Genomic DNA, 52,749 nt, shown 5'->3' with positions numbered 1-52,749 from the left:
GCCGGTCACGGCGCTGGCCGCGGAGCCGGCGCGGCTCGCGGCCAGCGCCAGCGCGCCCGGCGCCGCGCGCGCCTACCGCATCGAGCCCGGCCCGCTGGCCGCGGTGCTGGGCCGCTTCGCGGCCGCGGCGGGCGTGGCGCTGTCCTTCGATCCCGCCCACACCCGGGACCTGAACTCGCGCGGCCTCGACGGCAGCTTCACGGTGCAGGCCGGCTTCGCCACGCTGCTCGCTGGCACGGGCCTCGAGGCGGTCGAGGGCGGTGCGGGCGAATTCATCCTGCGCCGCTCGGCGAGCGCGCAGGCCGAGCCCGGCGTGATCGAGGGCGCCGGCGCGCTGCCTGCCGTGCGCGTGGTGGCGCGCGCGGCACCCGTGCCCGGCGATGCCGACGACCGCTACCAGCCCACGCCCGATGCCTCGACCCTGCGCACCACCGCGCCGGTGCTCGAGATCCCGCAGGTGGTCAACGTGGTGCCCGCGCAGGCGATCCGCGACCAGCGCCCGCGCAACATCGACGATGCGCTCGCCAACGTCAGCGGCATCAACCAGGGCAACACCCTGGCCAGCACGCAGGACACCATCATGAAGCGCGGCTTCGGCGGCAACCGCGACGGCTCGATCATGCACAACGGCATGCCGCTGGTGCAGGGTCGTGGCCTCAACGCGGCGGCCGAGAGCGTGGAGGTGCTCAAGGGCCCGTCCTCGCTGCTCTACGGCCTGATGGACCCCGGCGGCGTGATCAACGTGGTCAGCAAGAAGCCGCAGCTGCGCCAGCGCACCGCGCTGTCGCTGGGCGCCTCGGGCTATGCGGGCGGGCGCAACGGCACCGGCCAGACGCTCGACACCACCGGTCCCATCGGCGAGAACGGCCTGGCCTACCGGCTGATCGTCGACCGCGTGGATGAGGACTACTGGCGCAACTTCGGCACCCACCGCGAGACGCTGGTCGCGCCCTCGCTGGCCTGGTATGGCGAGGACACGCAGGCCGTGCTCTGGTACGAGTACCGCAAGTTCGTGACGCCCTTCGACCGCGGCACCGCGCTCGACCCGCGCACCAGGAGCCCGCTGGACCTGCCCAAGACGCGGCGCCTGGACGAGCCCTGGAACGAGATGCGCGGCGAGAGCCACCTGGCCCAGCTCTCGGTCGACCACCAGTTCGGCGGCGGCTGGGCCGGCCACCTGAACCTCAGCTACAACCGCGAGACCTACGACGCCAACCAGCTGCGCATCACCGGTGTGAACGCCACGCGCGGCACGCTCACGCGCAGCAACGACGCCACGCACGGCGCCCTGAGCACCGACAGCTATGCCACAGCCTACGTCGACGGCCGCGTCGAGCTCGGCGGCATGCGCCACGACCTGCAGTTCGGCTGGGACGCCGAGTACCGCAAGATCTACCGCGCCGACCTGCTGCGCCAGGCCGTCGCGCGCAGCTTCAGCTACCTCAACCCGGTCTATGGCCTCGAGTTCCCGTCGGCCACGGTGTCGGCCAGCGACAGCGACCAGACCGACAAGCTGCACAACCAGTCCTTCTTCTTCCAGGACTCGATCCATCTCGGCGACCGATGGATCGCCGTGGCCGCGCTGCGCTACCAGGCCTGGTCGCAGACCGCGGGCCGCGGCCGTCCGTTCAAGGCCAACACCGACACCGACGGCTCCAAGGTGCTGCCGCGCCTAGGACTGGTCTACAAGTGGAGCGACAACCTGTCGCTCTACGGCAGCTACACCGAGTCGCTCAAGCCGAGCTCGACCATCGCGCCGCTGTCCTCGGGCTACGTGCTCGACGCCTCGGTGGCGCCCGAGCAGGGCAGGTCGTGGGAACTCGGCGCCAAGCTCGACCTCGCCGGCGGCCTCACCGGCACCGTGGCGCTGTTCGACATTCGCAAGAAGAACGTGCTGGTCTCGCAGTTCAACGACGTGACCAAGCTGACCGACTGGCGCACCTCGGGCGCGGCGCGCTCGCGCGGCCTCGAGGTCGACGTAGCCGGCGAGCTCGGTAAAAACTGGAGCGCGATCGCGAGCTACGCCTACATCGACGCCAAGACCACCGAAGACCCGCTGTACGCCGGCAACCGGCTGTGGAACGTGGCGCGCCAGACCGCGTCGCTGTCGGCCGTGTACGACTTCGGCCAGGTCTTCGGCGCCGAGGGCCGGCTGCGCGTGGGCGGCGGCGTGCACTACGTGGGCAAGCGGCCCGGCGACTCGGCCAACAGCTTCATGCTGCCGGGCTACACCACCGCCGATGCCTTCGCCACCTACGACACGCGCATCCACGGCCGCAAGGTCAAGTTCCAGCTCAACGTGAAGAACCTGTTCGACAAGACCTACTACCCCTCGGCCGCGAACACCTACTTCATCTCCATGGGCGACGCGCGCCAGGTGTCGCTGCTCACCACCTTCGAGTTCTAGGCCATGAGGGACGTCGCTTCCATCGATCGCCGTGGCGCGCTGCTGCGGCTCGCGCTGCCGCTTGCAGCGGGACTGGCCGGCGCGGCCGGCGCTCAGGCCGCGCCCGGCCGCAAGCTCGTGCTGCTGGTGCAGCGCGGCAGCCCGAACGCGGCGGTTGACGAGCAGGTCGCGCAGCACCTGGGCACGCGCGGCTTCGCGGTCGCCATGCTCGACCAGGCGGTGGAGCCCGGCGCGGCGGCGGGCGCCGAGCTGGTCGTGATCTCCTCGACCGTGGCCGCGAAGGACGTGCATCCCGGCTGGCGCCAGCTGCCGGTACCGCTGCTGACCTGGGAGAACGACCTGCTCGACGATCTCGCGATGACGGGCAAGCGGCACGACGTCGATTTCGGCGAAGCCGCGAAGGAACGCTACCTGTGGCTGGTCAACGCACCGCATCCGATGGGCGCGGGCCTGCCAGCCGGCGTGGCCAACGTCTACCAGCGACAGGCCGGCATGAGCTGGGGCCGGCCCGGACTCGGTGCCACCACCATCGCCACCCTCTACGGCCAGCCCGAGAAGGCGGCCATCTTCGGCTACGAGAAGGGCGCCACCATGGACTACGAGTCGCTCGCGCCGGCGCGCCGCGTGATGTTCTTCCTCGGCAACGACGGCTTCACCAACTTGGCAGCGGCCGGTCGCGCGCTCTTCGACGCGGCCGTGGACTGGGCCGCGGGAGCGCGCTGAATGACGATGCCGACATGGCGCCAGGCCTGGTTCCAGCTGCACTGGCTGCTGGGCATCACAGCGGGCAGCGTGCTGCTCGTGATCGGGCTCAGCGGCGCGGTGCTGTCGTTCCGCGAGGAGCTGATCGATGCGCTCAATCCGGGCGGCCGCCACGTGGCGGTGCAGACGCAGGAGGCGCTCGCGCCGCCGCAGCTGCTCGCGGCCGTGCGCGAGGCCTTCCCGGGCCGCCAGGTCGGCACGCTCGCGCTGTTCGCCGAACCCGGCGCCGCGGCGCGCGTGATCTTCGCGCCGCGCCCCGGCGAGCGCCGCGGCGACACCGTCTACCTCGATCCCTACGCGGGCCGGCCGCTGCCGCCGCTGGCGGGCGCGGAGTTCTTCGAATGGGTCGAGGCGCTGCACCGCTGGCTGCTGCTGCCGCGCGAGCCGGGCCGCGTCGCGGCCGGCGTGCTGGCGATCGCGCTGTTCGTGCTGGCGCTGTCGGGCCTGTACCTGCGCTGGCCGCGGCGGCCGCTCGACTGGCGCGCCTGGTTCACCTTCGATCCCGCGCTCAAGGGCCGGCCCTTTCTCTGGGGGCTGCATTCGGTGGCCGGCACCTGCGCCCTGCTGATGTACCTGGTGTTCACCACCACCGGCGTCTACTGGGCCTTCGACGCCGTGCGCGACCGCGTCGATGCCTTCGCGGGCCAGCCACGCGCGCCCGCGCAGGCACGCAATGCGCCGCGCGTGCGCAACATACCGCGCGACGACGCCGGCGCGGTCGACGTGGCGCCCGCCTGGGCCACGTTCCAGCGCCAGGCCGCCGCCAGCGGCTGGAGCGAGGTCATCCTGCGCGTGCCCACGGGGGCCGCGCCCACGGTGCTGTTCACCTGGCTCGATGCGCATCCGGCGCACGAACGCGCGCGCAACCGCATGACGGTGCGCCTGCCGGGCGGCGAGGTCGCGCAGGACGAGCGCCATGATGGCAAGCCCCTGGGCGGCCGCTTCCTGGCCGCCATCTATCCGCTGCACATGGGCACCTATTTCGGGCTGCCGGGGCGCATCGCGATGATGCTCGCGGCGCTGATGCTGCCGGTGTTCACGGTCACGGGCTGGATGCTCTACCTCGATCGCCGGCGCAAGAAGCGCGCGGTGGCGGCCGAACGCGCGGCGCTCGCCGCCGGGGCAGGGCGACCGTCGACAGATGGCGCGGCAGCGCCCGAGGGCGTGCTCGTGGCCTTCGCGAGCCAGTCGGGCACGGCCGAGGGCATCGCGCTGCGCAGCGCCGCCGCGCTCGAGGCCGGCGGCCTGCGCGTGACCGTCGCTTCGCTCGCGCGGCTCGACCCCGAGCAGCTGCGCCATCACCAGCGCCTGCTGCTGGTGGCCAGCAGCTTCGGCGAGGGCGGCCCGCCCGATGCGGCGCGGCGCTTCGCGCAGCGGCTGGTGCAGGTCGGCGGCGATGCGCTCGCGCACCTGCGCTACGGCCTGCTGGCGCTCGGCGACCGGCACTACGCGCGCTTCTGCGGCTTCGGCCATGCACTCGACCATGCGCTGGTGGCGGCGGGCGCGCAGTCGCTGTTTCCGATGATCGAGGTCGACAACGGCGACACGGCCGCTCTCGCGCGCTGGCGCCGCCAACTGGTGGCGCTGCGCGGCGCCGATGCGATCCCGGCCGAGGCGCTGGCCGATGAACCGCTCGAGCCCGCGTTCGAACCCTGGACCTTGGGCGCGCGCCGGCTGCTGAATCCCGGCAGCCTCGGTGCGCCGCTCTACGAGATCGAACTCGCCGCGCCGCCCGAAGCGGCTGCGGCGTGGCGGCCCGGCGCGCTGGCTGAACTGCAGCCGCGGCTGGCGGCCGACACGGTGGCGGCCCTGTTGCGCGCGACGCCGTGGACCGCGGATGCACCCGTCGTGTTCCAGGGCCGGCACTGCACGCTCGCCGAGGCCCTGGCCCGCAGCGCCGTGCCCGCGCCGCAGGCCCTGGTGCAAGGCCTCGACGCGCAGGCGCTGGCCGATGCGCTGGTGCCGCTGGCCACGCGCCGCTATTCGATCGCGAGCCTGCCTTCGGAGGGCCACGTGCGGCTGCTGGTGCGGCAGGCGCGCCATGAGCAGGGCCTGGGCATCGCCTCGGGCTGGCTCACGGCGCATGCGCCGTTGACGGCGCAGGTGCCGCTGCGCCTGCTCGCCAACCCCGGTTTCGCGCCCGTGGCCGACGACCGCCCCTGCATCTTCGTGGGCAACGGCTCGGGTTATGCCGGCCTGCGCGGCCACCTGCGCGAGCGCATCGAGCGCGGCCATCGGCGCAACTGGCTGGTGTTCGGCGAGCGCCAGCTGGCGCGCGACGCCTTCTTCATGGACGAGCTGCGCCACTGGCAGGCCGCGGGCCAGGTCGAGCGCGTCGACCTCGCGTTCTCGCGCGACCATGCGCCGCGCATCTACGTGCAGGACCGCCTGCGCGAGCACGCGGGCGACCTGCGCCGCTGGGTGGGCGAGGGCGCCGCGATCTTCGTCTGCGGCAGCCTGCATGGCATGGCGGCGGGCGTGGACGAGGCGCTCGAGGCCGCATTGGGGCGTGCCACGCTCGACGACCTGATCGCCGAAGGGCGTTACCGGCGCGACGTGTACTGAGGCGGCGCGCGCGAAGGCGGCGCTTCAGCCGCCGTTCAGCTTGATCGGCAAGCTCGGGGCTTTGGCCATTCTTTCGCGCATGCCCGAGCTTTCCCGTCCTTCCGCTCCCGCCCCGGCCCACCTGTCCATCGAGGGCCTGCGTGCATTGCACGTCGGCCCCATCGCGCTGCAGGCCGCGCGCGGCGAATGCATCGCCATCCTCGGCCCCTCAGGCTCGGGCAAGAGCGTGTTCCTGCGGCTGGTGGCCGACCTCGACCCGGGCGAGGGCCGCGTGGTGCTCGACGGCATCGATCGCGCGGCGCTGTCGGGTCCCGAATGGCGCCGGCGCGTGATCTACCAGGCGGCGGAGCCGGCGTGGTGGGGCATGGGCGTGGCCGAGCACTTCCCGGCCGGGCTCGACAGCGGCGTGCTCGCGGGATGGATCGCGGAGCTGGGCCTGCCGCGCGACGTGCTGCAGGCCGACATCGCGCGGCTGTCGACCGGCGAGCGCCAGCGGCTGGCCCTGCTGCGCTCGCTCGCGCACCGCCCCGTGGTGCTGCTGCTCGACGAACCCACCGCCTCGCTCGACCCCGCCACCACGCTCGCGGTCGAAGCGCTGCTGGCGCGCGAACAGGCCGCGGGGCTGACGCTGCTGTGGGTCACGCATTCGCACGAGCAGGCCGCGCGCGTCGCGGCACGCCATCTCGAACTGAACGCGGGCCGGCTGCAGCCGGCGGGGAACGTCGCATGAGCCCCATCCACCTCGACGCCACCGATCTGGTGCTGGCCACGGTGCTGGTGCTGCTGAACGCGCTCGCCTCGCTGCTGCTGGGGCTGCAACTGCATCGGCAGGTGCTGTGGGCGGCCGTGCGCATGGTGGTGCAACTGCTGCTGGTAGGGCTGGTGCTGCGCTTCGTGTTCGCGGCGGCCTCGCCGGGCGCCACCCTGGCCATCGTGCTGCTGATGATCCTGGCCGCGGCGCGCGAGGTGGCGGTGCGGCCCGCGCACCGGTTGCGCGGCGGCGGCAACTTCGGCATCGGCGCGGCGGCCGTGGGCGTGTCGAGCGTGGCGACGGTGGTGCTGGCGCTGATGACCGCGATCCGGCCACAGCCCTGGTACGACCCGCGCTATGCGATCCCGCTGATGGGCATCGTGCTCGGCAGCGTGCTCAATTCGGCCAGCCTGGGCCTCGACAGCTTCTTCGAGGGCGTGACCGAGGGGCGTGCGCGCATCGAGGCCCGGCTGGCGCTGGGCGCGACCATTCACCAGGCGATGGCGGCGCTGATCCGCGCGTCCATCCGCAAGGGGATGATCCCGATCGTCAACCAGATGTCGGCGGCCGGCGTGATCACCTTGCCCGGCATCATGACCGGCCAGCTGCTCGCGGGCATGGACCCGGTCGAGGCCGCGAAGTACCAGATCCTGCTGCTCTTCCTGCTCACCGGTGCCGGCGGCATGGCGGCCGCCGGCGCGGTCTATCTGGCGGCGCGCTCCTTCACCGACGACCGGCAGCGGCTGCGTGCCGACCGCCTGCGCTGAACCGGCAACCCCCTGGACGGACGATGCGCCCATCTTTACCTGCTGTTTTCAATCCGTTCGGCAGTTTTGCAACTGCGCTGCATCATGCTTTTGGAGAGCGCGCCGCACCGCGGCAGCTACCGTACCGACCCATCGACCATGCCCATGCCTGCTGAAAAACACCGGGAAGAAACGCTCGGCGACGACGTCGTCCGCCAGCGCCTCGAGGAAGCGGACATCCGCGTCAACGCCGAGCGGCTGCAGATCCTCGGCCGGCTGATGTCGAACGCCGGCCAGGCCTGCACGGCCCAGGAGCTCTATCCGCGCGGGGTCGAGGAATCGAATGCCGCCGCGGTGTCGCGCGTGTACCGGACGTTGCACCTGCTCGAGAAGAAGAAGGTGATCGAGCGGCGGGTGCGGCAGGTGCGCGGACGGCCGGTGTTCAGCTACGTCTCGGTGCGCAGAGCGCGCCCTCGCGCATCCGCTTCCAGTGCCGAAGCTGCGGCGCCAGCGTGGTCGCCGAGGATGTCGAGCTGCGCGAGCAGGTCGCGAAGGTGGGAGCCGACCAGGGGCTGCCCGTCGCCTCGAAGGAGGACATCGTGGTGTGGATCGCGTGCAACCGCTGCAGCGCGGGCGCGCCCGACTGAGCTACTCGACGCGCGCGGCCGTCTCCGACCACCAGCCGCGCAGCACCCAGTAGAGCGGCGGCAGCATCAGCACGGCGCACAGCCAGGCATGGCGCGCGCCCTCCTCGAAGAAAGGCGCCACGGTCAGCGCCCAGGCCACGCCGTCGTCGCGCAGTTCGGGAATGCGCAGCAGGTCGGCCACGCTGTAGAGCAGCAGCTGGATCGCGAGCAGGGCCAGCAGCAGCGCCGAGACGCGGAACGCCAGCAGCAGCCGCGCGCGCAGGTGCAGCCACTGCCATGCGGGCAGCAGCAGCCCGGTGGCCGCGACGCCCAGCAGCACGCCCAGCGCGGCATCCACCATGCCGGCGCGCGCGCCGATCGCGCGCACGAAGACCGCGATCTCGAGCGATTCGCGAAAGGCCGACAGCGCGACGAAGGCCACGACCAGGAAGGGCGCGGCCGGGCTGTCCAGCCAGGCTTCATGGAACAGGTGGACGCGGCCGCGGATCTGCCGCACCGAGGCCGCCATGCTCGTGGCCATGACCAGGATGCCGATCGCCATCAGGGTGCTGAGCCCGGCGCTGACGTTGCGGTCGATGGAGGCATCCATCAGCAGCATCGACAGCGCCGCGGCCGGCGCGAGCCCCAGGCCCAGGCCCCAGCCGACGTACTTGAGCAGCGAGAGACGCCGGGATTCGCGCAGGCAGGCATACAGCGAGCCCACGATCAGGATCAGCTCGGCCAGCTCGCGCAGGGTGATGGCGAAGGCGTCAAACATCGGTGGGTCGGCGCGGCGTCGAGATGACAACGATTCTCATTGTTAAAGTATCGCACGGCCGTCCTCGAGCGGCCCCGTGCGACACTGCCGTCGCGCCTTCGACAACAGAAACAGCGCTCAGCAGCACTCAGGGGTATCGCCGTGGCCGTGAACGATCAAGAAATCCTCAGCATCGTCGACCGGGCCGTCGACGAGTTCAACGGCGACCTCGACGACCTCGAAAGCGCGATCGGCATGCTGCTGCTCGGGCGGCATTACGGCTGGCGCGTGGTGTTGTTGATCCACAGCCCGACCACCGTGCGCAAGTACCTGAAGATCCTCGGCCTGAAGAACCTGCGCGACGTGCTGCCCGAGGTCGGCGTGCTCGCGCATCGCTCGAACGCCTGGCGCCTGCTCGACGGCACCAAGAACTTCTGGAAGGTCGTGCGCGGCCAGATCAGCGGCGTGCGTTCCGCCCGGGTCGAGAAGACCCCGAGCAAGCCCTCCTGACCCCCTCCGATTCGTCTGGATCCGGGACTCGCCGGAGGGTTGGCCGTGCGCGCTTGCGTGGCATTTCCCCAACACGAAAGTAGTTCTTGCAAGGACTACTTGTCCTTGGGTTGCAGAGCCGGCGACTTCCTTTTCTCTCCCTTGAATCCGATTCGCAGGGATCGGTTTGCGCCGAATCAGTAGCACTTGACAGTACTACTACCTGCTTCTACATTTGCTCGAAATTGCGAATCGTTCGTATTTCCGTCTCTTTCGCGGCCGCGATCAGAAGGGGGAGATGGCAGCGGCGATGCGCTCTTTCGCAGCCGGCGCGAATGCGCCTTCTCTTTCCTTCATCGGTTCCAAATGAACAAGTCACGCAGCCCGCGCCTTCCGGGCATGGCACCCGCTACCGCGCCCAGCGCCGTCGTCCGGGCGATTCACCTGCTCACCGCCGGCGCCACCCTGGCCCTCGGCGCATCGACCGCCTGGTCGCAGACCGCGACCGGCACCAACTCGCTGCCGCCCATCACCGCCACGGGCGCCGAGCAGGGCTACGCCGCCCGGCGCAGCACCACCGCCACCAAGACCGACACGCCGCTGCGCGACACGCCGCAGTCGATCAGCGTGGTGACCGGCGACGAGCTGCGCGACCGCGCGGTGCAGAGCATTGCCGAGGCCGCGCGCTACGTGCCGGGCGTGGGCTTCGCGCAGGGCGAGGGCAACCGCGAGACGCCGATCTTCCGCGGCATCAGCACCACCGGCGACTTCTTCATCGACGGCATCCGCGACGACGTCCAGTACTACCGCGACCTCTACAACATCGAGCGCGTGGAAGTGTTCAAGGGCCCGAACGCGATGATCTTCGGCCGTGGCGCCACCGGCGGGCTGATCAACCGCGTGAGCAAGCAGCCCGAGTGGACGCCTTCGTACGGCGCCTCGGTCACGCTGGGCTCGCACAGCAACCGCCGCCTGACGGCGGACATCAACCAGCCGATCAACGACCAGCTGTCGTTGCGTCTCAACGGCCTGTACGAGAACTCCAAGAGCTACCGCGACGGCGTCTGGCTCGAGCGCTCGGGCATCAACCCGACCCTGAGCTGGCGCCCGAGCGCGAAGACGCTGGTGACGCTGGGCTACGAGCACTTCAAGGACAAGCGCATCGCCGACCGCGGCATCACCTCGTTCCGCGGCGTGCCGGTGGCGACCGATCCCTCGACCTTCTTCGGCAACGCGGCCGGCAGCCCGACCTGGTCCTCGCTCGATGCCTTCAACGCGCTGGTCGAGCACGAGTTCGACAACGGCGTGGTGCTGCGCAACCGCACGCGCTGGTCCGAGCAGGACAAGTTCTACCGCAACGTGTTCCCCGGCGCGGTCAACGCGCTCGGCACCACGGTGGCGATCAGCGCCTACGACAACGCGACCACGCGCAAGAGCTTCTTCAATCAGACGGACGTCAGCTTCACGCTGAACACTGGCGCGGTGAAGCACAAGTTCCTCGTGGGCGCGGAGATCGGCAAGCAGGACACCGACAACTTCCGCAACACCGGCTACTTCAACAACACGGCCACCAGCGTGAACGTGCCGCTGTGGCTGCCGACGACCTACGCGCCGGTGTTCTACCGCCAGTCCGCGACCGATGCCAACAACAGCGGCACCGCCAAGGTCGCGGCGCTCTACGTGCAGGACCAGATCGAGCTGAGCCCGCAGTTCCAGCTCATCGCGGGCCTGCGCTACGACCGCTTCCGCGTCGACTTCCGGAACAACCGCAACGGCGACCGCTTCAAGACCGACGACGACCTCGTGTCGCCGCGCCTGGGCGTGATCTACAAGCCGATCGAGCCGCTGTCGCTGTATGCGAACTACAGCATCGCCTACCAGCCGCGCGCGGGCGACCAGCTGTCCTCGCTCACGCTGAGCTCGTCGGCGCTCAAGCCCGAGAAGTTCAAGAACTACGAGATCGGCGCCAAGTGGGACGTGCTGCCCGCGCTCGCGGCCACCGCCGCGCTCTACCGCCTCGACCGCTCCAACGTGGTGGTGCTCGATCCGACCGACCCGACCGGCGCGCGCACCATCCTCAGCGACGGCCAGCGCACCCAGGGCTTCGAGCTCGGCCTCAGCGGCAACATCACGCCGGCCTGGAGCGTCTCGGGCGGCTACTCCTACACCGACGCCAAGTTCAAGGCCGACACCTCGGCCACGATCCGCGCCGGCGCCCGCGTCGGCCAGGTGCCCAAGCACACCTTCGCACTGTGGAACCGCTACGACTTCACGCCCATGTGGGGCGCGGGTGTCGGCGTGATCCACCAGGCCAAGATGTTCGCGTCGAGCGAGCAGATCGTGACCGCCGCGCAGCCGTTCCCGAACGTGGTGCTGCCGGGCTACACGCGCGTCGACGCGGCCGTGTTCTTCACGCTCAACCGCAACGTGCAGATGCAGCTGAACGTCGAGAACCTGTTCAACCGCAAGTACTTCCTCAACGCGAACAGCAACACCAACATCACGCCGGGCGCGCCGCGCTCGTTCCGCGTGTCGCTGAACGCGAAGTTCTGATGCGCGCGGCCGGCGGGCTTCATCGCCCGCCGGCCGTGTCCGCCCGCGAACCGAAGCTTTCAGGAGCCCGACGATGAATCCACCCACGAGCCCGCCTTGGCAGCCCGACGCGATGATCCGCCTCGTCAACCGCAAGGCGGGCCTGCGCCATCCGGCGTTCGGAGCGCATTCCGGCGTCACCGACCGCAACCAGCTGCAGCACGACCGCATCCTCGCGGTCATGGCCGAGCCCGAGGGCGACAGCTTCCATCCGCGCGATCTGCACCGCAGGCTCACGCAGCGGGGCACGCCGATGAACATGTCGGCGATCTATTCGGCGCTCAAGCGCCTGGCCGCCGAGGGCGCGATCGAGCACCTGCTGGTGGAGCGCAACGGCCGCGCCGTCTCGACCTACCGCCTGCCCGAGCACGAAGCCGCCGCGCCTTCCGAGGCCGCGGGCCGGCTGGTGTGCACCGGCTGCGGGCGCTCGGTCGACCTCCGCGGCACGGGCCTGCTGTCGCGGCTCATCGCCGATGCGGGCAAGGCCCATAGCCTGCCGCTGCCGGTGGAGGCGGTCGAGGTGCAGGTGCTGTGCGAAGCCTGCCGCGAAGCGCGGGACGACTGAGCTTCGTGCCTCCCGCGCGCCGCCATCACCAGCGGTGCGTATAGCTCAGCTTCAGCACGGCACCGGGAGCCGGCAGGCGGCTCGTGTTGTTGTTGCTGCGAAGCAGCTGGCTGTAGAGCGGGAAGTACTTGCGGTTGAAGAGGTTCTCCACGCCGATCGCCAGGTTGTTCCTGTCGTCGATCTTCCAGCGACTGATCAGGTCGACGGTGGTGTAGCCGCTGGTGTCGCGGCGTCCGAAGCTGCTCACGCCGTCGAGGCGGTAGTCCTTGCCCGCATACGAGGTCGCCTGCAGCCGGTGGCTCCACCGGCCATCGGGCTTGTACTCGACGTAGGCCGTCAGCTTGAGCGGCGGGATGCGGTAGCCGGTCATGTCCTGGTAGCGCGCGGCGCCCTGCGGCAGTTCGCGGCCCTTCATCCAGGTGAAGCTGCCGCCCAGGGCCCAGCGCTCGTCGTCGCTGAAGTAGTCGAGCGCGCCTTCGAGGCCGTGGATGCGCTCCTTGGTGCGCAGCAGGTTCAGCCCGTTGTTGAAGCTCTGCACGGCGCCGAGGTCCGACTGCGACTGGAAGGCCGCGAGGTTCGCGACCACGTTGGAGAAGCGGCCGCGCCATCCGAGCTCGACGGTGTCGGTCTTGACCGGCTGCAGGTCGGAGCCCGCGATGTTGAAGGCCGGCGTGGCATTGCGCACCTGCAGGCCGATGTCGGGCAGCTCGAAGCCCTGGCTGTACGACAGGTAGAGGTCGTGCGCCTTGGTCGGGTTGAAGACCAGGCCCGCGTTGTAGGTCCAGCCCTTGTAGTCGACCGCGCCGCCGTTGACCGGGCGCGGGTTGGCCACGCGCGATTGCGACAGCGGCACGAAGCTGTCGAAGCGCGTGCGGGCGCGGTCGTAGCGCACGCCGCCTTCGACCGACCACCGGTCGTCGAAGCGGTGCTGCAGCTGGGCGAAGCCGCCGAGGCTGCGCGTGGCGATCGGCGGCATGAAGATGCGCGAGCCGGTCTTGAGGAAACTCAGGCCGCCGCTCAGGTCGTACAGGCGCGGCTCGAACATGTCCAGCGGCATGTCGCTGCGTTCCTGGTTGAAGTCGGCGCCCCAGGTCAGTTGCGTCTTCCTGTCCGCGCCCAGCGGCGTCTTGATGGTCAGCCGGCCGCCGTAGACCTCGGAGTTCTGCGTGACCTGGTCCACGTTGGCGCCGCGCACCGACACGCCGCGCGCATCGAAGGGCGCGAAGCGGGTGAAGAAGTCGCGGTAGTAGAACTGCGCGGCCAGCGAGCTGCCGGCGATGTCGCGGTGCTGGTAGTCGATGCCGACCAGCGTGTTCTTCACGCGGTTCTGCTCGGCCAGTTGCAGCCCGCGCAGCGGCCGGGCCGCGGCGCTGCCGGCGGGCAGCTTCGCCACCGAGGGATCGGAGCCGTAGTCGGTGTCCTGTTTCGCGTCGTAGTGGCTCGCGGACAGCTGCAGCCGCTGGTCCGCATCGATGCGCCAGCCGATCTTGGCCGAGGCGCTGTAGATGTTCGAGTCGAACAGGTCGCCCTGGCTGGGCTCGGGCGCGATGCGGTTGCCTTTGGCGTCGTAGGAGGCGCCGACGCGGCGCGCGCCGAGGCTCAGCGTGTAGTCGAGCTTCTCGCCCGCGCCCGACAGGTAGTGCTGCACCTCGCCGCCGAAGCCCGCCGAGCCGATGCGCGACAGCGGCGTCACGCCGGTCACCGTGGTCTCGGCGCGGGTCTGCCCGTCGGGCTGGCGCGTGCGGATGGAGACGATGCCGCCGGCCGCGCCGCTGCCGTAGATCGCGCTGCTGCCGCGCAGCACCTCGATCTGCTCGACGTCGGCCGGATTGACGTTGGCGAGGTTGCGCGAGGAGTCGCGGTTGGTGTTGAGCGGAATGCCGTCGACCAGCACCAGCATGTTGCGTCCGCGCAGGGTCTGGCCGTAGTCGGTGATGGTGTGGCTGGAGTCGGCCATGCCGGGCACCACCTTGCTCAGCAGGGTGGCCACGCTGTCGGAGCCCTGGCGCAGGACCTCGAGCTCCTGGCGCTCGATCACCGTGACCTGGCGCGTGGGTGCCATCAGGTTGCTCTGGGTGCGGTCGGTCACGGTGATCGGCGCCAGCGCATCGCCCGGGCTCGCGGGATCGGCGGCCGGCGCGGCGGCGCCCGCGGGTGCTGGCGCGGGACGGCTGGCCGGTGCCGCCGCATCGGCCGCCTCCAGCGTGAAGTTGCCGCCGCCCAGCGCGCGCGTGCGCAGGCCGCTGCCGGCCAGCAGGCGTTCGAAGCCTTCCTGCACCGCGAACGCGCCGCGCAGGCCCGGCGTCGAGAGGCCGCGCGTGCGCGCCAGGTCCATGCTGAGGTTGACGCCGGCCTGACCCGCGAAATTCAGCAGCGCCGGGCCCAGCGGGCCGGCGGGAATGTCGTAGCGCGCGGCGGCCTGGGCCACGGCGGGATCGGCGGCCCGGGCCAGCGGCGCGGCCAGCGTGCCGCACAGGCCGAGCAGGCACAGCGCGCCGCGCACGCTGCGCACGAGCGGGCGCGGCGGCGCCGCGCGGAGGGTTCGGGAAGCGGAAGGGCGGGGCCGTTCGGTCATGAAGGGGTTCCTGTCGTCGATCGTTGAAAGCGGGTCTCGTCCTGCATGACAGGCGAGCCGCGAAAACCGGACAGGGCGGCGCAAAAAAAGAACCCGCCGGGGTGGCGGGCCAAAGGGGTGGTGGTCGGTCAACGCGCGGCGATGGTCACCCAATAACGCGTTCTGGATTCGATGCGCACCGGCAGGGTCCGGGCCAGCAGTTCCAGGATCCGGTCGGTGTCGTCGAGCTGGAAGGCACCCGAGACGCGGATCTCGGCCGCCGCCGGATCGCAATGCAGGGCGCCGCTGCGGTAGCGCGCGAGCTCGGCCGCGAAGTCCGCGAGTCGCATCTCCTCGGCATAGAGCACGCCGCGGGCCCAGGCATCGGCGCCGGCTGGCAGTGCGCGTGGCGCCGACACGCTCGTCGCGCTGAAGAAAGCCTGGCGCCCCGCGGGCACGATGACGGGGGCACCGGGATTGCGCGCGGGCCGGATCTCGACCGCGCCTTCCAGCACGCCGAGCCGGCCGCGCGCGTCGTCGCTGCGCACCACGAAGCGCGTGCCGAGCGCGCGCAGGCTGGCATGCGCGGTCTGGACGAGGAAGGGACGCGGGTCGGGCGCGGTCTCGATCAGGATCTCCCCGGCCCGGTGGCGCAGCAGCCGCTGCGTGTCGTCGAAGTCCAGGCTCACGGCCGATGCGGTGTCGAGGTCGAGCCCGCTGCCGTCGGGCAGCGTCAGGTGCCTGCGCTCGCCGGTGGCGGTGCTGACGTCCGCGCCGATCGCCTGCCAGGGCAGGGTGCGATAGCCGATCCATGCAGCCGAGGGCACGCCGAGCAGCAGCGCCACCGTGCGCAGCAGCGCGCGCCGGCCGGCCGCGTCCCGGCGCCGGTCGAGCACCGGCATGCCCACGGCCGCGGGCACCGCGCCGAAGCGGCGGCTCAACTGCTCGGCGCTCTGCCAGACGCGCTGGTGCTCGGGGCTCTGGTTGCGCCATGCCTCGCAGCCCTGCAGGTCGGCCGCGCTCGGGCGCCCGGCATGCAGGCGCGCGAGCCACTGCGCGGCTTCGTCGAGCAGCCGGGGATCGACCGGGGCGCCCGCGGGTCTCACGCGCCCTGCGCCAGCATCAGCCGCAGGCATTGCCGGAACCCCTGCGCCATGTAGCGCGTGACGGTGCGCACGCTGAGCTTCAGCCGCGCGGCGATCTCGTCATAGGACAGGCCTTCGAGCTGCGACATCAGGAAGGCGGTGCGCACCGCGGGCGGGAGTTCGTCGAGCAGGGCGTCGAGTTCGTGCAGCGTTTCGAGCAGGATCGCGCGCTCCTCGACCGAGGGCACCAGCGCCTCGGGCAGCAGGGCCAGCGAGGCCAGGTAGGCGCGCTCGAGCGACTGGCGCTCGAAGTGATTGACCATCAGGCGCCGCGCCACGGTCGTGAGGTAGGCGCGCGGCTCGCGCAACGGCGGAATGGCATCGGCGCGGTAGCCGGTCCACACGCGCATGAAGGTGTCGTGCGCGATGTCCGCCGCATCGCCGCTGTTGCCGAGCCGGCTGCGCAGCCACCCGCAGAGCCACCCGTGGTGGTCGCTGTAGAGCGCGTGGACCTCCCGCTGCAGGGCTGATTCGCCGATCACCATGCGCTTTCTCGTGCAGACCTGCTGCCGCCCTCTGTTTCTAAATAGGAATCCTTCGCATTGTAATGCCTTGTGGCTACGCGCCCCCCGCTCAGTGGCCGGCGCGCGGCAGCACGAAGGCGAGGGTGGCTTCCAGCCCGTCCTCGTCGGCCTCGCTGGTGTCGCCGCGCGGGCGCACCAGCGAGGCGGCGATCACGTTGAGGCCGCTGCTGCCCAGCGTGACCGTCGCGCGGCCCTCGCAGTCCGTCCTCACGCGCGGACCCGCGGTGTGGCCCGTGAAATCGCCGATCACCTCCACACCCGCCACCGGCCGGCCCTTCGACAGCACGCGAACCGCGAGGCGCTGGCCGCGCCGCAATGCGAAGGGATCGGCCAGCGGCACGATCTCCAGTTCGGCGCCAATCGGCGCGAAGGGCAGGCGGACCGGCGCGAGCAGGGTCGTGCCGTACTTCATGTAGTGCCCGGCCTTGCGCGCATCGGGCACCTGCCGGCGCGAGCCGCCGACCCACTTGCCGTCGCGGCCCTGCGACCAGAAGCCGTCCTCGAGCGCCACCCACAGCACGGCCGCGTCCTTGGCCGGCTCGACCACCGCGTTGCGCGCACGCGCCGACACCTGCGCCTGCGCTGCCGCGCCGCTGGCGGTGAAGGCCTTCGTCTCGCGCAGCTGCCGCGGCTCGTAGGCCTCGTCGAGCGCGCCTTCGCCGAGCACCACGGCCAGCTCGCCCGCGCGCTGCGCGACCCACACGCCATGGGCCGACGACGCGCCGCAGCACAGGGCCGCGAGCGCCAGGACCATGTGCCGCGGGCCATTCCTCGCATCGATCTTCATGCGCGCCTTCATCAGAAGTTGGCCGTCATCGACAGCCGGACGGTGCGCGGATTGCCCTGCGTCACGCCGCCGTAGTTGACCGAGCTCCAGTAGCGCCGGTTCGTCACGTTCTCGATCGACAGCCGCAGGATCGATGGCGCGCCCATCAGCCGCGTGACATAGGCCGCGCCCAGGTCCCAGCGCGTGAAGCTCGGCACGATCAGCGCGTTGGCGCGGTCCAGCGGCCGGTTGCCGACGTGGTAGATGCCGGTGTTGAGCGACAGCCCCGGCACCGCCATCAACCGGTAGTCGAGGAACAGGTTGGCCTGGAAGCGCGCCACGTTGCTCGGGCGGCGACCCTCGAGCGCGGGGTCGCCGGTCTCGCGCTGTTGCGCGTCGAGCCAGGACACGCCGGCGATGCCACTGAGTTGCGGCGTGATCTCGCCATTGGCCGTGAACTCCACGCCGCGATGCCGCTGGCGGCCCTGCTGGCGGAAGACGTTGTCGGCCGGCGAGACCGCCTGCAGCGGCTTGTCCATGTCGAAGGCCGCGGCCGTCACCATCAAGCCGTCGCGCACGCGGCTCTTCACGCCGATCTCGTACTGCCGGCTCTTGATCGGCCCGAGCTTCTGCAGCGCGTTGTCGGCATAGCTCGGTGCATAAGCTCCCTGCTCGAAGCCCTCGCCGTAGGTCGCATAGAAGGTGGTGCGCTCCGAGGGCTTGTACATCGCGCTCACCGTGGGCACGGTCACGCTGGTCGTGTACTTCGGCGTGCCGTCGTACTTGCTGCCGATGTCGCTGCCGTAGTCGATGTGGCGCGCGCCGATCAGCAGCTGCCAGTTCGGCCCGAAGGAGATCGTGTCGCTCGCGAACAGGCTGCTCTGGCGCGCCTTGCTCGCGGGCAGGTGCGTGTCCTCGGGGATGAAGGGCGCGACGTAGGGCAGCGGCCGGTAGATGTTGCCGATGTACTGCGGGAAGCGCAGGTAGTCGCCATCGGGCGACTGCAGGCTCGAGTACGAGTAGCCGATGACCGCCTCGTGCCCGATCGAGCCGGTGTCGAAACGTCCGGTCGCGAACACCTGGCCCGCGGTGGTGGGATAGGCCTCGCCCTCGTAGCGCGTGTTGCCGGCGAGCACGTCGCCGTTCGGCGCCACCTTCGAGGCATTGAAGAAGATCGCGTTGCGCTTGGTGCGGCTCAGCGCGAGCTGCGCCGTCAGGTCCCAGTTCTCGCTGAGCGCGTAGTTCAGCCGCGCGCCGAGGTTCCACGCGTCGGTCTTGTACTGGCCCCAGGGCTGGCCGACCAGCGTGCGCGGATCGAAGCTGCGCGCGGGCACCAGCAGGCCGTCGCTGCGCGGGCCGATCATGCCGCTGGCGGCCAGCGACTTGCGCTGCCAGTCGAAGTCGAGCTGCAGCAGCGCGTCGCGGTTGAGCTTGATGTCCATCGCGCCGCTGAGGAAGTCGCGCCGCAGGTCGCCGAAATGGGTGAAGTCGCCGACCCGCTCGCTCGCGGCATTGAAGCGGTAGCCCACGGTGCCGGCCTCGTTCAGCGGACCGCCGGCGTCGACGCTGGCATAACGCCCGCCATAGCTGCGCACCTCGGCGCTCACGCTGGCGAAGCGCTCGCGCGTCGGGCGCTTGAGCACGTAGTTGACGATGCCGCTGGGCTCGCCCACGCCGTACAGGAAGCCCGACAGCCCCTTGAGCACGTCGACGCGCTCCTTGTTCTCCAGCGGCACGTCGCTGTAGATGTTCGCCAGCAGGCCGTCGCGGCGCACGTTGTTGAAGGAGTTGGCCGAGAAGCCGCGCACCGCGACGCCGTCGAACGAGGAGAAGCCCGAGGTGGGCGTGACCGAGGGATCGTTGCGCAGCACGTCGAGCGCGGTGCGCGCGCGCTGGTTCTCGATGGTGTCGACGGTGTAGGAGCCGACCGCGAAGGGCAGGTCCTGCAGCGAACGCACGCCGAGCGCGCCGGCGTTCACGTCCTGCACGTCGTAGAGCCGTTCGCGCTGGGCGCTGACCACCACCGGCGCCAGCGTGCCGGTGCGTGCAGCGGCCTCGGCGGCCGCGTCGGGCAGCGCGCTCGCGCCCGTGGCCGGCGCGCCGATGCGGCGCAGTCGCCAGCCGCCGCCGGCCCCCGGCACCGCCTCGAGCCCGCTGCCGGCCAGCAGCCTGGCCAGGGCCTCGTGCACCGCGTAGCGGCCCTGCAGGCCGGGACTCGCGAGGCCCTGCGTCAGGGTCGGGTCGATCGCGATCATGGTGCCCGACTCGCGGCCGAAGCGGCCCAGCACGCTGTCGAGCGAGCCGGCGCCGATGGCATAGCTGCGCGCAGCCTCGGTGGCCGGCGCGGGCTGGGCCAGCGTCGGGGCGGCCGAGGCACCGAGCAGCGCCAGGGCCGCGCTCAGGCAGCCGGAGCGGGCGAAGGGCGCGAGCGGGAAGGGGCCGGTCCGGGCGGCGGACCGAGCATCGAATGCCATGGGAAGAACTCTCCGTGATCGTTGGAAGATGGGGCCCCGCGGCCTTCGCCGCGGGGTGTCTCTTCCTGCTTGATGCACGAGGTCTGGAAACCTGCCGTTTTTCTTCGATCTTTTTTTCGCGGCCCGTTGCCCCTGCTATCGCGCCGCGATCGTCGTCCAGTAAGGGCCGAGCGAACGGCGACGTACCGGCAGCGTTTCTTCCAGCATGTCGAGCACCGCATCGGTCCGCGCGACCGGGAACGCGCCGCTCACGAGGATGGCGCCCACGGCCGGGTCGCAGCGCAGCACGCCGGGCCGATAGCGCCCCAGCTCCACGAGGAAGTCGTCGAGCCGCATGCGCTCGACCACCAGCACGCCCTGGGTCCAGGACGCGGCGTTCTCGCTGCCGGGCTCGGGTGCCGAGATGCCATCCGCCGCGTAGCGCGCGGCTTGGCCGGCGGGCAGGCGCAGCGAGCCTTCGCGGCCGGCCACGCCGAGCTCGACCTGGCCTTCGAGCACGACGACCTGCCCCGGGGCGGAGGCATCGGGCGCGCGCACCAGGAAGCGCGTGCCGATCGGCACCACGCGCCCGGGCCCCGCATGCACGACCAGCGGCCGCGCGGCCGGGTCGTGGCCCGAGCTGACCATGATCTCGCCGCCGAGCAGGCGGATGCCGCGCTCGGCCGCGCCGAAATCCACGTCGATCGCGCTGCGCGTGTTCAGCGCCACGCGCGTGCCGTCCGGCAGCAGCACGTCGCGCCGTTCGCCGGTGGCGGTTCGATAGTCGGCGCGCCAGTAGGCCATGTCGTCGCGCAGCACCCAGGCGCCCACGCCGCCGCTCGCGGCCAGCACGAAGGCCTTGAGCGCCCAGCGCCGCCGCACCGCGTCGGCGCCGCGCAATGCGCCGCGGGCCGTCTCGGGCGCGAGGCCGTGCACGCCGTCGCGCAGGTCGGCACCGAGGCCGCGCACGCGCTGCCAGGCTTGCTCGTGGTCGGGATGCGCGCCGCGCCAATGCTCGCAGGCCGCGCGCTCGGCGGCGGAGGCGGCGCCCGATTGCAACCGCACCAGCCATTCGACCGCCTGCGCGACGATGGCGCGATCGAGCGCCGCATCGCCCGCGGGCTGGAAGACCGCGCGCCGCGGCGCCGTGCCGGTCTCAGCCGCCATAGACGGCGTCGTAGCAATGCGCGTAGGCCTTCACCATGTCCTTCTGCACGACGTGGATCGACAGGCCGAGCCGCTGCGCGATCTCCGCATAGGGCAGGCCGTCGAGCTGCGACAGCAGGAAGACCTCGCGCGTGCGCGGCTTCAGCCCGTCGAGCACGCGGCTGACCGCGGCCAGCGCCTCGAGCACCAGCAGGCGCTCCTCGGGCGAGGGGCTCGTGGCCTCGGGCAGGTGGGCGATCGCCTCGAGGTAGGCGCGCTCGAGCGCGAGGCGACGGAAGTACTGCGCCGCGATGCGGCCGGCCACGGTCGTGAGGTAGGCGCGCGGTTCGCGCAGCGGGCCGGTCTCGTCGGCCGACAGGATGCGCGCGAAGGTGTCCTGCGCCAGGTCGGCCGCGTTCTCGAGGTTGCCGAGCTTGCGCCGCAGCATCTGCAGCAGCCACGAATGGTGTTCGCCGTAGAGCGCGGCGACCAGTCGCACGGAGGCATCGGAGGTGGACATCGGAGGACGGCAGGCCGCACGGCTCGTTGAGAATGGTTCTCATTGTACGAACTTCGTGTGCATGCCGGCCGCGACCGTCGCGACCGGACAACGCCGGCGACGTTCAGCCGCCCTGGAGCACCGCCGACAGCGGCGCGATCCGGATCGCGCCCGGCTCGCCGGCCGCGGGCAGCGCCAGCGCGCGCAGCACCGCGTATTCGCGCATGCGCGCCGCGCCGTGCGGATCGCCGGGCACGCGGCCCAGCGAGGGATGGCACATCAGCACGTCACCGCGCCCGGCCACCGCGAGCCAGGCCAGCAGGCGCGCGCGATAGGCCTGGCCGTCGCCCGAGAAACCGTAGACCCCGAGCAGGCGCCGGCTGATGGGGATGCCGTGCTCGCGTGCCAGCGCCGCGAGCGCCGCGCCGCCCAGGCGGTGGATGACACCGGCCTTGAAGCCGTCGCTGCCGCGGCGCCAGCCGGGCTCGGTGCTGCGCAGCCACGGCGGCGCATCGGGATAGCGGCGCGCGAGCTCGGCGACCAGCAGCTCGCGCACTCCCGCGAACTGGTGCACGTGCCGATGGCCGTCGACGAAGGCGGGCGCGCGGCCCATCGCGTCCTCGAAGCGCGCGAGCTGGGTGCGGATCTCCGCCTGGATCGCCTGCCGTGCCGCCGGGCGCAGCCGAGGCGCGACCAGCAGGCCGAGCAGGCCCGGCTCGCGGCCGCCGGGCGCGGCCGGCGGCGTCAGGTCCAGGTGCAGGCCGATGTCGGTGCGTTGCCGGTCGAGCCGGCGCAGCAGGCGCGCGCCCGACGACCAGGCGGCGCGGCGCACCATGCAGCCGACGGCACTGAGGCGCTCGTGCTCGACCAGCGCGAGCACCGCTTCGTTGATGGCATGCCCCATGCCGAAGTCGTCGGCGCAGATGCAGACCGGCCGGGTGCCCTCGGGGGCCGTGTCGCGCGGCGATGCGTTCATGGTTGCCGCTCCGGCAGGCCGTCGGACAGGCCCGCGCAATGCGATCCGCGGCGCGCCGCGCCGTCGTGGCGCCAGACGGCCAGCCGGTCGTTGACCGCCACCAGCTTCGTGCCCGCGAGCCACGGATGCTGGAGCTGCGAGTTGTTGGGGCCGACCAGCCAGGTGACGCGAGGCGCGCACAGGATCGCGGGCAGCCGCGATGCATCGACCAGCAGCCGCGAGGCCCGGGCCTCGTCGAAGCGCGCGGCATCCGTGAGTTCCTTGCGCCAGTCGTCGCGCTCGGGCTCCGGCCGGTTCTTCCATTCGCCGAGCACCATCACCGGCGCGCGCAGATGCCAGTAGAACGGGATCTCGTAGATGTAGCTGTCGAGCATCAGCACCTGGTCGTCGGGCCCGATGCTCGCGTCCGCGGGCAGGCGCAGCCGCGCGCCCGGCTGCGGCATCGCGACCAGCGTGCCCACGCCCGCCAGGCACAGCGCCATCGCCGCCGCGGCGGCGGCCTTCAGGCCCCGCCCTTCGCGCATCGGGCCGCTGGCCAGGATGCGCCGCGCCACAACGCAGGCCAGCGGCGCGAGCACCGGCAGCACGTAGCCGACGAGCTTCGAGCGCGGCAGCGAGAAGAAGACCACGATGACGATCAGCCAGGTCCACATCAGCCGGTCGACGTCGCGCGCGGCGGCGCCGAGCTCCGGCGCCGCGTTCCCGCGGCGCGGCAGCAGCAGGCCGGGCGACCACGGCAGCGTCAGGCCCGCCAGCACCGGCAGGTAGAACCAGAACGGCTGCTCGTTGTTGAAGCCGCTCGAGGCGAAGCGCCGGAAGTGCTGCGTGATCACGAAATAGTCGAAGAACTCCGGATACGCGCGCTGCATCGCCACGAACCAGGGCGCCGCGAGCGCGAGCAGCAGCGCCCAGCCGGGCAGCCAGCGGCACAGCCGCCACAGCGTCGCCATGCGCCGGGTCCAGGCGCACCAGGCGGCCAGCACCAGGAACGGCAGCAGCAGGCCGATCAGGCCCTTGGCGAGCAGGCCGGCGGCGGCGCCGGCATGCGCGAGCGCCAGCGCCGCGCGCCATGGCTTCCCCTCGTCGTGCGCCAGCACCGCCCAGGCCGCGAGCAGCACCGTCGCCGAGATGCAGCCGGCCACCAGCATGTCGAGATTCGCGAACTGCGCGCCGAGGAAGAAGTAGGGCATGGTGGCGAGCACCACCGTCGACCACAGCGCCAGCCGGTCGTCGGTCCAGCGCCGCAGGAAGGCGAACAGCGCGATGCCGGCGGCGCTCGCGCCCAGCACCGAGGGCAGCCGCGCGGCCCATTCGACCGGCCCCGCCACGCCCATCGCCGCGGCGCCGATCCAGTAGAAAAGCGGCGGCTTGTGGAAGAACGGCAGGCCGTCGAGCCGCGGCACCAGCCAGTCGCCCGAATGCAGCATGGCCAGCGCCACCCCCACGTAGCGGCCTTCGTCGGGCGCCATCAGCGACCGGGCCCCCGAGGTCGCCAGCAACCACGCGACCAGCACGATACCGACCCGCAGAACCTGCGCGCGCCCCCGAGCCTCGCCGCTCACGGACCCTCCGTGGCGAGGCCGCTGCCACCCTCGCGGCGGACCACGTACAGCGGCCGCCCCTTCGACTCCTCGTAGATCCGCGCGACGTACTCGCCGAGGATGCCGGTGGAGATCAGCTGGATGCCGATGAAGAACATCAGGCTCACGACGATCGTGGTCCAGCCCGACACCGCGTTGCCGAACAGCAGCCGTTCGACGCACAGGTAGAGGCCATAGGCGAAGGCCGGCAGCGCGATCGCGAGGCCCGCCACGCTCACCATGCGCAACGGCCAGGTCGTGAAGGCGGTGAGCCCGTCGAGCGCCAGCAGCACGAGGCGGCGCGCGTTGAAGCTCGAGTGCCCCTCGGCGCGCGGCGCCGGCGTGTAGGGCAGCGCCACCGCGCGGAAGCCGACCCAGGCGTAGAGCCCCTTCATGAAGCGGCCGCGCTCGGGCAGGCGCATCAGCGCGTCGACCACCTTGCGGTCCATCAGCCGGAAATCGCCCGCGTCCTCGGGCACCGCGAAGCGGTCCGAGGCATTGAGCAGCCGATAGAAGAGCCGGCTGCCGAGCCGCTTGAAACGGCTCTCATCGTCGCGCCGCTCGCGCACCGCATAGACCACTTCCGCGCCCGCGCGCCACTGCGCGAGCATCGCGTGCAGCAGCTCGGGCGGATGCTGCAGGTCGCCGTCGAGCAGCACCACCGCGTCGCCCACGGCCGCGGCCAGCCCCGCGGTGAGCGCGGCCTCCTTGCCGAAATTGCGCGACAGCGAGATGCAGCGGAAGCCGCGCAGCTCGCACCAGGCCTCGGCCACCGCGGCCGTGTCGTCGGTGCTGCCGTCGTCCACGATCACGATCTCCCAGCTCAGATGCGTGGACCAGAGGATGTCTTCCAGCAGCGGCAGCAGCCGGCGCAGGTTCGGGCCTTCGTTGAAGCAGGGGATCACGCAGGAGAGGCTGCGCGTTCGTGCCTCGGGTGCCGTGGGCGCCGGTACCGCTTCGGGCGCGCGGTGCAAGGGTGTGCGCGCGTTCACGGCAGCCTCCAGGTCGCGGGCGCCGTATCGTCGGCGGGCAGCAGGCGGCGCGCGAGCCGCAGCGCGACGGCCAGCGCGCATGCGAGCGCCGTGCCAAGCGCGAGGCCGGCGGCGATGTCGAGCGGGAAATGCACGCCCACGTAGATGCGCGCCCAGCCCGTGACGATGGCCGATGCCAGCAGCGCGAGCCCGACACGGCGCAGGCTCGGGCGCAGCAGGCAGGCCGCGGCCACCATGAACATCACGCTCGCATGCGTGCTGGGCAGCGAGCCGCGGCCCGCGTGCTCGATGTAGGCCTGCGCCATGCCCAGCACGAAGGGACGCGGCTGGTCCAGACGCAACGCGATGGCATGAGAGAGCATCGCGCAGGGCCCCGCGGCCGCGAGCACGATCCACAGGTAGGCCCGGTCGGCGGCCTTTTTCCAGATCGCGAGGCCGACGATTCCGGCGCTGAGCCAGGCGCCGCCGAGCGCGAAGGCGGTGGCGAGGAGCAGCGCCGGGCGCGCCGGCGGCGTGCCGGCCGCGAGCCATTGGAACAGGGTGATGTTCAGATCGCTCATCGCGCAGGCCTCGACGCGGCAGCGAAGACGATTGAAGAGGGCAAGCCGATGCGCGCGAGCGGCGCAGGGCTGCACAGGGCGCGGCTTGCGCACCCGGAAAAGACGAACACGGGAGACCTCCGATCGAGGAAGAGAAGGGCTGCCGCGGCAAGGCATGCGCGGCGCGGGGGGCAACGCGCGAGGCGTCGCTTCTCTCAGTGCGCGAGGGGTGGTGCGGCGGCGGGAGGGCGGCGCTTCCACGGCAATGCGGGCGGTGGCGCGCCACCGCGGGGCGGCACCTGCTCGGGGCCGAGACGGCTGGCCGGCCGGATCGGCCGGATGGGGATCAGCGCCAGGGGCAGCAGCGCGAGCACCAGCGCCAGCAGCGTGTTCAGGCCCGCATTCAGCGCATGGGGGTGATCGATGCCCGCGGGCACCTGCGCAAAGATCGTGGTCTCGCGATCGGAGGCATGGTTCTCGCGGTCGTCGGCCTCGAACTGGCTCGTTTCTCCGAGCGCGCGCACCCGCAGCATGGGCTCGTCCTCGATGCCGTCGCAACAGAAGTGGACGGCGATGAAGGGCTGCAGGAACACCAGCAGGATGCCCGCGAAGCACCATGCGCGATGGTGCGCTTCGGCGAATCGGCGGATGCGTGCGAGCAGCATGCGCGGATGCTAGAAGCCTTGCGTGAACGGAACCTGATCGGGCCGGTCAGCATCCCGCAAGCTGCGCGAAGGCTGACGCCACCCGGTTGCGTCATGGATCTGTCATCGCCCGGCCACGGGCTTTCGGTAGGCGGCGCCCATCGAGGCGGCGATGGCCACGACGCGCTCGACCATCGGATCCCGCGTCCTCGCGCTCCATGCGACCGCGATGGTCACGATGTCCACGGGTTCCTTCAAGGGCTTGATCGCGACCCGCTCGCCTCCGAGGTCGTGCAATCCCAGCGGTACCAGCGCGATGCCCTGGCTGCAGCCGACCATGGCGATCTGCGAGGTGACCGAGCGCGACTCGTGCAGGATGCGCGGCGTGAAGCCGTGCGAGCGGCAGGCCGCGACGATGCCGTCGAAGAAGCTCGGGCTCACCGCGCGCGGGAACATGATGAACTCTTCGTCCGCGAGTTCGCGCATCGCGATGGTCTTGCGCGCGGCCAGCCGGTGCCACGACGGCAGGGCGACGCCGAGCCGTTCGGTGCGCAGCGGCCGCGCCTGGACCTGCAGCCCCGCATCGCCCTCGATGCGCGCGAAGGCGACGTCGATCGCGCCCTCGTCGAGCGCGACCAGTGCCTCGGCGCTGTCGATCTCGATCACCGAGATGCTCGCGTCCGGCACCTCGGCCTTCAGCTGCTCGATCACGGCGGGCAGGGGACTGGCCATGGCCGTGGTGATGGCGCCGATGGTGAGCATGCGCCCGCGGCCGCGCAGTGCCTCCTGCACCGAAACCTCCACGCGGTCCATCTGGAACACCAGCTTCTTCACGGCCGGCAGGATGGCCGCGCCCTCGGCCGTGAGCTGCACGCCCTTGCTCGAGCGCTCGAAGAGCCGCACCTTGAGCGCGGCCTCCAGCACCTGGATCTGTTCGGTGAGCGGCGGCTGCGACATGCCCAGCCGCGCCGCGGCGCGCCGGAAGTGCAGCTCCTCGGCGACCACCGAGAAAAGGTAGAGATGGCGGAGCAGGCGAAAGTTGATCATCGATAGGCCAAGCGTATCAAGTTCTTCCTGTCTTGCGAATGGACGTATCGGGCACGGCCCCGGAACATCGGTGCTTCCTTGCCTCGATGAACGCCATGAAAGACTCGATCGCCTCCCTCGATGCCGTTGCGCGCCGCCTGTGGCGGCGGCTGGTTCGCGGCGCGCTGGCGCTGCCGCTCGTGCTGCCCGTCCTCGCCGGGGCCGCGCAGGCCGGCTATCCCGACAAGCCGATCCGGATGGTCGTGCCCTATCCCGCGGGCGGTGCCGCGGACGTCGTCGCCCGCGGCGGCCGGGTGCGCGCGCTGGCCGTGACCGGAAAGACCCGGCTGCGCTCCGCGCCCGAGATTCCCACCACCGAGGAGGCCGGCCTGCAGGGCCTGGAGTTCTACACCTGGTACGGGCTCTGGGCGCCGAAGGGCCTGCCCGGCCCGATCGCCGCGGCGCTCGAAGCCGCCGCGCGCGAGATCGCCGCGAACCCGAAGTTCGTGGCCGCCATGGACGACAAGGGCCTGCAGGCGATCGGATCGAGCAGCGCGGAGTTCGCCGCGCTCATCGCGACGGAAAGCAGGCTCTACCGATCGATCGCCCAGCGGTCGAACCTCCGCATCACCAGCCCCTGAAAGACCATGAGCACCGACGCCCAACGACTCTCCCGCCTCGCCGACCTCGACACCAACACCGTGTCCGACGCGCTCGACTTCCTCGAACTGCCCGGCGCCACCGTGGGCCTGCGCCCGCTGTGGCACTGCCCGAGGATCGTCGGCCGCGCCTCCACCATCCAGTTGGCGCCCAAGCAGGCCGACGGCGGCCTCACGGTGCATCCCATCACCAGCGTGATCGCCGAGAGCCAGGGCGACGACCGGGTGCTGGTGATCGCCGGCGGCATCGAGGGCGTCTCGTGCTGGGGCGACATCGTCGCCAATGCCGCCACGATGAAGCACATCCGCGGCACGGTGATCGACGGCTTCAGCCGCGACATCGACGGCAGCGAGGAGATCGGCTATCCGGTGTACGGCCGCGGCGTCACCATGGTCAGTGCGCGCAACCGCCTGGTGCAGACGGGCTCGGGCGCGCCCGTGACGGTCGCCGGTGTCGAGGTCGCGCAGGACGACTTCGTGATCGCCGACCGCTGCGGCACGGTCTTCGTGCCGGCCGCGCGCATCGACGAGGTCCTCGACATCGCCGAGCGAACGGCAGCGAAGCAGGCCGGCATGGTGTCGCGCATCCGCGCCGGCCAGTCGGTGGCCGAGGCCATGCACGACAGGCACTTCGCGGCGGTGATGGAAGAACGCCGGCCCGCCGAAGCGCGATAGGCCGATCCGCATCGATCCATCCCCGAGGTACTCCATGAAGAAACTCGCAAGCCTCCTGGCCGTCGCGCTCGCGCTGGGCATCGCGGCCGAAGCACCGGCCCAGACCCTCGATCGCATCCGCGCCACCGGCGTCGTCACGCTCGGCGTGCGCGACAGCTCGCTGCCGATGTCCTATGTGCTGGGCAGCGACCAGGCCGTGGGCTTCCAGGTCGACATCTGCCAGCGGATCGTCGCCGCGATCAAGAGGCAGTTGAACCTGCAGAAGCTCGAGGTCCGCTACCAGGTCGTCACCTCGCAGAACCGCGTGCCGCTGGTCAGGAACGGCGCGGTAGACCTCGAGTGCGGTTCCACCACCAACAACCAGGCCCGCCAGCAGGACGTCGCGTTCACGCTCACCACCTACATCGAGGAGGTGCGCATGGCGGTGCGGGCCAACTCGGGCATCCGCTCGATCAGGGACCTCGAGGGCAGGACCGTGGTCGCGACCACGGGCACGACCTCGGTCCAGCACCTGCGGCGCAACAGCCGCGCCACCGGCCTGAAGTTCAACGAGATCCTCGGCAAGGACCACGCCGAGAGCTTCCTGATCCTCGAATCGGGCAGGGCCGACGCCTGGGTAATCGACGCCGGCCTGCTCAATGCGTCGATCGCGAACGCGCGGAACCCGGCCGACTTCGCCGTGGTGGGCGAGGTGCTCAACACCGAGCCGCTGGCGATCATGCTGAGCAAGGACGACGCGCCGCTCAAGGCGCTGGCCGACCAGACCCTGCGAGACATGATGCGTTCGGGCGAGATGAAGGCGCTGTGGAACAAGTGGTACGCCGAACCCATTCCGCCGCGCAACGTGCGGCTGAACATGGTGTCGCCCGCCGCGCTGCAGAAGCTCTGGCAGGACCCGAACGACCTGCCGATGGAAAGCTACGCGGCCACGCGATAGACCACGACACCCAGCGAGATCATCTTGACCTTTTCCAATTTCGACATCGGGCCCGTCCCGAAGCTCGCGCCCGAGGCGCTGACCGCCGCGCTGCGGGACGTGGTGACGCCGCACATCAGCGACAACCTGCAACGCATGTCAGGCATGCTCGGCCTGCGGCGCTTCAACCGCTCGCGCAAGCTCGTCGGCACCGCGTACACGATCAAGGCGCGGCCCGGCGACAACCTGCTCGTCTACCGCGCGCTCAAGGAGATCGAGCCGGGCCATGTGCTCGTGATCGATGGCGGCGGCGACCCGAACAACGCCCTGGTGGGCGAACTCATCATGCTGTACGCGATCCAGCGCGGCTGCGCGGGCTTCGTGATCGACGGCGCGATCCGCGACGTGCGCGCCTTCTTCGAGGCCGACTTCCCGTGCCACGCACGCAGCCACACGCATCGCGGGCCCTACAAGTTCGGCCCCGGCTCCATGAACCGCGACGTCTGCGTCGGCGGGCAGGTGGTGCATCCGGGCGACGTGGTGGTCGGCGACGAGGACGGCGTGGTCTGCTTCGATCCCGCGGACGGGGAGCGCCTGCTCGCGGCCGTCGCGCAGACCGCCCGGACCGAGGACGCGATCAAGGCGGAGATCGCCACCGGGCGCGTCGAACAGGGCTGGCTCGAGCGAACCCTGTCGGCCCACGGCCTCTGACATCCATCACCACACTCCCAGTGAAAGCCATTCGCATGCAACAAGAAGACAAGGACCTCGTGGCCCTGTTCGAAGGCCTCGACACCCCCGGCGTTTCGGACGCCATGGACAAGCTCGGCCTGCCGGGCCACTGCTTCGGCCTCGTGCCGCTGGCCGACTACGCCGGCGTGACCGTGGGGCCCGCCTTCACGGTGAAGTACGTCCCGGCCAGCACGCCCGCGGGCTCGGTCGGCGATTTCATCGACGAGGTGGCCGAGGGCGACGTGCTCGTGATCGACAACGGCGGCCGCACCGACTGCACGGTGTGGGGCGACATCATGACCCAGTACGCCGGCCAGCGGCGGATCGCCGCCACCGTGATCGACGGCGTCTGCCGCGACGTGTCGAAGGCATTGGACGACGGCTACCCGCTGTTCACGCGCGGGCGCTTCATGCGCACCGGCAAGGACCGCGTGCAGGTCGAGGGCGTGAACGTCCCTGTGTCCATCGGCCAGGCCCGCGTGGCCGCGCGCGACATCGTGGTGGCGGACGCGAACGGCGTGCTGGTCGTGCCGCGCGCGCGGGCCCGCGAGGTCGCGGAACTCGCGCGCGGGATCGAAGCGGCCGAGTCGCAGATCCGCGCCTGGATCGCCGAGGGCAAGACCCTGGGCGAAGCGCGCGCGGCGATGGGCTATCACACGCTGCAGCGCAAGGCACCATGAGCGGCGACACCGCGGCGGCGAGATTGAACGTCCACCTCGCGGCGGCGCAGCCCTCCGCGACCTACAGGATGATGGACCGGGTGGCGGCGCGCCGCGCGAGCGGCGCGCGCATCGTCTCGCTGTCGGCCGGCGAGCCCGACTTCGACACGCCCGCGCACATCGGCGACGCGGCGGTGGCGGCCATCCGGGGGGGCCACACGCGCTACACGCAGGTCGCGGGCCTGCGCGCGCTGCGCGAGGCCGTCGCGGCCAAGTTCCGGCGCGAGAACGGCCTGGACGTCGGCTGGCAGGACACGATCGTCTGCTCGGGCGGCAAGCAGGTGATCTTCAACGCGCTCGCGGCGACCTTGAACCTCGGCGACGAGGTGATCGTGCCGGCGCCGTACTGGGTCAGCTACCCCGAGATCGTGCAGCTGTGCGGCGCCCGGCCGGTCGTGGCGCATTGCGGTGGCGAGTCCGGGTTCAAGCTCACGCCCGAGGCGCTGGAAGCCGCGATCACGCCGCGCACCCGGTGGCTGATCCTCAACTCGCCGAGCAATCCGACGGGCGCCGTGTACACGCTCGTGGAACTGCGCGCGCTCGCCGAGGTGCTGCTGCGCCATCCCCAGGTGCTGGTGCTGGCCGACGACATCTACGAGCACCTGGTCTTCGACGGGCTGGCCTTCCACACGCTGGCCCAGGCCGAACCCCGCCTCGCCGCGCGCACGCTGACGATGAACGGCGTCTCGAAGGCCTATGCCATGACCGGCTGGCGCATCGGCTTCGGCACCGGCCCGCGCTGGCTGCTCGAAGCGATGGAGAAGCTGCAGGGCCAGCAGACCTCGGGCGCCAGTTCGATCTCGCAGCATGCGGCGATCGCCGCGCTCGACGGGCCGCAGGATTTCATCGCGCGATCGCGCGCGAGCTTCGAGCGGCGGCGCGACCTGCTGGTCGCGGCGCTGAACGCCACCCCAGGCTTGCGCTGCGATGCGCCCTCGGGCGCCTTCTATGCCTTCGTCGCGTGCGAGGAGCTGATCGGCCGGACGACGGCGGCCGGCACCCTGCTGGCCAGCGACGAGGATGTCGCGCTCGCGTTGCTGGAGGAGACGGATGTCGGCGTGGTCCACGGCGCGGCTTTCGGGCTCTCGCCGTACTTCCGCATCGCCTACGCGCTCGACGAGGAGTCGCTGCGCATCGCCTGCGATCGCATCGAACGCTTCTGCCGCGCGCTGCACTGAGCCGGGCTCAGGGCAGCAGCCAGGCCTGCATCCACACCGCCATGCGGTCGAGCAGTTGCTCGATCACCAACTCGTCGGTCAGGCCCGATTTCTTCGGCACATGGAAGCCGTGGTCGGCCGCCGCGTATTCGTCGACGCTCGCCCAGTCACCGAGCGAGGCGACGACCTGCGCGAAGCAGGGCGGCTCCGCGAGCTTGTCCTGCGCGCCGTGCACGAACAGCATCGGCACGTCGACCTCGTGCAGGTGCGCCGCGCGATCGATCGAGGGCTTGCCGGCCGCATGCAGCGGGAAGCCGAGGAAGACCAGCCCGGCCACACCGGGCAGCAGGCCCAGCGCCTGGGCCTGCGACGTCATGCGTCCGCCGAAGGATTTGCCGCCCGCGAACAGCGGCAGGCCCTGGAAATGCGCCGCGGCACTGGCCACGGCCGCGCGCACCGCGGCATGCGCGAGCGGCGGCGCGTCGGGCCGCTTCGAACCACGCTCCATGTACGGGAACTGATAGCGCAGGCAGGCGATGCGGCGCTCGGCGAGGCCGCGTGCCACGGCCTCCATGAACGCATGCGTCATGCCCGCGCCCGCACCGTGCGCGAGCACCAGGGCGAAGCGCGCATCGTCGGCCGCATCGATCAGGCCCGACACGCGCAGCTCGGCGTCGACCTCGATCGCGATCTTTCTCGACGTGCTCATGCGGCGGCCTCGATGGGTGGGAGTCCGAACAAGCGCCGGCTGTTGGCGCTGCAGGCCGCGATGATCTCGGCGACATCGCGTTCGAGCAGTTCGGCCACGCCCGCGGCCACCCAAGGCAGGTACGCCGGTTCGTTCGGCTTGCCGCGCAGGCCCGCGTTCTTCGGCATCAGGTAGGGCGCATCGGTCTCGAGGTGCAGCCGGTCCAGCGGAATGGCCCGGATGGCCGCGCGCAAGGCCTGGCCGCGCTGCAGGTCCGTCACCCAGCCCGTGATGCCGATATCGAGGCCCATCGCGAGAAAGGCCTCGGCTTCGGCGCGGTCGCCGGTGAAGCAGTGCACCACGCCGTGCGCGCCATCGGCCACCACGGGCGCGAGCATGTCGTGGAAATCGGCGAAGGCATCGCGGCAGTGCAGGAACAGCGGCTTGCCGGTCCGCGCGGCCATCGAGAGCTGCCGGTCGAAGGCCGCGCGCTGTGCCTCGGGCGTCGAGAAGTTGCGGTTGTAGTCGAGGCCGCACTCGCCGACCGCCACGACCTCGGGGCAGCGCCAGAGTTCGGCCAGCTGCTCGAAGGTGGCGGCGTCGAAGGACTTCGCGTCATGCGGATGCACGCCCGCGGTCGCGAAGACCAGGCCCCGATGCGCCCGCGCCAGCTCGAGCGCGCGCAGGCTCGAGGCGAGCGAGGTGCCCGTGGCCAGGATCTGCGCGACGCCCGCGGCCTTGGCGCGCGCCAGCAGCGGCGCGGTCATCGACGCCAACTGGCTCGAGTGGAAGTTGACGCCGATGTCGACGAGGAGAGGGGAGGCGGCTTGCGCTTCGATGCTCATGCATCGATGGTACGAGAACACCGCGCGATGCCGCGGCCCTCAGCTGCAGCTGTAGCTCGCCGCCGCGTTCACATCGCCCGAGCCCTTGTACTTCGGGTACTTGGGGTACTGGCAGGCCGGCATGCTGCGCGCCGCGCCGCCGCTGGTGAAGTTGTAGGTCAGCTGCGTGGGCGCGTCGTCGTTCTCCACCCAACCCATGATGGCCGAGGCCCAGTCCACTTCCTGCAGGCTGCCGCCCGCGCCATGCCCGCCGCCGGGAACGATGAAGAAGCGCGTCGCGCTGTTCGGATCGGCGAGCCCCAGCGACCTGGCGATGCCCGTCATGGTGGTCCAGTTGCGATAGTGGTCGTTCGGCGACAGCAGCGCGTCGCTGCCGGCGTGCCAGGAGATCAGCTTGCGGCCCGAGGCCACGTAGCTGGCGATGGCGGCCTTGTCGTGGTCGGCGCCGATGCGCGCCAGGCCCGCGCCGAGCATGTAGTAGTCGGTCTCGAGCTGGAAGCCCGCCTGCCTGGCCGGCGTGAGCCAGGCGGGGTCGCCGCTCGCGAGCAGCGCGAAGCCGCCGCCGAGTCCGCCCCAGCCGAGCCCGAGGCCGTTGCCCCACGAATAGCCCGAGAGCACGGTCGAGCCGTTCGAGAGCTTCAGCGGCGACAGGAAGGACTGGAGCGTGCCCACCTGCGCGGCGCTCAGGCAAAGGGCCGGATCGCTGCTCGCGCCCGCCATGCCACACTGCAGCACGGCCGGATCGAAGCTGCAGGCCTGCGGATTGCCGATCAGGTTGTCGCTGGCGCCGTCGAGCGCATCGCAGGCCGACAGTGCGGCCGCATAGGCCGCGCCGGTCTGCGCGGGGCTCAGCGCCGCGGGCGTGCCGGTCAGCGAGGCCGCGCGCAGCCAGGCGCTGGTCTGGCCCGCCATGTCCATGGTCTCGCAGCCGGAGACGATGCCATCGAACTCCTGCGGCCAGCGCTGCGCGGCGATGTAGGCATTGCGTCCGCCGTTGGAGCAGCCGTTGAAATAGCTGTGCGTCGGCGCCTTGCCGAAGAAGGCCTGGGCGACGGCCTTGCCGAAGCGCAGCGTGGTGCCCACCGCGGCATAGGCGTAGTCGGTCGCCGACTGCTGGCCCTCGGCCGTGCCGCTGGCCCAGACGCCGGGCGCCGCCTGCGCGGGCACGCTCGCGCGGTTGCCGCCGTTCGAGGCCGCGTACACCGCGCCCTTGATCGCGAGCGTGGGGTCGACCGCCGTCACCGCGCCGCCGCCGTCCTTGGTCACCGCCGAGGCGATGCGTCCGTCGAAACCGCCGCCACCCTGTTGCCAGTAGCGGCCGGTCCAGTTGTCGGGCACGTCGATCTCGATGTCGAGGAAGGGCGCGCGCGTGCCCAGCACCTGGCAGAAGCCCGAAGCGTTGACCGCCGCCTTGGCTTCGAAGCGCGCGGTCTGCGTGACCGTGACGCCCGCCAGCACCTGTCCCTTGAGGCCGTTGCAGGTGCTCTTGAGCTGCTCGACGCTGGGGCCCGACGGACCCGCGGGCGGCGGCGCGGCCGGTGCGGGCGCGGGCGCCGGAATCGGGAAGAAGCCGCCGCCGCCTCCGCCGCCACCCCCGCAGCCCTGCAGGGCCAGGCCGGCGGCCATCAGCAGGCCCGCCGACAGCAGGACACGGTTCACACACTTCTCGTCACGCATGGTTGTCTCCGATTTTTTGATGGGGTGCCGGTGGATCGATCAGAAAACCAACCGACCGGTCGGTTTGGAAGCCGCGCAAGGCTAACGCAGCAGTGCGGACACGGGCAAGCGGCAAGGGCTCGGGACTAACCCCTAAGATCGCGGACCGCGTGGCCTCGCGCGCAGCCCCTCATTGCCATCCATGACCGTTGACACCGCTTCCTCCCGTCCCGGCGACCAGCGCAGCCTGATCGCCAGGGCCGCCGCCGAGCTGTTCGCCCGCAAGGGCTATGCGGCGACGTCGATGAACGAGATCGCCGAGGCCAGCCACCTGTCCAAGCCCGGCCTCTACCATCACTTCAAGGACAAGGCCGAGGTGCTGCTTCACATCGCCGACGGCCATGTGTCGCGGCTGGTCGACATCGTCACGGGCGTGGAAGCGCTGCAGCTCGCGCCCGACGAGCGACTGCCCGAGCTGATCGAGGCCTTCATGGCCGAGTACGCCGAGGCGCAGCACGAGCACCGCGTGCTCACCGAGGACGTGCGCTTCCTGGCCCCCGAGGCGCAGGCGCGCGTGCTCGACAAGGAGCGCACGGTGGTGCGGGTGTTCGCCGACGCCATCGCCGCCACACGTCCCGACCTGCACGCCTCGCAGCTGCACAAGCTGTTGACCATGTTCCTGTTCGGCATGCTCAACTGGATGTTCACCTGGTTCAAGCCCGGGGGACGCTTCTCCTACGACCAGATGGCACCGATCGCGACGCAGCTGTTCCTCAACGGCATCACGGGGCTGGAGATCGAGCCGAAGAAGAAGACGCCGAAGGCGCGCAAGCCGTGATCGGCTGATCGGCCCCATCGCGCGTCTCTCCGTCATGGATCTTGCGAAGGGCAGGCCGCTCCATCGATCTTGATGCGGCCGCTCGCGAGCAGCGCGCGGTGGCGCGCGATCTCGGCGGCGACGGTGCGCCGCATTTCAGCGGGATCGCCCGAGACGGGATCGAAGCCCCGCGCGACCAGGGGCTGGCGCAGCTTCGGGCTGATCAGCGTGCGCTGCCAGGCCTGCGGGACTTCGCGCCGCGCCGCCGCCGGCATGCCGGCGGGCAGCACCAGACCGATTCAGGAGTGGTTTTCATATGCTGCGGATATGGCCGCGTTCGCCTTCATCTTCCGGCACATCGGCGGATGGAGAGGGGCTCTGCCCCTCGCGCGGAATGCCCGTCACGGTGACAGGAGAAGGCGCGCGCGTGGCCCGCTTGAAGATCGATGGCGAAATCCCCGTGTGCTCCTTGAAGAAGCGCGAGAAGTTGCCGGGCGCCGAAAAACCCAGGTCGAGCGCAACGTCCGTGAGTTCGCCACCTTCGCTGACGCGACGCATCGCTTCCTCGACGCGCACGCCGCTCCAGAACACCTGCGGTGTCGTGTGCAACTGGTCGCGGAACAACGCGAAGAAGTGCGCCCGCGACAGGCCGACCTTGGCAGCGATCTCGTCGATGGTCGTTTTCTCCGAGACGTGCGCGCGCATATGGGCGATGGCGGCCCGAAGGCGATGATCGAGCGTGACGCCGATGCCCGCCGCGACCGAAGGGGCCTCGCCGCCCGTCCTGGAGGCCGCGATGGCGGCTTCCAGCAGGCGCTCCACCTCCCTGTCGACCTGGTCGCGTCCGCTGCCGGCGGAGATCATCAGGTCCAGCACACGCCAGCATGAGCGGCGCAGCGCATCGCCGATGGGCACCCGCGGCGAGGGAAAGCGAAAGCTGCGGTCCTTCGCCTGGCCGAGCTCGTCGAGCCACTCCTTCTTGATCATGAAGACGATGAACAGGCTCGATCCGCTGTCGTCCAGGCGAACCATGTCGTGCGCCTCGAACGCGTTCACGCCCAGCGCCACGCTCTCGCTGTAGGGCACGGTTTGCGCACCGACATGCGCGCAGGCGCGCGCCCCGCCGAGCCAAAGGGCGAGCTGCGTTTCCGAGTGGGCGTGCGACACCAGATTGGCGCTCGCCTCCAGGACGATCGCCGTGCCGAACGCGCCTTCGTGAAGTGCATAGGCTTCCTGCATCTGTCTGCTTCATCGAGGTGGTTTGCGGCGATTGTTCCTTCCCGGCTCCGCGACCGGCACCGCGCCTCGGGTAAGTCCTTAGGAGGACATCAGACGATCCGATACGTCGCCGGATCGACCGATAAGCGGCGTGGGCCCGCAATTCCTAGAGTTGCCGCATCGCCACAACACAGGAGCAAAGCTTCATGCGAATCGCCACTTTCACGAGCGAAGGCCACCGCAAGGTCGGCCTCGTCTGCGTCGACGGAAAGACCGTCACCCCGCTGCAGCTCACGCAGGTCCAGGCCGACAGCGGCGTGCTGACGCTGATCCAGTCCCTTGCCGAAGGCGGCTCGCTCCCGGAGCGGGCCGGCCCCGCCGTCGACCTGGGCGAGGTGGTGCTCGATGCGCCGCTGCCCAGGCCCCGCCGCAACCTCTGGTGCGTGGGCCGCAACTACCATGCGCACGCCAAGGAGCTGGCGGCCTCGGTGTTCAAGGACAACACGGCCAGGACCGACGAGTGGCCCATCGTCTTCACCAAGGTGCCCGAGTGCGTCGTGGGCCCGCACGACGACGTGCTCGTTCCTTCCGAGGTCTCCACCCAGATCGACTACGAAGCCGAACTGGCCGTCGTGATCGGCAAGGGCGGCAAGAACATCGCGCGCGCCGCTGCGATGTCGCATGTGTTCGGCTACACGGTCGTCAACGACGTGACCGCGCGCGATGTGCAGATGCGCCATGGCCAGTGGGACCTGGGCAAGTCTTTCGACACCTTCTGCCCGATGGGCCCGTGGATCGTCACCGCCGACGAGTTCGACGGCACCAGGACGCGCGTGCGCTGCTGGGTCAACGGCGAACTGCGCCAGGACGGTCCCACCGAGAACATGATCTTCGACATCCCCACGCTCATCGAGACCATCTCGCGCGGCATCACGCTCTACCCCGGCGACGTCATCGCGACCGGCACGCCGGCCGGCGTGGGCATGGGCATGAGTCCGCCGCGTTACCTGCGCGCCGGCGACGTGGTGCGCGTGGAGATCGACCGGCTCGGCGCCATCGAGAACAAGTTCGTCTGAAGGGCTGCGCATGACGACTCGAATTCTGAACGACCTGACCGTCGAGATCGACGGCACCGGCGAGGCACTGCTGTGCATCCACGGACTCGGCGGCTCCTCGAACAACTGGACACCCCTGTTGCCGGTGCTCGGCGGCTTCCACTGCATCAGGCCCGATCTTCCAGGCAGCGCGAGGTCGCCGCTGCCGCAAGACGGCAAGGCGTTGTCGATCGAGCGCTACGTGGACGCGATGGTGCAGTTGCTCTCGGCGCTCGACATCGGATCGGTGCATGTCATGGCCCACTCGATGGGCACGATCGTCGCCCAACACCTGGCGCTTCGCCGTCCCGGCACGGTGAAATCGCTGGTGCTCCTCGGCCCGCTGGCCGCGCCTCCCGATGCCGCCCGCCCCAACATCGCGGCCCGTGCCAACGCGGCGCGGGGCGGTGTGGCCGCCATGCAGGAGATCGCCGATGCCATCGTGAAGGGCGCGACCAGCACGCCAACGAAGGAACAACAACCGGCGGTGCTCGCGCTGGTGCGGGAGAGCGTGATGCGCCAGTCGCCCGAGGGTTACGCGCAAAGCTGCGCGGCGCTCGCCGATGCGCAGTCGGCCGCGCTCGAACGCCTGGATGTGCCCACCCTGCTGGTCACCGGCGATCAGGATGGCGTGGCGCCGCCGCACAACGTCCGCGCCATGCAGGAGCGCATCGCGGGCAGCCACGTCGTCGTGCTCGACGGATGCGGCCACTGGACGACCTTCGAACAACCGCAGCGCTGCGCACGAGAAATCGACGCCTTCTACGCGGCACTGCGCTGAGACGGCGCCAGGCGCCATTCGACAACCCCATGGCCGGCAGCGCATGCCGGAGGAGACAACGATGACCCGTATTGCATTCACCAACGTTCGCATCTTCGACGGCTCGGGCGAGGACCCCTACACCGGCGACCTTCTCGTGGAGGGAAAGCGCATCGTCGAAGTGGCGCGCTTCCCCCAGCGAGTGAGCACCGATGACGCACGCGTGATCGACGGCAAAGGCCGCTTTCTCATGCCGGGCATGACCGAGGCCCACACGCATTTCTCGTGGAACGACCAGCCGTCCCTCGCGGCCATTCAGTTCATGCCGCCCGAGGAGCACATGCTCTGGTGCGTGCGCGTGGCCAAGCGCTACCTCGACATGGGGTGGACCTCCGCGATCGGCGCGGCAGCGGCCAAGCCGCGGCTGGACGTGGTCTTGCGCAACGCCATCGACGCGGGCGAGTTCCCCGGCCCGCGCTATCTGGCCGGCAGCCAGGAGATCACCACCATCGGCGCGCTGGGCGACAACACGCTGCCGCACATGAAGTTCGAGGAACTGAGTTTCGGCAGCGTCTGCAGCGGCCCCGAGGAGATCCGCAAGTCGGCCCGTACCTTCATCAAGTACGGCGTGGACCACCTGAAGATCAATCTGTCGGGCGAGTACATCGCCGGCCTGCCCGCGGAGATGTCGCCGTTCGCCGAAGACGAGGTCGCCATGCTGGCGCAGGAAGCGAAGCGCTACGGCAAGCGCATGGCCGCGCATGCGCGCTCCAGCGAGTCGGTCAAGCAGTGCGTGCGCCACGGCATCGAGATGGTCTACCACGCCAGCTTTGCCGATTCGGAAGCGCTCGACATGCTCGAGGCGGCCAAGGACCGGCACTTCGTCGCGCCGGGCATCGGCTGGCTCATTCGCACGACCTACAACGCGGCCGAGTACGGCATCACGGAGGCGGTCGCCACGCAGATGGGCTACAAGCGCGAACTGGAGATCGCATCGGCGTCGCTGCGCGAGATGCACAAGCGCGGCATTCGCATCCTGCCGGGTGGCGACTACGGATTCGCGTGGATGCCGCACGGCACCAATGCCAACGACCTCCAGTACTTCGTCGACTACATCGGCATGACACCCAAGGAGGCGCTGATGGCTGCGACCCGGCTTGGCGGACAGATCATGCTGCGCCCCGACGAACTGGGACGCTTGAAGGCCGGCTTTCTCGCCGACATCGTCCTGGTGGACGGTGACCCGCTGCAAGACCTGTCGCTGCTGACGGACCCGGCCAGGGTGCAACTGGTGATGAAGGATGGCGTGATCCACAAGGACTGCGCAACCCCGGTACCGCCGCACGCGGCCTTGCACCTCGACGGCGGCGACACGCCATTGCAGGAGCAGGGCGTCAAGGAGGCGCTGGCCGAGATGCAGTGAGCTTGGCTTGCAAGCCCGCCCGTGATGAGCCGGCGTGCTGCCTCGATCGCGTTCCCGGCGGCCGCCGGGCCTCGGCCCGAAGCGGCCGACCCTTACACTGCCGCCCATGCGTACGCCGGGCGCCACCTCCACCCCGTCGGGCCAAGTGCCCGGACCCGCCGATTCCCATGCGCAGTTGGTCCGCGAACGCCTGCTGCGCCGCATGTTCGTGATGGGCCCGCCCACGGTGCTGACGGCGCTGGCCTCGGCGATCGCGATGGCCGGCGTGTTCTTCGGAATGACGCGCGGCTACGGCGCGCTGGCATGGGGCGTCGCGATCTGCACGCTGCTGTGCCTGCGGCTGGTGTTCATGCGCTGGAACGCGCGCCTCTATCCCGAGCCCGAGTTCACGCTGCGCCAGCCCGATGGCGCGTGGCGCTTCATGCTGCCGCTGGGTGCCTACATGTCGATGTGGACCCTGGCGCCCTGGGCGCTGATGCCGCCGGGCACCGAGTCGCCGATGCGCATCCTGATCCTGCTGCTGGGCATGTTCGCGGTGCTGATGGGCTCGGTGCCGGTGATCGCCACCTGGCGCGCGATGGTGCCCGTGGTCACGATTCCGCTCACGCTGGGCGTGGTCACGCGCTTCGCCTGGATGGGCGGCACCGACGGCTGGTTCACCTGCGTGGTCGGGCTGCTGTTCGGCGGCTCGATGGCGCGCTATGCGCTGTCGCAGCACCAGCTGATCCGGCGCAGCCTGTCCGACCAGATCGACAAGGAACTGCTGAGCGAGCAGTTGCTGCGCCAGTCCTTCGAGCTGCAGCGCCTCAACCGCGAGCGCAGCCGCTTCTTCGCCTCGGCCAGCCACGACCTGCGCCAGCCGGTGCATGCGCTGGCGCTGTTCTCGCGCTCGCTAGAGCGCGACCTGGCCGACCATCCGCTGGCCCCCGTGGCCGGCCGCGTGGTGCAGGCCACCGATGCGGTGAGCGGCCTGCTCAACGCGATGCTCGACATCTCCAAGATCGATGCCGGCACGGTGGTGCCGCAGCCGGTGCGGATGGCGGTGGACCCGCTGTTCCTGCGGCTGTCGCAGATCTTCGAGCCGCGCACCCAGCAGGCGGGCCTCGCGCTGCGCTTCCACACCGCGCCCGAATGGCTGCAGACCGATGGCGACCTGCTGCTGCGCGTGCTGACCAACTTCGTCGACAACGCGCTCAAGTACACGCGCCAGGGCGGCATCCTCGTGAGCGCGCGGCCGCGCGGCGACCGCCTGCGGCTGGCCGTGTGGGACACCGGCCTGGGCATCGCGCCCGAGCACCTGCCGCATGTGTTCGACGAGTTCTACCAGGTCGACAACCCGCAGCGCGACGTCGCGCGTGGCCTGGGCATCGGGCTGGCGATCGTCAAGCGGCTGGTGGACCTGCTCGGCGGCGAGATCGGCGTGCGCTCGCGGCTCGGCCACGGCAGCGTGTTCTGGGTCGACCTGCCGCGCCGCCCGCCCGTGCCCACCGCCTTGCCCATCGCGCCCGCGGCCATGCCCGATGCCGCGCAGGCCGACATCATCGAACTGCCGCTGGTGCCGCCGCGCGTGCTGCTGCTCGACGACGAGCAGCCGGTGGGCGAGGCGGTGCGCATGTGGCTCGCGCCCTACTGCGAGCGCATCGAGATCACCTGCCGGCTCGCCGATGCCAGCGCGCAGGTGCGCGCCACGCCCGACGGCTTCGACGCCTTCCTCATCGACTTCCGGCTCGCCGATCCGCAGGACGGCATCGAGGCGACCGCCGAACTGCGCCGGCTCGCAGGCCGCCGCGTGCCCACGATCCTGGTCACGGGCGATACCGATCCCGAGCGGGTGCGCGCGGCCTATGCCAGCGGGCTGGTCGTGATGTTCAAGCCGGTGCAGCCGGAGGTGCTGTTGCGCACGTTGCACCAGATCATTCGCGGGGAGCACAAAGAGCGGGGCTGAGAGGGCCCGCGGGCGATCTGCGACACCTGCGGTTCAGGTGTCCGCCGACTCCACGCCAACGTCGCACCAGATCATCCTTTGCATGCTCTCGAAGCTGCGCAGAAGTGGGTGTCACCCCGAAAGGAATCGCCTCGTCAGGCCTTCGGCGCCTCGTCGCGCAACCGCCGCCACAGCGTCGAACGGCTGATGCCGAGGATGGCGCAGGCCTGGTCCTGGTCGCCCTGGACCGACTGCAGCACCTCGCGCACCCGTTGCCGCTCCGCGGCCGTGCGCGCGCCCTTGAGCAGGCGATTGCGCGCGGGCGCCGGACGCGCCTGCGTGCATTCCGCGAACACCTCGAGCAGCCGGGCGCGGTCCAGCCGGCCCTCGGGCGCCAGGTAGCCGTGGCAGGCCAGCAGGCGCTCGACGAGGTTCTCGAGTTCGCGCACATTGCCGGGCCAGCCGTAGCCCGCGGCCAGCTCCAGCAAGGCGGCGAGCCAGGCCGATGCCCGGTCCGCGGGCACACCCGCCGCGGGCGCGCGGCGCGCCATCAGGCCGGCGGCCAGGGACGCGATATCGGCACCGCGCTCGCGCAGCGGTGGCGTCTCGATGCGCAGCACCGCGAGCCGGTAGTACAGGTCACGCCGAAAGAGGCCACGCTCCACCTGCCCCGCCAGGTCGGCATGGGTGGCCGCGATCACGCGCAGGTCGACCGGCACCGCCGCGGTGGCGCCCACGCGCAGCACCTCCCGCTCCTGCAGCACGCGCAGCAACCGGGTCTGCAGCGCCAGGGGCATGTCCCCGATCTCGTCGAGGAACAGGGTGCCCGTGTGGGCGGCCTCGATCAGGCCGGTCTTGCCGCCGCGCCGCGCGCCGGTGAAGGCGCCTTCCTCGTGGCCGAACAGTTCGCTTTCGAGCAGGCTCTCTCCCAGCGCGGCGCAATTCACGGCCAGGAAGGGCTGGGTGGCGCGCCGGCTCGCGCTGTGGATACCCTGGGCCACCAGCTCCTTGCCGGTGCCGCTCTCGCCGACGATGAGTACGGTGGCGTCGCTGGCCGCGCACTGCCGCGCCAGCTCGCGCACGCGCCGTGCCGCGGCGCCGTCGCCCGCGAAGGCCTCGATCCGGTAGCGCGCGGGCGCGCCGCGTTGCCGCTGGTTGGCGCGCAGGTGGCGGTCGGCGCGCTGGATCGCGGCAGGGTCGCGGCACACCAGCAGCGCGCCGGTGACCTCGCCGTTCTCGACGATGGGCGCGCGCCGCACGACCAGCGTGCGCATGCCGATCTGCAGCACCTCCTCGACCGGGGCTTCGCCCAGGCGCAAGGTGGCGCCGAGGTCCAGCACGGGCTCCACCTCGCTCAGCACGCGGCCGACGAGCTGCGCCACGGAAGCGCCGAGCAGTTGCGCCATGGCGGGGTTCAGGGCCTCGATGCGCTGGCGCAGGTCGACCGCGACCACGCCGTCCTGCAACTGGCCGAGGATGGTGCCGAGCCGTTCGCGGCGCGCGCGCTCGGCATGGCCGTGGCGCGCCAGGTGGAGGGCGTCCTGCAGCGCCTGGCGCACCGCGTCCTCGGAGTACATCAGCACGCTGGCGATGCCGGCCTGCTCGGCCAGGTCGGCCACCAGCCCGGGCGACACCACGGCCTCGATGCCGGCGGCGCGCAGGGCCTCCACGCAGGCCGGCGCGTCCTCCGCGCCGCGGTAGCTGAACTGCGCGATGCCCATGCCGAACAGCGCGTCGAGCTGCGCAAGGTGCTCCGACGGACCGTCGAACGACACCAGACCTACCCGGGGCGAGAGGGCGCGCGCCGCGGCCAGCGCGCGCATCAGGTCGAAGCCGCGCACCTCCACGATGGCCACCGGAATGTCCAGGTGCCGGCGCAGCCATTCGCCGCTGGCGCCCGCGGCCACCACCGCGTCGACGGGGCGCCGGGCATGCAGCGCGCGCACGGCCGCCACGGCATCGTCGAAGGCCTGCCCGACCAGTTCGACCTGCGCCTGCCCGGCCACCTCCGGTATCAGCCGTGCCAGCACGCGACCCAGTCGGTGGCGGGCCACGGCCACGATGTGCAGCGGTCGCGGCGTGGTGGGGGAATGAGGGCTCGGAGCGGCGGGCAATGTATTCATTTCAATGGATTTCATTGTCTCATTCATGAAATCAGATTGAAATCCAGAACGGGACGAGCACTCGCCGAGGCAGCGCGAATTCCTTTCGAATCAATGACTTGGAAACGAGGGACGCACCCCTGGCGCCGATGGCACAACGCTTGCGCAAACCCCGGCTTCCAGCCCAAAACCAAGGAGACCTCCCGTGCGCTTCCATCGCCTTTCCACCATCGCCTGCCTGACCGCCACCGCGCTGGCCTGTGCCTTGCCGCTGGCCGCGCAGGCCCAGGCCTGGCCCGCCAAGTCCATCCGCTTCGTCGTGCCGTTCGCGGCGGGCGGCGCCAACGACCTGCTGGCGCGCTCGGCGGCCGAAGGGGCGGCCAAGGTGCTGGGCCAGCCGGTCATCATCGACAACCGTCCCGGCGCGGGCGGCTCGCTCGGCGCCGACCTGGTGGCGCGCAGCGCGCCCGACGGCTACACCTTCCTGATCAGCGCCGCGGGCGTGATCTCCAACAGCATGATCAAGAAGTCCCTGCCGTTCAAGGACGAGGACCTGGTGCCCGTGGTCATGATCGGCCTGGCGCCCTCGGTGATCGTGGTGCCCCAGTCGGCCCCGTACGACAACCTGCGCGACTTCGTCGAGGCCTCGAAGAAGGGCGCGGGCTTCAACTTCGCGACCGCGGGCACCGGCAGCACGCCGCACTTCGTGGCCGAGATGCTCAATGTGAAGTACGGCGCGAAGCTGCAGGCCGTGCCGTACAAGAGCGGCTCGGAGAGCACGACCGCCGTGCTGGGCGGGCAGGTCGAGGGCACCTCCGAGGCCAGCATCATCGCGCTGCCGCACATCCGGGGCGAGGGCAAGTTCAAGCCGCTGGCCACCACCTGGACCCAGCGCATCTCGGCCTACCCGCAACTGCCCACGGCCGTCGAGCAGGGCTTCCCCGAGCTGCAGATCGCGCACTGGGCCGGCCTGCATGCGCCGCGCGGCACGCCCAACGACATCCTGGACAAGCTCGCCGCCGCCGTCGACAAGGCCATGCGCGACCCCGCCACCGTGGCCAAGCTCCAGGGCCTGGGCATCGAGCCCGTGGGCGGCACGCGCCAGGAGTTCGTGAAGTTCACCGATGCCGAGCGCAAGCGCCTGGGCGAGATCGTCAAGGCGGCCCGGATGCAGGAGAAGTGAGCGCACCGCGGGCTCTTCTTCCTTTTCCTTCCAGCCGATCCATGAATACCAAACAACAATTGCGCGCCCTGGCGCAGGCCCGCCGCGGCGTCATCGTTCCGGGCGCCTTCAATGCCCTGTCGGCCCGCATCGTCGAGGACCTGGGCTTCGAGGCGATCTACATCACCGGCGCCGGCGTCACCAACATGTGGTTCGGCCTGCCGGACCAGGGCTTCGTGGGCCTGGCCGAGATGGCCGACCACACGGCGCGCATCCGCGATGCGGTACGCGTGCCGCTGATCGTCGATGCCGACACCGGCTTCGGCAACGCGCTCAACGTGCGCCATGCGGTGCGCACCCTCGAGCGCGCGGGCGCCGACTGCATCCAGCTCGAGGACCAGATCGCGCCCAAGCGCTGCGGCCACTTCGAGGGCAAGGCCGTCATCTCGACGGAGGAGGCCGTGAGCAAGATCAAGGCGGCCGTCGATGCGCGGCAGGACCCCGACCTGCTGATCCTGGCGCGCACCGACGCCTGTGCCGTGCTGGGCTTCGAAGCCGCGATCGAGCGCGCGCAGCAGTTCGCCGAGGCCGGCGCCGACATCCTGTTCGTCGAGGCGGTCACCAGCGCCGAGCAGATCCGCGCCTTGCCGCAGCGCCTCGACCGGCCGCAGCTCATGAACATGGTGATCGGCGGCAAGACGCCCGTCTTCGGCGCCGAGGACCTCGGCGGCATGGGCTATGGCCTCGTGCTGTACGCGAACGCCGCGCTGCAGGGCGCCGTGGTCGGCATGCAGAAGGCACTCACGGTGTTGCGCGATGCGAGGCGGCTCGAGGAAGATCCCGCGCTGGTCGCACCGTTCGCCGAGCGCCAGCGGCTGGTGGGCAAGCCCGAATGGGATGCGCTCGAGCGCCGCTACACATGAAGGGGGTGTTCGGGCGTTGAGGGGTGCGGACCCTTCATCGCTGCCCGGACGCGAACAGCTCCAGGTGCCCGCTGCGCAGCTGGAACTTCTGCACCTTGCCCGTCGGCGTCATCGGCAGCGCATCGACGAAGCGGATCGACTTCGGCACCTCGAAGCGACCCAGGCGCTCGCGGCAGAAGGCCAGCAGCTCGTCCTCGCCGCAGGCTTCGGCGCCGGGACGCCGCACCACGAAGGCCGCGACCGCCTCGCCCCAATGCGGATGCGGCAGGCCCACCACGGCCGCGGCGCCGACCGCTGGATGGGCCAGCAGCACCGCCTCGAGCTTGATGCTCGAGACGTTCTCGCCGCCGGACTTGATCATGTCCTTCTTGCGGTCGAGGAACAGCATCTGCCCGTCGGCCTCGAACATGCCGATGTCGCCCGTGTGGTGCCAGCCGAAGCGGCGCGCCGCGGCCGTCGCCTCGGGGTCCTTGAGGTAGCCGAGGAAGACGTTGGGACCGCGATGGACGATCTCGCCGATCTCGCCCGGCCCGAGCAGGCGGCCGTCGTCGTCCATCACCGCGGTCTCGACGCCCGCCACCGACATGCCCCAGCAGTTGCCGTCCTTGCCGGGATGGTCGCTCGCGCGGTAGACCATGGTCGGCGGGTACATCTCGGTCTGGCCGGTGCCCAGGCGCACATCGGCGCACATCTCGCTGCGGATCTGCGCGAGCAGGTTCTTCGGTATCGGCGCCAGGCCGTACATGCACAGGCGCAGCGACGAGAGATCGGTGGCGGGGCGCCGCGGATGCTTCATCAGCGCGTCGTACATCATCGGCAGGCACGACAGCCAGCTGATGCGCTCGCGCTCGATCGCCGCCAGCATGGCCGCGGGATCGAAGCCGCTGGCCAGCCAGATCGTGGCGCCCGTCAGCAGCGCGCCCATGCTGATGGTGTGCTGCGCGCAATGGAACAGCGGCAGCACCGAGCCGACCACGTCGTGCTCGGTGGCCTCGAAGCTCTGCGCGCAGCTCAGCAGCGCGCCGTGCACCGAGCGGTGCGAATGCATCACGCCCTTCTGCTTGCCGGTGGTGCCGCTGGTGTACATGATCAGCGCGAGCTCGTCGTCGCCGCCCGGCGCGCCCAGCGGCTGCGTGGGCGCGCGCGAGGCCAGCGCGTCGAAGGGCAGGGTGCCCGCGGCGGCCGGCTGCGGGCCGCCGATCACCACCGTCAGCAGGCCCAGGCGCTCGATCAGCGCGCGCAGCGCCGGCACGGCGTAGAGCGCGGCGTCGATGAAGGCACCCCTGACCTCGGCATGGCTCAGCACGTGCTCGATCGCTGCCGCGTCGAGCTGCACGTTGACCGGCACCCAGACATTGCCGGACTTGTGGATGGCCTGGATCGCGCTCAGGTGCTCGATCGAGTTGAGGCACAGGGTCGCGATGCGGTGGCCCGTGAATCCCTGGTCGCGCAGCGCCTCGCCGACGCGCTCGCTGCCCGCATCGAGTTCGGCGAAGCTGATGCGCCGCTCGCCCTGGATCACGGCGGTCTTGCCGGGATGGCGGCGGGCGCCGCGGCGCACGATGTCGGCGAGGGACACGCGCGCGATGGCCGCGCGTTCGGGGTCGATGGTCTGCATGCGAGGGTCTCCTGAAGGGTGTCGAAGCGAAGAGGTCACGGTTCCACGAAGAAGTCGATCAGCGGCTCGACGCCCGGCGTCACGAGGTAGGGCGCGAAGTCGGTCACGCCGGCCTCGCGCAGCACCTGCTCGTCGAGCAGCAGCTGGCCCGTGAGCTCGCGGCTCGGCCGGGTCAGGATGTGCCAGGCGGCGTCGGCCATGACGGCCGGCACGCGTGCCTGGCCCGCCACCTCGGGCGCCGCGATGCGCAGCGCGCTGGTGGCGATCACGGTGCGCGGCCACAACGAATTGCTCGCGATACCGCGTTCGCGCAGCTCCTCGGCCAGGCCGCGGCTCAGCATGCTCATCGCGTATTTCGAGGTGGTGTAGGCCGCATGGCGCGCGAACCACTTGGGGTTCAGGTCCAGCGGCGGCGACAGGGTCAGGATGTGCGGATTGGCGGCCTTCTCGAGGTGCGGAAGGCAAGCCTGCGCGCAGAGGTAGCTGCCGCGCGCGTTGATCTCGAACATCAGGTCGTAGCGCTTCATCGGCGTGTGCTCCACCGTCTCGAGGTGGATCGCGCTGGCGTTGTTGACCAGGATGTCGATGCCGCCGAAGCGCGCCACGGCGGCATCGACGGCCGCGCGAACCTGCGCTTCGTCGCGCACGTCGACCACCACCGCGAGCGCCTGGCCGCCGGCCGCGACGATCTCCTCGGCGGCGCTGTGGATGGTGCCCGGCAGGCACGGGTCGGCCGTCGCGGTCTTGGCGGCGACCACGATGTTGGCACCGTCGCGCGCGGCCCGCAGCGCGATGGCCTTGCCGATGCCGCGGCTCGCACCGGTGACGAAGAGGGTCTTGGATCTGAGGGAAGGCATGAACGCTCCGGAATCGCGATCGCTCGATCGCGGGATGCGCAGGCTATGCGCGCCGGGCGGGGCGGCGCTTGCGCAGACTGGCTGGCATGGCGGCGCGCGGCAACTCAGCCAATCGACGCAAGGCGCGCCGGCACGCTGCGAGCGACGATCGGCGAGCCCACTTCCGGCGTCGAGCCCCGCACCCGATGATCACGCTCTACCACTGCGCGAATGCCCGTTCGTTCCGCGTTCTCTGGATGCTCGAGGAACTCGGCACGCCATACCGGCTGGAGATGCTGCCGTTTCCGCCGCGCGTGCTGCGGCGCGACTACCTCGCGATCCATCCGCAGGGCACGGTGCCGCTGCTCGTCGATGGCGAGATCCGCATGAACGAGTCGGTCGCGATCTGTCAGTACCTGGCCAGCCTGCATGCGCCGACGCCGCTGAACGTGGAACGCGACGAGGCCGGCTATGCGCAGTACCTCAACTGGCTGCACTTCGGCGAGGCCTCGCTGACCTTTCCGCAGGCCCTGGTGCTGCGCTACGGCACGCTCGAGCCGCAGGAGCGCCGGCTGCCCCAGGCCGCGCAGGACTACGCGCAGTTCTTCCACGGCCGCCTGCGGACGATCGAGCAGCTGCTCGAGACACGGGACTTCGCCTGCGCCGGCCGCTTCACGGCCGCCGACATCTCGCTCGGCTATGCGCTGATGCTGGCGCGCGTGCTGGGGCTGCACGAGCGCTTCGGCCCGGCGGTGGGCGCGTACTGGTCGCGGCTGAGTGCGCGCGCGGGCTTCGAGCGCGCGATGGCGGTGCAGGAAGAGACGGCCGCGCGGCTGGGGCTGCCATTGGTGCCGACGGCCGGCGTGGGCACCGGCAGGCGACCACCGGCGCACGGCTGAAGCGCGGGCCGCTAGAGCGAGAGCGTGCCTTCCACGCAGCTCACGCAGGCACCGCCCACGCGCACCTTGCCGTGGGCATCGACGCGCACCTTCACGCGCCCATCGCGTCCCACGCAGCGCCCCTGCGCGGCCACGTAGGCGATGCCGTCGGACGGCAGCAGGCCGCGTTCCCACTGGAAGGCCGCCGCGCTGGCATTGCCGCTGCCGCAGACGGGGTCTTCCTCGACCCCGCTCGAGGGCGCGAAGGCCCGGACCTCCATCGACACCTCGCCTTGCGGGTAGCGGCCGTACACGATGAGGCCGGTGACGCCGAGACGGCGCTCGAAGGCCGCGAGCCGCGCGAAGTCGGGCTGCAGGTCGATCACCGTGGCCGCGTCGGCCAGCGGCAGCACGACCCAGCGCGGGCCCACGTCCACGATGGCCGGCGCGGCCTCGGGGCTCGGCTGGCGGCCCAGGATGCGCCCGAGCTCCGCGAGGTCGTCGGCCGCCAGCGGCGCCAGTTGCGCGGAGGGCAGGGCGAAGGCCAGTTCGCGGCCCTCGGGGCCGTCCTCCACCGTCACGTCGACGAGGCCGACACCGCACTGCTGCACCAGCCGGCCGCCGTCGCGCAGCGTGCCCCGTTTGGCTTCGAGGAAGGCATGCGCGCTGCCCAGGGTCGGATGGCCGGCGAAGGGCAGCTCGTTGCGCGGCGTGAAGATGCGCAGGCGATAGTCGGCCTCGGGCACGGTGGGCGGCAGCACGAAGGTGGTTTCCGAGAGATTGGTCCAGCGCGCGATGGCCTGCATGGCCTCGGTGTCCAGGCCGTCGGCGTCGAACACCACGGCCACGGGATTGCCGGCCAGCGGTCGGGCGGTGAAGACGTCGACCACGGTGTAGCGATGGGGTTGTTTCATGCGGGGCTCCAGGGGATGTCGGTGCGTCAGGCAGTGTCGTGCATTCACTTCGCGGCGGCGTCCAGCACCGTCGAAAGAGCGGACAGCGCGGGTGCCAGGCGGTCCGGCGGCAGGTAGCCGAAGCCCAGGCGAAAGACGCGCTCGCTCTCGCCGAACCAGGCGCCCGAGGCCAGCTGCAGTTCGTGCCGCGGCAGCAGGTCCCAGAAGCGCGAGACGGCCGCGTCGTCGAAGCGATCGGCGCGCAGGCGCAGGCAGCACAGCGCGCCGCCGTCCGGGCGGATCCATTCGATGCGCTCGCGCTCGGCCTCGCACCAGGCCGCCAGTGCCGCGAGGCCTTCGGCAAGCAGCCGGCGGCGCGGCGCGAGCACGGGCTCGCGATGGCGCAGCAGCGCGGTGGCCAGCGCCTCGTCGAGCACCGAACCCGAGATCACGGTGTTCATCCTGGCCACGACCAGCCGCGCGCGCAGGTCCGCATCGGGCACCGTGAGCCAGCCGGTGCGCAGGCCCGGCGCGCCCAGCGCCTTCGACACCGAGGCGCCCGTGACGATGCGCGGATGCAGCGCGGCCAGGCTTTCCGGCACGGCCTCGTCGCCGTAGCCGGCCTCGCGGTAGGTCTCGTCGACGAACAGGATGGCCTGCGGCGCCTGGCGCTGCAGTAGCGCGAGCAGTTGCTCGATGGCGGCGCGCGGCATGCGCACCCCGCTGGGGTTCTGCGGCGAGGCGAGGCTCACGAGTCGGGTCTTCGGCGACAGGCTGGCGGCGATCGCGTCCAGGTCGAGCCGGTAGTCGTTCTCGAAGCGCAGCCCGACCTCGCGCACGGTGACGCCCGCGCCGCGCAGGCAGTCGCGGCTCGGCGGAAAGCAGGGCGTCACGAGCACCGCTTCGTCGCCGGGCCGGCAGACCTCGAAGGCCAGCAGGAACAGCCCGAGCGCCGTGCCCTGGGTGGTGACGATCTGCTCGGCGGGCACGCCGCAGGCCTTGGCGATCTCCTCGCGCAGTTCGACCGAGCCGGCGGAGCGGCCGTAGCCCAGCTTCAGGCCGCGCAAGGTCTCGAGGCCGGCCATGTCGAGCACGTCGCCGACCGTCAGGTCCTGCGAGGTGCTCTCGGCCAGGTTGAACGGCCGGTTCACGTCGAGCAGGGAAATGATCTCGTTGCAGGGAAAGCGGCCGCGCCACGCCGGCTGCGCCGCCGCGGGGGCTTCGTGTTCAGGCACTGTCATTCGTTTCCAGGTCGCCCGGGTGGGAGGGTCATTCAGAGCCCGGGGCGTGTCGGGCAGCAGGGAATACGGGCCATGCTAGTGATCGCCGGGCCATCGGAACAGCCACAATTTCCGTGAGTTCGGACCAGTACAGTTCGCGTGCCTTCGGAAGCCGCTTCACCCACAATCGAGCCTCGTCATACACGAGCCCCCATGAACACAGGCACCCTTCAGCGCAACAGGCAAGCGGCCGGCAGCGTGCCCGCACCCCATCGCTACGAGCAGCTCGCGGAACTCATCGTCGACACGATCGACAACGGCACGCTCGCGCCCGGCGAGCGCCTGCCGTCGGTGCGCGCCGTCAGCGAGCAGCACGGCATCAGCATCTCGACGGTGCTGCAGGCCTACCGCCTGCTCGAAGACCGCGGCGTGCTGGTCGCGCGGCCGCAGTCGGGCTTCTACGTCGCCGCCACGCAGGGCGGAACGCTGGCGCTGCCCTCGGCCTCGCGCCTGCGTTCGAAGGCCTCGACCGTGTCGATCAGCGGCGCCGTCGCGGCCCTGCTCGAGCACGCCTCCAACCCGGCGCTCGTGCCGCTGGGCTGCGCGGTGCCCGACGCGGCCCTGCTGCGTTCCCACCGGCTCGACCTCGCGCTCGCGCGTGCCGCGCGCCAGCATGGCGATCTCCACAACGTCTACGGCACGCCGCGCGGCGACCCGCGGCGGGGGGGGG

Annotated in this window: 48 protein-coding genes and 1 pseudogene; 25 read left to right on the top strand and 24 right to left on the bottom strand. The window is 70.9% G+C overall.

The genetic code is table 11. The features are described 5' to 3' along the window. From ACODT0_RS37455 to ACODT0_RS37425, 7 genes and pseudogenes are all read left to right on the top strand, one after another. Window positions 1-2,407: TonB-dependent siderophore receptor (locus ACODT0_RS37455; protein ID WP_489043632.1), on the top strand; the 2,407-nt coding region annotated here is incomplete at its 5' end. Between the two features lie 3 nt (window positions 2,408-2,410). Then, on the top strand, window positions 2,411-3,130 hold the full coding sequence (locus ACODT0_RS37450) for a hypothetical protein (protein WP_489043631.1): 720 nt from the start codon (window positions 2,411-2,413) through the stop codon (window positions 3,128-3,130). A gap of 6 nt (window positions 3,131-3,136) precedes the next feature. Beyond that, window positions 3,137-5,734: a PepSY domain-containing protein gene (locus tag ACODT0_RS37445; RefSeq protein ID WP_413765696.1), complete on the top strand. Its 2,598-nt coding sequence runs from the start codon at window positions 3,137-3,139 to the stop codon at window positions 5,732-5,734. A gap of 79 nt (window positions 5,735-5,813) precedes the next feature. Further along, window positions 5,814-6,464: an ABC transporter ATP-binding protein gene (locus ACODT0_RS37440; RefSeq protein ID WP_413765361.1), complete on the top strand. Its 651-nt coding sequence runs from the start codon at window positions 5,814-5,816 to the stop codon at window positions 6,462-6,464. Further along, on the top strand, window positions 6,461-7,252 hold the full coding sequence (locus tag ACODT0_RS37435; protein WP_413765362.1) for an ABC transporter permease: 792 nt from the start codon (window positions 6,461-6,463) through the stop codon (window positions 7,250-7,252). Before ACODT0_RS37440 ends, ACODT0_RS37435 begins: the two co-directional genes overlap by 4 nt. A gap of 84 nt (window positions 7,253-7,336) precedes the next feature. After that, window positions 7,337-7,582, top strand: a pseudogene (locus ACODT0_RS37430) (hypothetical protein); the annotation flags it as partial. Between the two features lie 161 nt (window positions 7,583-7,743). Beyond that, the gene (locus tag ACODT0_RS37425) at window positions 7,744-7,878 is read left to right on the top strand and encodes a hypothetical protein (protein WP_489043630.1); all 135 of its coding nucleotides are present in this window, start codon (window positions 7,744-7,746) and stop codon (window positions 7,876-7,878) included. A gap of 1 nt (window position 7,879) precedes the next feature. Here the strand turns inward: ACODT0_RS37425 and ACODT0_RS37420 are convergent, their stop codons facing one another. Continuing rightward, the gene (locus ACODT0_RS37420; protein ID WP_296724706.1) at window positions 7,880-8,635 is read right to left on the bottom strand and encodes an FTR1 family protein; all 756 of its coding nucleotides are present in this window, start codon (window positions 8,633-8,635) and stop codon (window positions 7,880-7,882) included. Between the two features lie 147 nt (window positions 8,636-8,782). On the opposite strand from ACODT0_RS37420, the gene ACODT0_RS37415 reads away from it, so the two are divergent. The 3 genes from ACODT0_RS37415 (at window position 8,783) to ACODT0_RS37405 (ending at window position 12,260) form a co-directional block, all read left to right on the top strand. Further along, window positions 8,783-9,124 carry a hypothetical protein gene (locus ACODT0_RS37415; protein WP_057589884.1) on the top strand — a complete coding sequence of 114 codons (342 nt, stop codon included), beginning with the start codon at window positions 8,783-8,785 and terminating at the stop codon, window positions 9,122-9,124. 378 nt (window positions 9,125-9,502) lie between these two features. Then, window positions 9,503-11,656: a TonB-dependent receptor gene (locus ACODT0_RS37410; protein WP_413765363.1), complete on the top strand. Its 2,154-nt coding sequence runs from the start codon at window positions 9,503-9,505 to the stop codon at window positions 11,654-11,656. 73 nt (window positions 11,657-11,729) lie between these two features. Beyond that, a complete protein-coding gene (locus ACODT0_RS37405; protein WP_413765364.1) occupies window positions 11,730-12,260 on the top strand; it encodes a transcriptional repressor in 531 nt (176 codons plus the stop codon). A gap of 25 nt (window positions 12,261-12,285) precedes the next feature. Here the strand turns inward: ACODT0_RS37405 and ACODT0_RS37400 are convergent, their stop codons facing one another. From ACODT0_RS37400 to ACODT0_RS37340, 13 genes are all read right to left on the bottom strand, one after another. Beyond that, window positions 12,286-14,835: a TonB-dependent receptor gene (locus ACODT0_RS37400; RefSeq protein WP_413765365.1), complete on the bottom strand. Its 2,550-nt coding sequence runs from the start codon at window positions 14,833-14,835 to the stop codon at window positions 12,286-12,288. A gap of 128 nt (window positions 14,836-14,963) precedes the next feature. Further along, window positions 14,964-15,920 (bottom strand): FecR domain-containing protein, encoded by a 957-nt coding sequence (locus ACODT0_RS37395; protein WP_314733652.1) that lies wholly within the window; start codon window positions 15,918-15,920, stop codon window positions 14,964-14,966. Next, the gene (locus ACODT0_RS37390) at window positions 15,917-16,444 is read right to left on the bottom strand and encodes a sigma-70 family RNA polymerase sigma factor (RefSeq protein ID WP_057589852.1); all 528 of its coding nucleotides are present in this window, start codon (window positions 16,442-16,444) and stop codon (window positions 15,917-15,919) included. The genes ACODT0_RS37395 and ACODT0_RS37390 overlap by 4 nt, the downstream gene beginning before the upstream one ends. Window positions 16,445-16,532: 88 nt before the next feature. Next, window positions 16,533-17,270, bottom strand: coding sequence for a DUF4198 domain-containing protein (locus tag ACODT0_RS37385; RefSeq protein ID WP_413765366.1), 738 nt, complete (start codon window positions 17,268-17,270; stop codon window positions 16,533-16,535). A gap of 11 nt (window positions 17,271-17,281) precedes the next feature. Next, the gene (locus ACODT0_RS37380; RefSeq protein WP_413765367.1) at window positions 17,282-19,723 is read right to left on the bottom strand and encodes a TonB-dependent siderophore receptor; all 2,442 of its coding nucleotides are present in this window, start codon (window positions 19,721-19,723) and stop codon (window positions 17,282-17,284) included. Window positions 19,724-19,858: 135 nt separating this feature from the next. Further along, window positions 19,859-20,869 (bottom strand): FecR domain-containing protein, encoded by a 1,011-nt coding sequence (locus ACODT0_RS37375; RefSeq protein WP_413765368.1) that lies wholly within the window; start codon window positions 20,867-20,869, stop codon window positions 19,859-19,861. Next, entirely contained in the window at window positions 20,859-21,368 is a 510-nt protein-coding gene (locus ACODT0_RS37370) for a sigma-70 family RNA polymerase sigma factor (RefSeq protein WP_413765369.1), read from the bottom strand. The genes ACODT0_RS37375 and ACODT0_RS37370 overlap by 11 nt, the downstream gene beginning before the upstream one ends. Window positions 21,369-21,471: 103 nt before the next feature. Continuing rightward, entirely contained in the window at window positions 21,472-22,323 is an 852-nt protein-coding gene (locus tag ACODT0_RS37365; RefSeq protein WP_413765370.1) for a ChbG/HpnK family deacetylase, read from the bottom strand. Further along, window positions 22,320-23,885: an ArnT family glycosyltransferase gene (locus tag ACODT0_RS37360; protein WP_413765371.1), complete on the bottom strand. Its 1,566-nt coding sequence runs from the start codon at window positions 23,883-23,885 to the stop codon at window positions 22,320-22,322. Before ACODT0_RS37360 ends, ACODT0_RS37365 begins: the two co-directional genes overlap by 4 nt. Then, window positions 23,882-24,895 carry a glycosyltransferase family 2 protein gene (locus ACODT0_RS37355; RefSeq protein ID WP_413765372.1) on the bottom strand — a complete coding sequence of 338 codons (1,014 nt, stop codon included), beginning with the start codon at window positions 24,893-24,895 and terminating at the stop codon, window positions 23,882-23,884. Before ACODT0_RS37355 ends, ACODT0_RS37360 begins: the two co-directional genes overlap by 4 nt. After that, entirely contained in the window at window positions 24,892-25,455 is a 564-nt protein-coding gene (locus ACODT0_RS37350; RefSeq protein WP_413765373.1) for a phosphatase PAP2 family protein, read from the bottom strand. The genes ACODT0_RS37355 and ACODT0_RS37350 overlap by 4 nt, the downstream gene beginning before the upstream one ends. Window positions 25,456-25,649: 194 nt before the next feature. Next, window positions 25,650-26,099, bottom strand: a complete 450-nt coding sequence (locus ACODT0_RS37345) for a hypothetical protein (RefSeq protein ID WP_479669192.1) — start codon at window positions 26,097-26,099, stop codon at window positions 25,650-25,652. A gap of 102 nt (window positions 26,100-26,201) precedes the next feature. Further along, window positions 26,202-27,125 (bottom strand): LysR family transcriptional regulator, encoded by a 924-nt coding sequence (locus ACODT0_RS37340; RefSeq protein WP_057589843.1) that lies wholly within the window; start codon window positions 27,123-27,125, stop codon window positions 26,202-26,204. A 95-nt stretch (window positions 27,126-27,220) separates the two neighbouring features. Here ACODT0_RS37340 and ACODT0_RS37335 point away from each other — a divergent pair, with 95 nt between their 5' ends. The 6 genes from ACODT0_RS37335 to ACODT0_RS37310 are packed head-to-tail and all read left to right on the top strand — an operon-like array spanning window position 27,221 to window position 31,983. Continuing rightward, window positions 27,221-27,745, top strand: coding sequence for a Bug family tripartite tricarboxylate transporter substrate binding protein (locus tag ACODT0_RS37335; RefSeq protein WP_413765375.1), 525 nt, complete (start codon window positions 27,221-27,223; stop codon window positions 27,743-27,745). A 6-nt stretch (window positions 27,746-27,751) separates the two neighbouring features. After that, entirely contained in the window at window positions 27,752-28,438 is a 687-nt protein-coding gene (locus tag ACODT0_RS37330; RefSeq protein WP_413765376.1) for an RraA family protein, read from the top strand. Between the two features lie 34 nt (window positions 28,439-28,472). Next, window positions 28,473-29,375 (top strand): amino acid ABC transporter substrate-binding protein, encoded by a 903-nt coding sequence (locus ACODT0_RS37325; protein ID WP_489043629.1) that lies wholly within the window; start codon window positions 28,473-28,475, stop codon window positions 29,373-29,375. 24 nt (window positions 29,376-29,399) lie between these two features. Further along, entirely contained in the window at window positions 29,400-30,065 is a 666-nt protein-coding gene (locus ACODT0_RS37320) for an RraA family protein (protein ID WP_413765378.1), read from the top strand. Between the two features lie 35 nt (window positions 30,066-30,100). Further along, window positions 30,101-30,766 carry an RraA family protein gene (locus ACODT0_RS37315; protein ID WP_261213224.1) on the top strand — a complete coding sequence of 222 codons (666 nt, stop codon included), beginning with the start codon at window positions 30,101-30,103 and terminating at the stop codon, window positions 30,764-30,766. After that, complete coding sequence (locus ACODT0_RS37310; protein ID WP_489043628.1) at window positions 30,763-31,983, top strand: pyridoxal phosphate-dependent aminotransferase; 1,221 nt, start codon at window positions 30,763-30,765, stop codon at window positions 31,981-31,983. The genes ACODT0_RS37315 and ACODT0_RS37310 overlap by 4 nt, the downstream gene beginning before the upstream one ends. 7 nt (window positions 31,984-31,990) lie before the next feature. Here ACODT0_RS37310 and ACODT0_RS37305 read toward each other — a convergent pair whose 3' ends face one another. From ACODT0_RS37305 to ACODT0_RS37295, 3 genes are read right to left on the bottom strand one after another with little or no spacing between them, the layout of a single operon-like run. Continuing rightward, window positions 31,991-32,671: an alpha/beta hydrolase family protein gene (locus ACODT0_RS37305; RefSeq protein ID WP_489043627.1), complete on the bottom strand. Its 681-nt coding sequence runs from the start codon at window positions 32,669-32,671 to the stop codon at window positions 31,991-31,993. After that, entirely contained in the window at window positions 32,668-33,495 is an 828-nt protein-coding gene (locus ACODT0_RS37300) for a TatD family hydrolase (RefSeq protein ID WP_489043626.1), read from the bottom strand. Before ACODT0_RS37300 ends, ACODT0_RS37305 begins: the two co-directional genes overlap by 4 nt. A 39-nt stretch (window positions 33,496-33,534) precedes the next feature. Then, window positions 33,535-35,154 carry a tannase/feruloyl esterase family alpha/beta hydrolase gene (locus ACODT0_RS37295; protein WP_413765383.1) on the bottom strand — a complete coding sequence of 540 codons (1,620 nt, stop codon included), beginning with the start codon at window positions 35,152-35,154 and terminating at the stop codon, window positions 33,535-33,537. Between the two features lie 199 nt (window positions 35,155-35,353). On the opposite strand from ACODT0_RS37295, the gene ACODT0_RS37290 reads away from it, so the two are divergent. Beyond that, window positions 35,354-35,989 (top strand): TetR/AcrR family transcriptional regulator, encoded by a 636-nt coding sequence (locus ACODT0_RS37290; RefSeq protein WP_413765384.1) that lies wholly within the window; start codon window positions 35,354-35,356, stop codon window positions 35,987-35,989. A 32-nt stretch (window positions 35,990-36,021) separates the two neighbouring features. Here ACODT0_RS37290 and ACODT0_RS37285 read toward each other — a convergent pair whose 3' ends face one another. Together ACODT0_RS37285 and ACODT0_RS37280 are read right to left on the bottom strand one after the other, a co-directional pair. Beyond that, a complete protein-coding gene (locus ACODT0_RS37285) occupies window positions 36,022-36,258 on the bottom strand; it encodes a hypothetical protein (protein ID WP_489043625.1) in 237 nt (78 codons plus the stop codon). A 22-nt stretch (window positions 36,259-36,280) separates the two neighbouring features. Beyond that, the gene (locus ACODT0_RS37280; protein ID WP_261213212.1) at window positions 36,281-37,207 is read right to left on the bottom strand and encodes a helix-turn-helix domain-containing protein; all 927 of its coding nucleotides are present in this window, start codon (window positions 37,205-37,207) and stop codon (window positions 36,281-36,283) included. Window positions 37,208-37,392: 185 nt separating this feature from the next. On the opposite strand from ACODT0_RS37280, the gene ACODT0_RS37275 reads away from it, so the two are divergent. From ACODT0_RS37275 to ACODT0_RS37260, 4 genes are all read left to right on the top strand, one after another. Then, window positions 37,393-38,262: a fumarylacetoacetate hydrolase family protein gene (locus ACODT0_RS37275; protein ID WP_489043624.1), complete on the top strand. Its 870-nt coding sequence runs from the start codon at window positions 37,393-37,395 to the stop codon at window positions 38,260-38,262. Window positions 38,263-38,272: 10 nt separating this feature from the next. Further along, entirely contained in the window at window positions 38,273-39,061 is a 789-nt protein-coding gene (locus ACODT0_RS37270) for an alpha/beta fold hydrolase (RefSeq protein ID WP_489043623.1), read from the top strand. A gap of 61 nt (window positions 39,062-39,122) precedes the next feature. Further along, complete coding sequence (locus tag ACODT0_RS37265) at window positions 39,123-40,463, top strand: metal-dependent hydrolase family protein (protein WP_489043622.1); 1,341 nt, start codon at window positions 39,123-39,125, stop codon at window positions 40,461-40,463. 106 nt (window positions 40,464-40,569) lie between these two features. Continuing rightward, complete coding sequence (locus tag ACODT0_RS37260; RefSeq protein ID WP_422099069.1) at window positions 40,570-42,408, top strand: hybrid sensor histidine kinase/response regulator; 1,839 nt, start codon at window positions 40,570-40,572, stop codon at window positions 42,406-42,408. A 134-nt stretch (window positions 42,409-42,542) separates the two neighbouring features. Here the strand turns inward: ACODT0_RS37260 and prpR are convergent, their stop codons facing one another. Next, on the bottom strand, window positions 42,543-44,510 hold the full coding sequence (prpR, locus tag ACODT0_RS37255) for a propionate catabolism operon regulatory protein PrpR (RefSeq protein ID WP_489043621.1): 1,968 nt from the start codon (window positions 44,508-44,510) through the stop codon (window positions 42,543-42,545). Between the two features lie 208 nt (window positions 44,511-44,718). Between prpR and ACODT0_RS37250 the strand changes: the two genes are divergently transcribed. Then, on the top strand, window positions 44,719-45,672 hold the full coding sequence (locus ACODT0_RS37250) for a tripartite tricarboxylate transporter substrate binding protein (RefSeq protein WP_057589879.1): 954 nt from the start codon (window positions 44,719-44,721) through the stop codon (window positions 45,670-45,672). Between the two features lie 41 nt (window positions 45,673-45,713). Continuing rightward, window positions 45,714-46,574, top strand: a complete 861-nt coding sequence (locus tag ACODT0_RS37245; protein WP_093349771.1) for an isocitrate lyase/PEP mutase family protein — start codon at window positions 45,714-45,716, stop codon at window positions 46,572-46,574. A 34-nt stretch (window positions 46,575-46,608) separates the two neighbouring features. Here ACODT0_RS37245 and ACODT0_RS37240 read toward each other — a convergent pair whose 3' ends face one another. Continuing rightward, window positions 46,609-48,192: a class I adenylate-forming enzyme family protein gene (locus ACODT0_RS37240; protein ID WP_489043620.1), complete on the bottom strand. Its 1,584-nt coding sequence runs from the start codon at window positions 48,190-48,192 to the stop codon at window positions 46,609-46,611. 35 nt (window positions 48,193-48,227) lie between these two features. Continuing rightward, complete coding sequence (locus ACODT0_RS37235) at window positions 48,228-49,049, bottom strand: SDR family oxidoreductase (protein WP_489043619.1); 822 nt, start codon at window positions 49,047-49,049, stop codon at window positions 48,228-48,230. Between the two features lie 185 nt (window positions 49,050-49,234). On the opposite strand from ACODT0_RS37235, the gene ACODT0_RS37230 reads away from it, so the two are divergent. After that, window positions 49,235-49,927 (top strand): glutathione S-transferase family protein, encoded by a 693-nt coding sequence (locus tag ACODT0_RS37230; protein WP_489043617.1) that lies wholly within the window; start codon window positions 49,235-49,237, stop codon window positions 49,925-49,927. Window positions 49,928-49,938: 11 nt separating this feature from the next. Here ACODT0_RS37230 and ACODT0_RS37225 read toward each other — a convergent pair whose 3' ends face one another. Both ACODT0_RS37225 and ACODT0_RS37220 read right to left on the bottom strand, forming a co-directional pair. Beyond that, the gene (locus tag ACODT0_RS37225) at window positions 49,939-50,820 is read right to left on the bottom strand and encodes a PhzF family phenazine biosynthesis protein (protein ID WP_413765394.1); all 882 of its coding nucleotides are present in this window, start codon (window positions 50,818-50,820) and stop codon (window positions 49,939-49,941) included. A gap of 44 nt (window positions 50,821-50,864) precedes the next feature. Then, the gene (locus tag ACODT0_RS37220; protein ID WP_489043616.1) at window positions 50,865-52,040 is read right to left on the bottom strand and encodes a pyridoxal phosphate-dependent aminotransferase; all 1,176 of its coding nucleotides are present in this window, start codon (window positions 52,038-52,040) and stop codon (window positions 50,865-50,867) included. A 192-nt stretch (window positions 52,041-52,232) separates the two neighbouring features. On the opposite strand from ACODT0_RS37220, the gene ACODT0_RS37215 reads away from it, so the two are divergent. Further along, on the top strand, window positions 52,233-52,749 hold a 517-nt coding region (locus tag ACODT0_RS37215), incomplete at its 3' end, for a GntR family transcriptional regulator (RefSeq protein ID WP_489043615.1).

The organism is Variovorax sp. FG153 (assembly GCF_057809595.1).
Note: the sequence above shows the minus strand (reverse complement) of the source record. Positions and strands in the feature narration are given on the sequence as shown.

What these genes read in the sequence shown, in the direction of transcription:
- ACODT0_RS37450 (WP_489043631.1), top strand. Translation starts at nt 2,411, where the DNA reads ATGAGGGACGTCGCTTCCATCGATCGCCGTGGCGCGCTGCTGCGGCTC.
- ACODT0_RS37445 (WP_413765696.1), top strand. Translation starts at nt 3,137, where the DNA reads ATGCCGACATGGCGCCAGGCCTGGTTCCAGCTGCACTGGCTGCTGGGC.
- ACODT0_RS37440 (WP_413765361.1), top strand. Translation starts at nt 5,814, where the DNA reads ATGCCCGAGCTTTCCCGTCCTTCCGCTCCCGCCCCGGCCCACCTGTCC.
- ACODT0_RS37435 (WP_413765362.1), top strand. Translation starts at nt 6,461, where the DNA reads ATGAGCCCCATCCACCTCGACGCCACCGATCTGGTGCTGGCCACGGTG.
- ACODT0_RS37420 (WP_296724706.1), bottom strand. Translation starts at nt 8,635, where the DNA reads ATGTTTGACGCCTTCGCCATCACCCTGCGCGAGCTGGCCGAGCTGATC.
- ACODT0_RS37410 (WP_413765363.1), top strand. Translation starts at nt 9,503, where the DNA reads ATGGCACCCGCTACCGCGCCCAGCGCCGTCGTCCGGGCGATTCACCTG.
- ACODT0_RS37405 (WP_413765364.1), top strand. Translation starts at nt 11,730, where the DNA reads ATGAATCCACCCACGAGCCCGCCTTGGCAGCCCGACGCGATGATCCGC.
- ACODT0_RS37400 (WP_413765365.1), bottom strand. Translation starts at nt 14,835, where the DNA reads ATGACCGAACGGCCCCGCCCTTCCGCTTCCCGAACCCTCCGCGCGGCG.
- ACODT0_RS37390 (WP_057589852.1), bottom strand. Translation starts at nt 16,444, where the DNA reads ATGGTGATCGGCGAATCAGCCCTGCAGCGGGAGGTCCACGCGCTCTAC.
- ACODT0_RS37385 (WP_413765366.1), bottom strand. Translation starts at nt 17,270, where the DNA reads ATGAAGATCGATGCGAGGAATGGCCCGCGGCACATGGTCCTGGCGCTC.
- ACODT0_RS37380 (WP_413765367.1), bottom strand. Translation starts at nt 19,723, where the DNA reads ATGGCATTCGATGCTCGGTCCGCCGCCCGGACCGGCCCCTTCCCGCTC.
- ACODT0_RS37375 (WP_413765368.1), bottom strand. Translation starts at nt 20,869, where the DNA reads ATGGCGGCTGAGACCGGCACGGCGCCGCGGCGCGCGGTCTTCCAGCCC.
- ACODT0_RS37370 (WP_413765369.1), bottom strand. Translation starts at nt 21,368, where the DNA reads ATGTCCACCTCCGATGCCTCCGTGCGACTGGTCGCCGCGCTCTACGGC.
- ACODT0_RS37365 (WP_413765370.1), bottom strand. Translation starts at nt 22,323, where the DNA reads ATGAACGCATCGCCGCGCGACACGGCCCCCGAGGGCACCCGGCCGGTC.
- ACODT0_RS37350 (WP_413765373.1), bottom strand. Translation starts at nt 25,455, where the DNA reads ATGAGCGATCTGAACATCACCCTGTTCCAATGGCTCGCGGCCGGCACG.
- ACODT0_RS37345 (WP_479669192.1), bottom strand. Translation starts at nt 26,099, where the DNA reads ATGCTGCTCGCACGCATCCGCCGATTCGCCGAAGCGCACCATCGCGCA.
- ACODT0_RS37340 (WP_057589843.1), bottom strand. Translation starts at nt 27,125, where the DNA reads ATGATCAACTTTCGCCTGCTCCGCCATCTCTACCTTTTCTCGGTGGTC.
- ACODT0_RS37335 (WP_413765375.1), top strand. Translation starts at nt 27,221, where the DNA reads ATGAAAGACTCGATCGCCTCCCTCGATGCCGTTGCGCGCCGCCTGTGG.
- ACODT0_RS37330 (WP_413765376.1), top strand. Translation starts at nt 27,752, where the DNA reads ATGAGCACCGACGCCCAACGACTCTCCCGCCTCGCCGACCTCGACACC.
- ACODT0_RS37325 (WP_489043629.1), top strand. Translation starts at nt 28,473, where the DNA reads ATGAAGAAACTCGCAAGCCTCCTGGCCGTCGCGCTCGCGCTGGGCATC.
- ACODT0_RS37315 (WP_261213224.1), top strand. Translation starts at nt 30,101, where the DNA reads ATGCAACAAGAAGACAAGGACCTCGTGGCCCTGTTCGAAGGCCTCGAC.
- ACODT0_RS37310 (WP_489043628.1), top strand. Translation starts at nt 30,763, where the DNA reads ATGAGCGGCGACACCGCGGCGGCGAGATTGAACGTCCACCTCGCGGCG.
- ACODT0_RS37305 (WP_489043627.1), bottom strand. Translation starts at nt 32,671, where the DNA reads ATGAGCACGTCGAGAAAGATCGCGATCGAGGTCGACGCCGAGCTGCGC.
- ACODT0_RS37300 (WP_489043626.1), bottom strand. Translation starts at nt 33,495, where the DNA reads ATGAGCATCGAAGCGCAAGCCGCCTCCCCTCTCCTCGTCGACATCGGC.
- ACODT0_RS37290 (WP_413765384.1), top strand. Translation starts at nt 35,354, where the DNA reads ATGACCGTTGACACCGCTTCCTCCCGTCCCGGCGACCAGCGCAGCCTG.
- ACODT0_RS37280 (WP_261213212.1), bottom strand. Translation starts at nt 37,207, where the DNA reads ATGCAGGAAGCCTATGCACTTCACGAAGGCGCGTTCGGCACGGCGATC.
- ACODT0_RS37275 (WP_489043624.1), top strand. Translation starts at nt 37,393, where the DNA reads ATGCGAATCGCCACTTTCACGAGCGAAGGCCACCGCAAGGTCGGCCTC.
- ACODT0_RS37270 (WP_489043623.1), top strand. Translation starts at nt 38,273, where the DNA reads ATGACGACTCGAATTCTGAACGACCTGACCGTCGAGATCGACGGCACC.
- ACODT0_RS37265 (WP_489043622.1), top strand. Translation starts at nt 39,123, where the DNA reads ATGACCCGTATTGCATTCACCAACGTTCGCATCTTCGACGGCTCGGGC.
- ACODT0_RS37260 (WP_422099069.1), top strand. Translation starts at nt 40,570, where the DNA reads ATGCGTACGCCGGGCGCCACCTCCACCCCGTCGGGCCAAGTGCCCGGA.
- prpR (WP_489043621.1), bottom strand. Translation starts at nt 44,510, where the DNA reads ATGAATACATTGCCCGCCGCTCCGAGCCCTCATTCCCCCACCACGCCG.
- ACODT0_RS37245 (WP_093349771.1), top strand. Translation starts at nt 45,714, where the DNA reads ATGAATACCAAACAACAATTGCGCGCCCTGGCGCAGGCCCGCCGCGGC.
- ACODT0_RS37240 (WP_489043620.1), bottom strand. Translation starts at nt 48,192, where the DNA reads ATGCAGACCATCGACCCCGAACGCGCGGCCATCGCGCGCGTGTCCCTC.
- ACODT0_RS37235 (WP_489043619.1), bottom strand. Translation starts at nt 49,049, where the DNA reads ATGCCTTCCCTCAGATCCAAGACCCTCTTCGTCACCGGTGCGAGCCGC.
- ACODT0_RS37230 (WP_489043617.1), top strand. Translation starts at nt 49,235, where the DNA reads ATGATCACGCTCTACCACTGCGCGAATGCCCGTTCGTTCCGCGTTCTC.
- ACODT0_RS37225 (WP_413765394.1), bottom strand. Translation starts at nt 50,820, where the DNA reads ATGAAACAACCCCATCGCTACACCGTGGTCGACGTCTTCACCGCCCGA.
- ACODT0_RS37220 (WP_489043616.1), bottom strand. Translation starts at nt 52,040, where the DNA reads ATGACAGTGCCTGAACACGAAGCCCCCGCGGCGGCGCAGCCGGCGTGG.